Source organism: Dyella sp. 01L423 (assembly GCF_056399945.1).
In genome coordinates, this window is record NZ_JBFTSI010000005.1 from 167011 (window position 1) to 224681 (window position 57671).

The window sequence follows — 57671 nt, forward strand, 5'->3', positions numbered from 1 at the left end:
GAAGGTGGGCGACGAGGTGTCCGAGGGCGCCCTGATCGCCATCATCGAAGCCGACGGCGAGGCTGCCGCGCCTGCTCCCCAGCAGGCTGCCGCGCCGGCCAAGGCCGAAGCGCCCGCCAAGGCCGCTGCTGCGCCGGCCCCCGCACCGGCGGCTGCCGCTCCGGCCCCTGCCGCCGCTCCCGCAGGCGGCGGTGGCGTGCAGGAAGTGAAGGTGCCCGATATCGGCAGCGAAGACGTCCCGGTGATCGAGATCCTGGTGAAGGTGGGCGACACCATCACCAAGGACCAGAGCCTGATCACGCTCGAATCGGACAAGGCCACCATGGAAGTGCCGGCCCCGTTCGCGGGTGTCGTGAAAGAGATCAAGGTAAAGATCGGCGACGAGCTGTCCGAAGGCAGCGTGATTGCCCTGGTGGAAGCCGCTGGTGGTGCTGCTGCACCGGCGCCGGCTCCCGCACCGGCTGCGGCCAAGGTCGCCGCGCCGACCGTCGAAGAAAAGCCTGAGCCCGTCGGTGGCCGCAGTGTGCTGCCGGGCAATGCGCCCGAAGGCGACGTGGCCCCCACCGCGCGTCCGCCGTTCGATGCCGGCATCGTGATGCCGGGTGACGCCCCGTACGCCAGCCCCGCCATCCGTGCCTTCGCGCGCGAGCTCGGCGTCGACGTGCGCCAGGTGAAGGGCACCGGTCGCAGCGGCCGCATCCAGCGCGAGGACGTCACGGGTTACGTGAAGCACGCACTGGCCTCAGGAGCGCGTCCCAGCGGCGCACCGGTGGCCGCAGGCGGCGGTCTCAACCTGTTGCCGTGGCCGAAGGTCGACTTCAGCAAGTTCGGCGAGATCGAAGAGAAGCCGCTGTCGCGCATCCAGAAGATCTCCGGCGCCAACCTAGCGCGCAACTGGGCGATGATTCCGCACGTCACCCAGCACGAAGACGCCGACATCACCGAGCTGGAAGCCTTCCGCAAGAAGCTCGGCGAAGAGAACAAGGATCTGAAGATCACCCCGCTGGTGTTCCAGATCAAGGCCGTGGTCGCCGCGCTGAAGAAATTCCCGCAGTTCAACTCCTCGCTGGACGTGTCCGGTGAGAAGCTGACCCTGAAGAAGTACTTCCACATCGGCATTGCGGTGGATACGCCCGATGGCCTGGTGGTGCCGGTGATCCGCGACTGCGACAAGAAGGGCCTGCTGGATCTGGCCACCGAACTGGGCGAGATCTCCAAGAAGGCGCGCGACAAGAAGCTGGGCCCGAACGACATGTCCGGCGGCTGCTTCTCGATCTCCTCGCTGGGCGGCATCGGCGGCACCTCGTTCACGCCGATCGTCAACGCACCGGAAGTGGCCATCCTTGGCGTGTCCAAGGCATCCATGAAGCCGGTGTGGAACGGCAAGGAATTCGCGCCGCGCCTGATCCTGCCGCTGTCGCTCAGCTACGACCACCGCGTGATCGACGGCGCGCTCGCCGCGCGCTTCGCCACCTACCTCGCACAGCAGCTGGGCGACATCCGCCGCCTGCTGCTCTGACGCGCTCTTAGCTCCCTCTCCCCTGCGGGGAGAGGGCTGCGGTGAGGGGCGGGTGCTCGCGAAACCGCCTCATTGCGTAGCGATAAGAATTAAAGGATTCCCCATGGCAAGCACCATCGAAATCAAAGTCCCCGACATCGGCGGTCACGACAACGTGCCGGTGATCGAGGTGCTGGTGAAGGTCGGCGACACCGTCGCCAAAGAGCAGAGCCTGATCACGCTCGAATCGGACAAGGCCACGATGGAAATTCCGTCGAGCGCCGCCGGCGTGATCAAGGAGCTGAAGGTCAAGGTAGGCGACGAAGTGTCCGAAGGCGCGCTGATCGCGGTGCTGGAAGTCGCTGAAGGCGCCGCCAAAGCGGAAGCGCCCAAGGCAGCCGCACCTGCGCCAGCCCCGGCTCCGGCCGCTGCGGCACCCGCGCCTGCACTTGCTGCGGCACCGGCCCCGAAAGCCGCTGGCGCTTCGGGCCGCACGCCCGACATCGAATGCAAGCTGGTCGTGCTCGGTTCCGGCCCGGGCGGCTATACCGCCGCGTTCCGCGCGGCTGATCTCGACGTCGATACCGTGCTGGTCGAGCGCTATGCCGCGCTCGGCGGCGTCTGCCTCAACGTGGGCTGCATCCCGTCCAAGGCGCTGCTGCACGCGGCTGCCGTGATCGACGAAGCCGAAGCCATGGCCGCGCACGGCGTCACCTTTGGCGCGCCCAAGCTCGACCTCGACAAGCTCCGCGACTTCAAGACCAAGGTGGTCGGCAAGCTCACCGGCGGCCTGGCCAGCATGGCCAAGCAGCGAAAAGTGCGTACCGTGCAGGGCGTGGGCACCTTCGTGTCGCCGAACGAAATGGAAGTCCAGACGGCCGAAGGCACCAAGCTGCTTCGCTTCGAGCACGCCATCATCGCCGCCGGTTCGCAAGCGGTGCGCCTGCCGGCCTTCCCGTGGGACGATGATCGCATCATCGATTCCACCGGTGCGCTTGAGCTCAAGGACGTGCCGAAGAAGCTGCTCGTCGTCGGCGGCGGCATCATCGGCCTCGAAATGGCCACGGTGTATTCCGCGCTCGGCAGCGAAGTGACCGTAGTCGAGTTCATGGACCAGCTGATCCCCGGCGCCGATGCCGACCTGATCAAGCCGCTGGCGCAGCGGCTGGCCAAGAAGCTCAAGGGCGTGCACCTCAAGACCAAGGTGGTAGAGGCCAAAGCCGGCAAGAAGGGCATCGAGGTCAGCTACGAAGGCGAAAGCATTCCCGAAACCACCGTATTCGACCGCGTGCTGGTTGCCGTGGGTCGTTCGCCCAACGGCAACAAGATCGGCGCGGACAAGGCTGGCGTGGCAGTGACCGATCGCGGCTTCATCAACGTCGATACGCAGATGCGCACCAACGTGCCGCACATCTACGCCATCGGCGACCTGGTCGGCCAGCCGATGCTGGCGCACAAGGCCACCCACGAAGCGCGCGTGGCGGCGGAAGTCGTGGCCGGCATGAAGAGCTACTTCGATGCGCGCGTGATCCCGTCGGTCGCCTTCACCGATCCGGAAATTGCATGGGTCGGCGTCACCGAGCGCGAAGCGAAGGAAAAGGGCCTGAAGATCGGCGTGGGCAAGTTCCCATGGGCGGCCAGCGGCCGCGCGATCGGTATCGATCGCACCGAGGGCTTCACCAAGCTGATCTTCGATGAGGAAACCCATCGCATCGTCGGTGCCGGCATCGTCGGCCCGCACGCGGGCGACCTGATCAGCGAGCTGTGCCTGGCAATCGAGATGGGCGCGGAAGCGGCCGATATCGGCCTCACCATCCATCCGCATCCCACGCTGGGCGAGTCGGTGGGCATGGCGGCCGAGGTCTACGAAGGCACCATCACCGATCTGTACTTGCCGAAAAAGAAAAAGTAACCAGGCATATCAGTTGCAGAAAAAGCCCGGGACAGCCCGGGCTTTTTTTGTGCGAGGCCTGCAGGCGCTGTCAGTGCTCGCTTGGCTGATGCAACTTTGCCTCGATGTCGCTGGGCGATAGGCTGATCTGCGACGTCGCGCCCACGTCCTGAAGAATCTTCGCGGCAATCACCTCGTTGGCTGGCCCGAGCACCGAAAAATGATCGGCGCCGTCGACACTGATGAACTTGATCTTGGGGTTGCGCGAGGCCGCGCGCATGTACTCGAGATCGTCGCTGTTGCCCTCGGATCCTTCGATCGCAAATACGGGGCTCTCGATGAACTGAAGCCATAGACCGGGAGCCCGCAGCATGGCTTCCATGGAGTCCATCTTCTTGAAGTCTGTGTTGTGGAAGAAGGTGGGCGAGTCCGCTCCATAAGCGCGCGCGCCAAAAGCGAAGGTCGTACGAAAGCGACCGCTGGTCTCGGCCACCAGCAGGGCCAGCACGCCGCCCGTGCTGTGACCGCCGAGATAGATGCGCGCGGGATCGACATAGGGCTGCTTGGCGAGGAAATCGGCGGCCGCGATAACATCGTCGATCTCGCCGAAGAACCCCTCTGTGTGTCCCGGATTGGTGTTGCCGCCACGAAGCGAGGGATACATCGTGACAATGCCGGCTCGGCGGAAAGCGGCCGCACTCTGATCGTTCTCGGCCGGCTGATGGCTCCAGACGTCGCCGATGGTGTTGGTGTCGCCGCCTGTGATCCAGATGATGGCGGGGTGTTTCTTGTGATCGCCCGGATCGGGCGTCAGATACGCAGGTAGATCGCCTACTGCGGATGGGTAGGTCACCAAGCGCAATTCTCGTGTGGCGGGCATTTCAACGGGCTCGGGATTGAGATGCCCCAGGTTGATGCGCGTGCTGAACAGCTTGCGGCCTTCCGCGAACGGGATGTCGGAACGGGGCGTTTCCAACCCCGGCGAGCCATGGCCGATGGCGGTATAGGTATAGATGAGGGGTTTGGCGAAATGGGCCGCGACACCGATGCAAGCGATGACCAGGGCCGTTGTGACTAACTTGCGCGCGCGCATGGGGCTGTGCCTGAAGCAAAGAACGATGGCAGCAGTGTCGTCCCTTCAGCGCTCCAGCGACATTGGAAGGTTCTGAGTTGTGTCTGGGCTCCATCCGGGCATCAGCAGAAAAGAGAAGAGCCCGCACGATTCCCGGGCTCTTCTCATGTGCTAGCTGATCAGTTCGATTCGGTGAACTGGATCGACGGCGTGGAACCGCCGGCCGCCGTGCAGCTGCCCAGGTTGAGGTTGTTGCTCTCGCCGGTCGAACCGGAGTTGGCGACGCAGGACGGCGCGGCGGTGGAACCGTCGGTGACCGCGAGCTTCACGGTGATGGAGGAGCCGCTGTTGAACTGGGCTTCCGAACCGCCGGCATTGCCGACCACGTTGAACTCGCCGACCTTCCACACGCTGGCCAGCAACAGCACGCTGTCCTTGCCGCTTGAGCTATAGGCCGTGGTGCCATTGGTGAACACGACGGTGTCGTTGCCACCCGCGGTGACCGTGCCCGTGAGCTTCACATTGCCAAGCTGCGTGGCTGCCACATCGGGTGCCGAGGCAGCGGCGCTGTTCTTATAGCAATCGCCTTCACCGTCGCTGCCGAAGCCGCTCGGACAACGCGAGCTGCCCCAGCCGATCAGCCAGTACTGCATGAAGACGGCAGCCGAGCCCTGCACTTCATAGTCGGGCGCATAGACGAACTGCTGCCACACCGTGCAACCCGAATGGCTCTTGCAGACCGAGGTGGTGTCGTCGAAGCTCGAATTGATCTGCAGCGAGTATTCGTTCGCGCCCAGGATGCCGCCGCCGCCGTAAGCCGCCACGCCAACACCCTTCTCCGAGGTAACACCCGTCACCGACGGGAAGCTGCCCACGGCCTGCGTGATCAGGCTGCTGGTCTGGATGGTGTAGTCATTGCCGTTGCCGGCCGTTTGCGCGGCGCCGCGATTGAACAGCTTGAAGCGAGGCACCGGCGCGACGCGCGGCTGGAGTGCATGGCAAGCAGACTGGTGCCAGATCACGCTGGGATAGGTGGCTTGGAAACAGCCTTCCGATGGCGTGGCGATGTGCGCCATGCTCTCGCGCCAGCTGGCCTGTGCCTGGTCTTCCAACGAACCGATGCGGTTCGCCGTTTGGGCGGATACGACGGCAGGCAGACAGGCGGCGGCAATCAGGCCGGCAAGAAGAGCGATCTTGGTTTGTGCACGCATTGGTTACTCCCTGGTACGCAAATAGCTATTGGTTTCGACTCCGGGGAATTCCGGTAGCCGATCACAGGCAACAACTAACCCCGACGCCGGCAACGGATCGTTGCAGCGCCTTCTCTTGCGGTTGCGTTGGTCCTTCCGGACGGAAGGAGTTGGAGCGATCACGTTTCGATCACGAACACTCAGAAAACCCAGTGACGGCGAGTGCTCTGCCGGGTTTGGTAGCGCATAAAAATCATTGTTGCAAATCGAAAAAAAGTGCGTCCTTCGCTGTAAGCAATTCGACAGCGATCGCTGCATCGATCAAATCGATGCGAGCCATTGAGTGCAAACAAGTTCTTGTTGCGCGCATTAGGTGAACTTGCGCGTATCGATTTTCATGCTGTCGCAATATTGCACGGGCACGAATGGCGCCATTGCGACGCCTTGGGAAAACCTGTCTCGACTTGCTTCCCACACGTCGCAGAGTGCTTAAAACAAGCGGTTTTCGTGATGCCTGGAATATCTGTGACGTGCTGCGCATTTTGCGCACAACGGCGCGTCGAGTTGTGACCGGTGCGTGAAGCCTTTCGACGCGATGCACGCAACACGAACCACGCGGCATGCAGTGCGCAGTTTCGTCGCGTTGTATTGCAGGGTGACTGCGATCAAGTGAAGCGGTGTGGCGCCGCCGCCGTGCGACAGCGCCTTCCGTGGTCGAAGCTGATCAATTCTCGGTCTTCGCCAGCGCCGTCTTGATCGGCTTCGATGCGTCTTGCAGGTACGCGATGGTCTCTTTCGAGCTGTTGATCATCTGCTGCGACACGCTGAGGAATTCCACCGGGTCGACGTCCTTGCCCAGGCCGATACGCGTCTGCAGGTTGATCATGCGCGGCGCGTCGAGCGCCACCGTCGCATTGTGCGTGGTCCAGCTGGCGGCGTCGCGTACGGCGGCATACGCGGCGGTGTAGCGGTGCAGGCGCGCGACCTCGATCCACGTGGCCGACTGGTTGGCGACGGCGACGGCGACGTCCCAGGCCTGGGTGTTGAATGCTGGCCAGTTGATGCTGAGCCGGAATCCTCCGTTCAACTGGCGTATGTGCTTGTTGACCTCGGCATCGGGCAAGCCTTTTTGCACGTCGTCGCGGATCGCCTTGTCGATGGCGATCAGTGGCGCAAGCTTCTTCTCGTCCGTTTGGACGGCCGCCTGGATGTCGTGCAGCATGGTGTCCAGCTCCGAGTCGATCTGCGTGCTCGCATACTCGGCAGCGTGCCGGTGGTGGGCGCGCTCGATCCACTGTTCCAGTCCCAGCGCCGTCAGGATGCTGAGCACGATCATCAGGTAATGCTGCAGGAATTCGCGAAGCGAATGCATCTTCACTTTGGGGACTTCGAAATGCATATTGAATTGATCCATCGCGGGCATTGAAACGCGCGGCGCAACCGGTGCCGCCATCAGGGGGTGATGCTGTAGCCCAGCCGCTCCATCATGGGCTGCAACGTGGGTAGTACGGGTTCGAACATCTCGCGATAGGCGAGCCAGCGGTCGACCGCCTTGCGATGGATGCCTTCGGTGACCTGCGCGTAGCTGGGCGTGCTGATGTAGCCCCTCGCCTGCGCATGCTCCGCAAAGCGCGCCATCGGCGAGCTGTCGTCCAGCTGCAGGAACTGGCCGAGTTTCGCGACGTGTTCGTCGAAGCGGGATACTACCGATTCGTAGCGCCATTCAAGCACGCGAGGCGCAAATACGTCGACATGCCTGAACCAATGTTCGAAGGCGTCCACATAGCCACGCGCCAGCCGCTGCAAAGAAGAACACAGCACCATGAAGGCCGGCGAACGAAAGGCCTGCATGTAGCAACTCAGCAGCACATCGCAGGGATGGCGCAGGCACAGGATGATGCGCGCTTCCGGGAACAATCGCATGATCATCGGCAGGCACAGCATGTTCAGCGGATTCTTGTCGACCAGCTGCCGCTCGCCCAGATCGGGCACGACCCGTTTGACGACATCGGCGTAGATGCTGCGCAGCTGGTCGGCGTTGCCCTGGGTGAGCCCCGCAAGATCGGCCGGATAGGACTGTCCCGCCAGCTGCATGCGCTTGATCAGTTCATAGATGAAGGCACGCTCGTCCATCGATCGAAAGCGCGGATGGGCATCGAGCATCTGCTCAAGCAGGGTGGTGCCCGAGCGTGGGAAGCCAACCACGAAGACCGGGCTGGCGTCGCCGCGTGGAGCGCGCAGGGCCGACCAGCGATCATGCGCCAGCCGGCTGACGGCGTGCTCCACCATCTCCAGTGGCTGACTGTGTTCGTCCAGCAGTTCCGGCACAAAATCGCTGGCAAAGCGCAGCTGCGCAGCATGTGCTTGGTGCAGGGCTTGCCAGGCGTCGTCGTGTCGCCCCTGCTTGTCGCGGATGCCGGCGAGGCTGAAGGCTGCATTGGCCTGCAGATGGGCGTCGCTGCATTCACCCTGCAATTGTTGGAACAACTGCGCGGCATGCTCGCGCTCGCCTTCGCGTGACGCGATGCTGGCGTGCACCTGGATGCCGGTGTGGCGCAGCTCCCATTCGGTAGGCGGCAGCGTGCTTAGCATGTCCAATGTCAATGGGGTCAATTCGGCGCGGGCCTCGTCGAGGCGGTTGCTGCGCTCGTACATCGAGGCGCGCAACGCCGTGATCCGACGCGTCAATGAGAGGCGCTCCGGGCCTTCGGGCAGGATGGCCTGCGCCAGGCTGCGGAAGGCGCTGTCCTGATAGCCCAGGCTCGACAGGATGGTGGCCAGGATCAAGGCCTGGTCGGCCGTCTGCGGTGGCCACGCTTCCGCGCCTTCGAGCATCACCTCGGCGCCGCGGGTATCGCCGCAAAAGTGGCAGGCGTAAGCGGCCTGCAGGCGTGCCTCGATGAAAGCGGGCGCCAACGTGACGGCTTCAAGCAGGATTTCGCGGGCCAAGAGCCAGCGCTGTTGTTGTGCGTAGAGCAGGCCGAGGTTGTAGCAGACTTCCGCTTCGTGCGGCGCGAGCTCGAGGGCCTTGCCCAGTGCCTGTTCGGCGAGGTCCAAGTCCGACGTCTGTCGGGCGACGATGCCCAGGTTGTTCCAATACGCAGAGACGTCCGGACGCCGCTGTGTCAGTTCGCGGCAAAGCACCAGTGCGTCGCTGAAGTGACCCGTCGCCTGTCGTGCAGCGCTGAGCAGAAGCAGGCTGGTTTCATCGGCCGTGGACAGCTCGCCAATGGCCTGGCCCAGGGCCAGTACGCGGGGCATGTCGCCGGCGTTATAAGCGGCGAGCATGCTGGCCGCCAAGGCAGTGGGCGATGGATGTGCAGACGGGCTCATCGCCCGATCTTAACAGCGGCGTGGCCGCAGCGAATGCTGCGGCCACGCCTTCTTGCTTGCTTAGAACTTCACCGTAGCGCGTGCCCAGTAGTAGCGGCCCATCACGTCATACGTTGCCGTATCGACGTTGTAGTTCAGGCCGTTCTGGTACACCAGCGGCGGAATGCGACCGCTGAGGTTGTCGATACCCAAGTCAATCTTCGTGTGGATCGCCGCCCACTCGTAGCCAGCCTGGATGTTGTGGTACGTGATGCCACCCATCGGCATCGACACGGCCTGGCCGGTATCGGCGTAGGAGGTGAGGTTGCTCAGGTGGTTGATGTAGCGGCTCTGCCACTGGGCGCTCCAGTTGCCCAGTGCCCAGTTGATCGTCAACGCACCGCGCCAGCGGCTGATGTTGCCGAACTGCTGGGTGTAGGTGCCCGCATAGTTGATCGTTTCGGCACCCGGTGCGCCCGGCGTGGCGTCGTTCTTGAACGTATCGATGTACGTGCCGCTGAGCGACGTCTTGAAGTTACCCGGGTTCACGCCGGCCACGTCGAAGTGCGGGATGGCGTAGTTCAACGTGAAGTCGACGCCGCTGGTGCTGAGGTTGCCCAGGTTGACGTACGGCGTGTTGACGTAGTTGATGCCACCCGGGATCGAGGTGCCGGTGCCGTAGCGGTTGATGAAGGGGCAGTACGGGCTGCCGTTGTCGGCGTAGCACTCATTCAGCACGGTCTGTGCCTGAATGATGGTCAGCATGTCCTTCAGCGTGATGCGCCACAGGTCCACCGTGCCCGACGCGCCTTCCAGCCAGCTCGGCGAATAGACGAAGCCCAGGTCATAGGACTTGCCCTTTTCCGGCTTGAGCGTGCTGCCCACCGTCGCCGCACCCGAGTAGTGACCCGCAATCTGCGTATTGAGGGTGCTGGTGTAGTTGGTGTTGGGCGGCATGAACTGACAGGCCGCCGCGTGCTGCTGCAACTGGGCTGCCGACAGGTTGTAGCACGGGTCGTTGACCGTCGGGTTGGTGATGGTCTGGCCGTCATACAGTTCGTCCAGGTTCGGCGAGCGGAACACCTGCGAAACGGTGCCGCGGACGAGCAGGTCCTGGATCGGACGATATTCCACCGCGAACTTGCCGTTGGTGGTGGTGCCCGTGGTGCTGTAGTTGGACGTGCGCAAGCCAAGGTCGACGTTCAACGAGTACGCCCAGGGCTGTTCCGAGAGCAGCGGGATCAGCGTTTCGGCGTAGATTTCCTTCACGTTGATGCTGCCGCTGGCCGGAGAGCCGCAGGCTTCCTGCAACACGACGCAGGTACCCTTCGTCACGTCGAGCAAGGCATCGCTGGTGACGGTGTAATCCATCGTGTTCTTGCGATACAGCACGCCGGTGGACAGCTGCATGGTGCCGGCCGGCAGATCCCACAGGCCGCCCGACGCGTTGGCCTGCACCTGCTTCATGGTCTGCGTCATCGCGTAGGTCGGGTTGCTCACGCCATTTCTGAGCTGCGCGGTGACCGCCGGATCGGCCTGGTCAAAGATATTCGCGCCCGCATCGATCGACGCCTGCAGGGCGGGGATGTTCACCTCGTTGAAGTTGGTCTGCACGCGATGCGTGCGGCCGTAGTCGACGCTGGCGTCCCAGATCCAGCTGTTGTTGCCGCCGAAGTCGCCGCGAAGGCCTGCGTTGACCTGCTGGTTGTCGGTGCTGAAGGTGTGCACGCGATTGCCCACGCCGGTGAGGCGGGTGCTGATCAGGTTGTTGCCCGGAGTTGCCGGATCACCGAAGGCGACGCCGAAGGGATTGTTCGGGTTGTCCGCGGCTACCGACCAGCCGTCCGTGCCGCTGGTGGGCGCGGGTGCATCCTGGCCGGACGAGTGTGTGTGGTTGTAGAACGCGTCGCCGAAGAAGGTGACGTGATCGTTGATCTTGTAATTGCCGAGCACGAACAGATTGGTGCGCTCGGACTGGGTCTGGATGTAGTTGAAGGCGTTGTAGTTGTAGACGTCGCTGGAGTTGTTGAAGCAGCGATAGTCACTGGTGCTGCTACCGTTGCCGCTGGCCAGGGTGACCAAGGCCCTAGGTGGGTTGCCTGTCGCGGTACAGCCAGGTGCATCGGCTGGCGTCACCTGGAACTTGCCGGTGGGAACGGTGCGCGAGCCGGAGACCTGCGGACCGGAGCTGTACAGCGACAGCTGATGCGCCGAGAAGCTGCGACGCGTGGCGATTACCGGATCCTGCTTGTTGTAGTCGATGCCGGCGACGATGTTGCCCTGGTCGCCGGTGGCGCCCACGGTGAACTGGCCGCCATGACGCTGGCCATCGCCGTGCGAGGAGATGCCGTCGTTGACGCTCAGTTCGGCGCCCTTGTAGTCCTTGCGCAGGATGAAGTTGACCACGCCGCCGACCGCGTCCGAGCCGTAGACCGTGGAGGCGCCATTGGCCAGCACGTCCACGCGCTCGATCATGTTCTGCGGAATCATGTTGAGGTCGGGGTTGGCCAGGCGCTGGCCGTCGATCAGCACCAAGGTGCGATCGGTACCCAGGCCGCGCAGCGATACGCGTGCTGCGCCGTCGCCGCCTTCCAGCGTCGGGCTGGCGACGCCGCCGCCGTTGCTGTTGTTCTGCGTATTGGTCGCGTTGCCCGAGACGCTGGGCAGCTGCTGGATCACATTGCCCAGCGTGGGCGAGCCATTATTGGTGATGGCCGTGCGATCGATGGTCACCACCGGGTTGGCGGTTTCCGCATCGACGCGGCGGATCAGCGAGCCGGTGACCGAAACAGCGGTCAGTGTCTTGGCCGTGGACTTGCTCGCTGCCTGGTCGGTGCTCCCCTGACTCTGTGCATTCGTTTGAGCTTGATCGCCCGTTGCGTCCTTGTTTGCGACTTCCTCGGCCTGGGCCATCACGGCCGTGGAAGCGATACCTACGGAAAGCGCTAAACGTACCGCTATCGATAGTCGATTGTAATTGGACTGCATGGTTGTCTCCCCGAATTCGTAGGCAAAAGAGTCCCCGCTATAGGCGCCTAGACGTCTACAGGTGTTGCACCGCTTGATGGGTTCCCCGAGTCCACTGTTTCAGGAAATAGAGATCGAGACAAGACCTCTTTAACAATTCTTTCGGCCTAGGTTTACTTCCTTGCGTGGTTTCAGTTGAAACCAATGGCTCCAAACAGGTCGCTTTGCGCGACAAAACTGTCGGCCTCCACGAAACCCGCCAGTCCTACGCCGACCAGGCGGTAGCGGGTTTCCGATGGTCTATCCACGCGATCGCGCAGGGCACAGGCGATGTCGGCCAGCTCCCTCGCGGAGTCCGGACGTGAAGTTGGCGTGAGACTACGTGTCAACGTATGGAAGTCCGACGTCTTGAGTTTCAGGACTACCGTGCGAGCGACGCGTGCGTGGTCGCCCGAGGCTTCGCGCTCATGCGCGGCCCACGCTTTTTCGGCCAATCGCCTTATATGCAGCTCGATTTCGTCCAGCGTCAGGTCATGCTCAAAGGTGTCTTCGGCCGATACCTGCAGAGTGGGGCGATCAGGTTGCACGGGATGATCATCGATACCGAGCGACAGCTCATGCAGGCGTCGTCCCCAGCGCCCGAGGCGCTGTTCGAGTTCGAGTGCGTTGTATGTGCGCACATCGCCTACCGTGGCGATGCCCAGCTCGGCGAGCTTGGCCTCCATCACCTTGCCCACGCCGGGCAGGCGGCCGACCGGCAGCGGCGCAAGAAAGGCAGCCACCTGGTGTGGGCGCACCACGAAAAGGCCGTCAGGCTTACGCCAATCTGACGCAATCTTGGCGAGAAACTTGTTGGGCGCGACGCCAGCCGAGGCGGTGAGCTGGGTTTCTTCGCGAATCGCTTCGCGGATGGCTTCCGCCGTGGCCGTCGCCGAGGGCAGCTTGGTCAAGGTGGTGGTGACGTCGAGGTAGGCCTCGTCCAGCGACAGCGGTTCGATCAGCGGGGTGTGGCGCGCGAAGATCTCGCGCACCTGTCGCGACACCGCCTTATAGCGACTGAAGTCGGGCGGCACGAACACCGCCTGGGGACACAGCCGCTCCGCGCGGATGGCAGGCATGGCGGAGCGCACACCGAACTTGCGCGCCTCATAGCTCGCCGCACACACCACCGAGCGCGCACCGCGCCATGCGACCACCACGGGCCTGCCGCGCAACGAGGGATCGTCGCGTTGCTCCACCGACGCGTAGAACGCGTCCATGTCCACATGGATGATCTTTCGGGGTCGGGCGGACACAGTGCAGCGGGTGGCGGGAGAAGGGCATAGTCAAACACGAAACGGCCTCTCCGGTGCGTGGCGTGTCGGGCACAGGGTGCCCTCCCAGAAAGGCGCGGTCACATCGGACCGCACCCCTCCACAAATAGCGCGGTCACATTGGAGGACAGCCCTCCACAATGAGCGCGGTCACTGTGGGAGCGCACCCTGTGCGCGACTCGCGTTCCCTCATTGCCACAAGGTATGCAGGCTCTCGTCAATCCTCTCATCCTCAAACTCCACGAAACGGTTGAGATCAAACGTATCGAGACGAAAACGCTGCGCCGCCGTGAAGAAAGCCATCAGCGACAGGATGCGCTGCGGATTGCGCGCCCACGGCGGCACGTAGACCGCGCGCGCGATCAGGCCATCGTGCAGATAAGGACTGAGCGTGATGACGTCGGAGGTCGTCACGCGGCCGGCAAACAGCATGGGCAGCATTTCCGCATGGCCTGCCTGCAGCACTTTGCGGATGAACACATAGATGATCATCACGCCCTCGAGATAGGCGCCATCCTTGGTGAAGCAGATATGACCCTTCGGATCGCCGCCGCGGAAGATGCGCGCAGCGCTCTGGTAGCTCTCGTTCGGCGTCTGCCCAGCCTCGAGAAAGCCGCGGAACACCTCGATGAAGTCGGCGCCGTCGAGCGCATTCTTCACTGCGACCACGCGCAACGCGATGCGCCGCAGCCGGTTGAGGTCGATCGCGCCGGTAATGATCTCGGAGAACGTGGCCAATCCCTCCTGCGTGCGCGTGGTGCGCGGCGCACCCAGTCCCAGCGATTTGAAATAAGGCTGGTGCTTGCCGTTGAGCAGGGTCGCGGTGTGCACGAACGCTTCGTGCTCGGTGAGCTGCTCCAGATCCAGCGTCGAGAACAGCGCGGTCGAACGCAGGTTGATGCTCTTGCTGCCGGCGGTCGCTTTCGATGGCAGTTCGGGGTCGAGCACCACGTCAACCTTGTCCTTGTCGAAGAACGGCCCCAACCGCTCGCGCAGTCGCTCGGCGAATTCCTCGGCCGGGATGTCCGCCGTGATCCGCGGGATCTCCTCGCGATGGATCAGGTCGTCGCTGATGTCGAGCAGATCTTTCGCCGCATCGACGGCATTGGCGGTCTGGCTGCGGTACGTCGCGTCGGGGCGGCCATAGAGCGCGGTGGAGCACTGAGTGAAACGCTCGGTGCCGATGTTCATCAGCATCTGCGCCGCCGTGCGATAACTCCACGCCGTCTTGAACAGCCAATTGCCGATGGGATGCTCGCGGTCGATCTTGTCCATGATGGCCTTCAACGCGGCCGCTTCGCTGCTGAGGTCCGGACGGCGCAACGGTGGCTGCGGCAGCAGCGGATTGCCTTTCTCCCAGGAGGCCAGGAAGGTGGCCTCCATCGATTGGGGCCAGTCGATGGCTTTCAGCACGCGGATCTTCTTGCCCACCGCGACCAGTGCGCGGTCGCACTCAAGCAGCGGGCCGAGGGTCTTGTCGTCTTCGGGACGAACGGCGCTTGCGACGGTGCTCATGAGGCCTCCTCCAGGGCTGGCCGGGCGAGGCCAGCGCGAAGCGATGGGAACTCTGACTGTGCCCCCATGGCCGTGATGCGTTGGCGAAGGTCTGCGCCTGTGCCCGAAAATTTCGCGTTGATCCAGCATGTTGCAGTGAGATGTCGAAGAGTCGACGCCAGTCGGCTATCGTCCGGGACTCGTTCTGTCGCGTAGGAAGCCGTGCCGCCCCATGACCGCTGAGACTTCTTCCGCGTATCTGCGCCGCCTGGGTACCTGGGATGCTGCTGCCATCGTTATCGGCGGCGTGATTGGCGCCGGCATCTTCCGCAGTGCCTCCACCGTGGCCGAACGCACCTCGTCCGGCGCGCAATTGCTCACCCTATGGGCGATCGGCGGCCTGCTGACCTTGGCTGGCGTGCTCTGTTACGCGGAGCTGGGCGCGCGCCGGCCCCAGGCGGGCGGTGTCTACATCTATCTGCGCGAGGCCTATGGCCAGCTGCCGGCCTTCCTGTTCGGCTGGACCATGGCGCTGATCAATTACCCCGGCAGCGTCGCGGCCGTGGCCACCACCTTCGCCGACTATACGTGTGCCGCGGTCGGGCTTTCGCCGCAGCTGTGGGTGAAGCCGGTGGCGGCGGGTGCCATCGCATTCATCGTGGGCGTCAACTTCTTCGGCATCCGCGCGGGCTCGCGCATGTTGAACGTGTTCACCCTGTTGAAGCTATCGGCCATCGCCTTGGTCGTGGTCACTGGCGTGATCCTGGCGCATGGCCAGTTTGGCAACGTGCTGGCGACCGACACCACCAAATCGCTGCCGCCAGGCGCTCTGCTCGGTGCCTTGCTGCCGGTGCTGTTCACCTATGGCGGCTTCCACTACCTCAACGATCTGGCCGGCGAAGTACGCGAGCCGCAACGCACGCTCCCGCGCGCGCTGGGCCTGGGCCTGGGCGGCGTGGTGGTTTGCTATGTGCTGGTCAACTTTGCCTATCTCGCCGGGCTGGGCCACGCGGGCCTCGCCGCAAGCCAGGCGCCGGCAGCGGATTTGATGCGCCACCTGTTTGGCGAAAGCGGCGCCACGCTGATCGCAGTGGGCATTGCGTGCTCCACCTTCGGTTATTGCAGCATCGCCATCGCGGGCGGTGCACGCGTGCTGCAGACCATGGGAGCGGACGGCATGCTGTTCGGTCCGGTGGGTCGCATCCATGAACGCTCCCACGCGCCGCGCGTGGCGCTGGCGGTGCTGGGCGGCTGGGCCATCGTGCTGGTGATCTCCGGCAGCTTCGGCCAGCTGGTCGACTACACCACGGTGGGCGAGTGGTTGTCGCATGCGTTCGGCATCTCCACGCTGTTCTGGTACCGCCGCCGGTTCCGCAACGAGCCGTCGCCGTATCGGGTGCCGTTGTATCCCGTGTTGCCGCTGCTGTTTGTTTGCACGGTGCTGGGCGTGATTGTGGCGACGGCCATTCATTCTCCCGGCGATGCGGGCATGAGCCTGGTGCTGATCCTGGTGGGCGTGCCTGTCTACTACGCATGGCGCGCATGGCAGCGGAGAGCGGCATGAACGCGTCAATGCAAAAAATTGCGCCGACCCAGCAAGGCGGCCTTCAGACGCTGCAGGCATACTGCCGCCATTTCCCCGCACCGAGCCGCCGATGAACCGGATCGTCTTCCTTGCCATCGCCTGCCTGCCGGCTCTTGCGGGTTGCCATAAGGCAAGCGACACCGACCGGGCCGATCTCAGTCATGCCGCTGCCAGTCCGGCTCCTGCGGCTAGCGCTCCCGCCGCGCCGGTGCCTGCACCCGCGCCGCCGTCGCCGCAGACCACGCTCGATCACGTCGTGCTCGACGGCAAGCCGGTCACGGTGCAGGGCATGTCGCTGCAACGCTATGTGTTCCAGCCTGCGCCGCAGCCACAAGTTACCGTGATGCTGGACAAGGGCGACTGGTCGAAGGAAGGCTCGCTGCGCGTGGACATGCAGAATGCGATGCAGTGGGCGGTGACGCTTACGGTCGACATCGATGGCGCCAAGCCGGGCGAGCACCTGCACACCACCGTCGGCATTCCCGCCGGTCCGCCGCAGACGCTGGTAATACCGCTGCACGCCACCTCGCCGCGTGCGATGGGCATGCAGGCGGGTCCGCCGATGCCTTATATGGCCGGCGGCAAGCGCGTCTTCGTGGCGACCACGGTGGAAGGCACGCTGGATCTGGCGCACGTCAAGGCCGTACGCCTGGGCACGCCGGCGCCGACGGCGGCGCAGACCTTGATGTTCGGCAAACTCGATACGTCGCGCGGCGATCATGACCTTCGCGATGCCTATACCGGCATCGTCGACGCGTGGGGCCAGTACACGCGCGGCCAGTGGCCGGGCAAGGTCGATACCGATGAGGTGTTGCGCGGTGGCCGTCCCAAGAGCAAGCCGGGCGCGACGGTCGAAGCGCCGGCGCCGCACAAGGGCTTCGATCGCTATGGCGGCCGCACCGATGTGCCTGCCTTCAAAGCCACTGGCTGGTTCCGCACCGAGCAGCATGATGGCCGCTGGCAGCTGGTGACGCCGGAGGGGCACGCGTTCTTCTCGCTGGGCGTGAACGTGGTCGACGACGACGGCGGCCGCACGATCATCGAAGGCCGCGAATTCATGTTCAGGGATCTGCCGCGCGACAGCGGTCGCTGGGCGCCGTTCTACGGCAGCACCGGCAAGACGGGCGGCGAGCAGGCGGCATCGACGGGCATCGCCTATCACCAGGGCAAGTGGTTCGATTACTACTCGGCCAACCTGTTCCTGGCCGATGGCCGGCATTGGCGCCAGGCGTGGCGCACGCGCACCATCGAGCGCCTCGACGACTGGGGTTTCAATACGCTGGGCAACTGGAGCGACGACGCGCTGAGCCAGATGCACCGCATGGCGTATACGCGCTCGGTGAATATCGCCGGCGTGTTCGGCAATGTCTCCAGCGGCTACGACTACTGGGGCCGCATGCCCGATCCGTTCGATCCGCGCTTTGCGCAGGCGGCCGATGCCGCCGCAGCACAGGCGGCGAAGGAAGTGCACGACGATCCGTGGATGCTCGGTTATTTTGCCGATAACGAACTGGCCTGGGCCGGCCAGGGTCCGCAGGGACGTTGGGGCCTGGCGCAGGGCGCGCTGCGCGGCGAAGCACGCAGCCCAGCCAAGCAGGCCTTCATCGCCGAACTGAAAAAGAAATACAGCGCGCCAGCGAAATTGGCGGCGGCCTGGGGCATCTCGCTGGATTCGTGGGATGCGCTCAACGCCACCAACTTCGCGGCGCCCAATCCGGACGAGGCGCATTCCGCCATCGCCGACGACTACAGCGCATGGCTGCGTACGTACGCGGACCAGTATTTCCGCACGGTCGCGCAAGCCATCCACAAGCACGATCCGCATCACCTGTTCCTGGGCGGACGCTTCGCCGTGCACACGCCCGAAGCGGTGGCCTCATGCGCGCAGTTCTGCGATGTAGTGAGTTTCAACGCCTATGCCGATATACCCGAGCATGCGTTTGACGCCGCTGCGTTCGCCAAGCTCGACAAGCCGGCCTTGATCACCGAATTCCATTTCGGCTCCGACGACCGTGGTCCGTTCGGCAAGGGCGTGGTGCCGGTGTGGAACGAGCAGCAGCGCGGCGAAGCGTATGCGCACTACGTCGCCGACGCGGTGGCCAATCCGTCCATCGTGGGCGTGCACTGGTTCCAGTATGTCGACCAGCCAGTCACCGGCCGCGTGCTCGATGGCGAGAATGCGCATATCGGCCTGGTGGCGATCACCGACCGGCCGTTCACGCATTTTATCGAGGCGGTGCGCGAGGCGAATCGCAAGACGGGTTACTGACACACCGCCACAACCCTGTGGGAGCGCACCCTGTGCGCGACTGCTCGGGCCAGGTGGTTCTTCGCGATCTGGTGTCGCGCACAGGGTGCGCTCCCACAGAAACAAAGAGGGTCAGGCGAGGCTGGTCGCCGCCCCAAACGCCACCGCCATCACCACCGCCACCGCCATGCAAGCACTGGCGGGCCGAATGCGATGCGCGTCGACGCGCGGAATAAGCCGCCACAGCACGAACACACCGATGAGCATGTCCACTACCAGCGCGCCACGCAGCAGCGGCGAGGCGAGCAGCGGCGCGTAGGGTGGTTTGGTATGGCCTTCATGGATGGCCACGCCGGCCACGATCAGCAGGCCGATCAGATTCCACACCAGGCACGCCAGATACGTGCGGTTGAACACCACCGGGCAACGCTCCACCCAACGCAGCACCGACCAGGCGAGTAGCGCGAAGAACAGCGCGCCGATGCTGCTGTAGAGCACCCACCAGAGCAGGGTGCTGATTAGGGTGAGGAGGGTGGTCATGCAGCTTTCCTGGTTCTTTTGTTCGTCATTCCGAGCGCGCCGAGGTTTTAGTGGCCGGCCGTTTCTTTTGCACGTCATTCCGGCGCAGGCCGGAATCCAGTAGCGATAGTCGTCGGTTGTCGCGTCAACGCCAAAGCGTCGCTCTTATCGCGAAAGCCCCCCATCGACGCTACTGGATTCCGGCCTGCGCCGGAATGACGGGTAGGGGAAGTGTTCTACACACCCAAACGCCGCAACAACTTATCCATCAGCCATGCGGGCCCCACCAGCAAATACGCCAGATCCGTGAAAAAGCTTGGCCGCCGGCCTTCAATCGCATGCCCGATGAACTGCCCGATCCACGCCACCACGAACACGCCGATGCCGGTGAGCAGCAGGTTGTGCGCACCCAGCGAGCGATAGGCGAACTCGGTGAACAGGCACAGCAGCACCAGCACCACGAACAAGGCGGCCGCGAGGCGGCGGGACTTCTTCCAGTACCAGGTGAACGCCAGCACCAGGGTAAGCACGGCCCAGAAGCCAGGGCGGCCGATCATCGGCGGCACCGGGATGGTCCACATCATGGCGATCGCACACCACAGGATCAGCGGCACGCAGATCCAGTGCAGCACGCGATTGGTCGGGTTCTGATGATCGCTGCTGTAACTGTCGAGCCAGCCTTGCATGCCTTGCGTCGAATCGGTTGCTGCCATCGTTGAGCCCCCCGCTCATGGAAAAAGATGGGATATCGGCCACGCTGCGAAGGCGTGGGCGATGTCCAGCTGTCGACGGAACGCTAGCACGCCATCGCGCGCAATCCATCCGGTGCGATCAATCGCCGCCGATCAATCGACGGTGATATTGGCCAGGCGCTGCAGTGCTTCGGCGTACTTGGCCGAGGTGGCGGCGATGACGTCGGCGGGCACATTCGGGCCGGGCGCGGTCTTGTTCCAGTCCAGCGTTTCCAGATAGTCGCGCACGAACTGCTTGTCGTAGCTGGGCGGGCTGATGCCCACCTGATAGGACTCGGCCGGCCAGAAGCGCGAGGAGTCTGGGGTGAGCATCTCGTCCATCACGTAGAGCTTGCCGGTCTCGTCGGTGCCGAACTCGAACTTGGTGTCGGCGATGATGATGCCGCGCTCGGCCGCATACGCCGCGGCCCACTTGTAGATGGAGAGCGTCGCCTCGCGCACCTGTTCGGCCAGCTCGGGGCCGACGGCCGCCACCACGGCATCGAAGCTCACGTTTTCATCGTGGTCGCCCACGGCGGCCTTGGTCGACGGGGTGAAGATCGGCTCCGGCAGCTGCTGGGCCTGCTTGAGGCCGGCCGGCAGCTTGATGCCGCACAGCGAGCCCGTAGCCTGATAGTCCTTCCAGCCCGAACCGATGATGTAGCCGCGCGCAATAGCCTCTACCGGCACCGGCTTCAGGCGTCGCGTGACCACGGCGCGCTTCTCGTACAGCTTCAGGTCGGTGCCGGCGGGCAGCACCTCGGCCAGCGGCACGTCGAGCAGGTGGTTGGGCACCAGGTGAGCGGTCTTGGCGAACCAGAAGTTGGAGATCTGCGTGAGCATTTCGCCCTTGCCCGGGATCGGATCGGGCAGCACCACGTCGAACGCCGACAGGCGGTCGCTCGCCACGATCAGCAACCGGTTCCCGGGCAGCGCGTAAACGTCGCGCACTTTGCCGCGATGGATCAGCTCAAGGCCCGGAAGATTCGATTGCAGCAAGGTGGTGGGCACGTCGTTCGCTCCTGAGAAGGCCGGCCTGGCGGGACAGGCCGGAAAAATCGGCGGTACGACCCCGAACGGGTCGCGATCAAGCCCGCCATTCTACCGGGTGACGCCAGGGCGCGAGGTATGGCGACCTCTGGCCCTGCCGGCAGGCCTAGGAGCGGCTGCTAGACTGGGCGCTTTTTGAGCCCGGGTCTTTGTCATGGTCCAGCCGACCAGCCAACGCTTCTGCCTGTTCTGGCGCCTATCGCTCGCCTTGTTGGCGTGGGTTGCCGTGGCCTCGGCGCCAGCCGCCGCGCCGGCCAAGCCTGCGCGCCTGGGGCTTTGCGCTGCTTGCCATGGCGAAACCGGCATGGCGCAGATTCCGGGCGCGCCCAACCTCGCCGGGCAGAAGCTCGACTACCTGCGCGAGGCGCTCAAGCAATACCGCGACGGTCGCCGCAACGTGCCGTTGATGCGGGCAGCGATCGGCCCCATGAGCGATGCCGACCTCGATGAACTGGCGCGCTGGTATAGCGCGCAAACGCCGTCCGTGCCGCCCACCCAAGGCAACCCATGAATTTCACCTGGACCATCTGGCTCGCCCTTTTCGGACTGATCTTCGGCCACGGGCTGCCCGGCGCCGTGGTGGGCGGCATCACCGGTTTCATCATCGACAGCCTGCGCCAGGGCCAGCGCCGTCGCGCCACGCCCCAGGCCGGCGGTTACATCAGCCCGCTGTTTGCCCTGTTGGGCGCCGTCGCCAAGTCCGATGGCCGCGTGTCGGAGGCGGAAATCGCCGTCGCCGAGCGCCTGATGCAGCGCATGGGTTTGGAACAGGACGCGCGCAAGCAGGCCGTCACCGCGTTCAACGCGGGCAAGCAGCCCGAGTTCAACGTGACGCCGGCCATCGAGGAACTGCGCCGCTGGGTCGGCCTGCGCCGCGACCACGCCTTCCCGGTGCTGGACGTGGTGATCGAGACGGTGATCGCCGAAGGCAACCCGCCGCCGGAGAAAATGGCCATCCTGCGCCAGCTCGCTTTTGCCCTGCGCGTGAGCGACATGGAACTGATGGCGCTGATGGCGATGAAGGGCTACGCCTGGAACGCCAGCGGCGGCTCGCGCGGCTATGGCCAGCGCGGCAATGGCGGCTACGTGCCGCCCCAGCGCAATACGAACGGCCCCGATCCGTACACCGTGCTCGGCATCGCGCGCGACGTTGACGATCGCTCGGTGAAGCGCGCCTATCGCAAGCTGATTTCCGAACACCACCCCGATCGCCTGGGCGACCTGCCCGAGGCGATGCGCAAACAGGCCGAATCGCGCGCCAGCGAGATCAATGCCGCCTACGAGCGGATCAAGGCCGAGCGCGGGTTCAAATAAACTCTGCCGTGACCTGCAGGAGCGCACCCTGTGCGCGACCGCAGACCATCACGTCACCTCAGGTCGCGCACAAGGTGCGCCCCTACAGGAAACAGAATCATGAGCAAGCAAGCCAACGTCATCGCCCCGTCCATCCTCTCCGCCGACTTTGCCCGGCTGGGCGAGGACACCGCCAAGGCGCTCGCCGCCGGCGCGGACTGGGTGCACTTCGACGTGATGGACAACCACTACGTGCCCAACCTCACCATGGGCCCGATGGTGCTCAAGGCGCTGCGCGACTACGGCATCACTGCGCCGATCGACGTGCACCTGATGGTCAAGCCGGTCGATCGCATCGTGCCGGACTTCGCCAAGGCCGGCGCCAGCGTGATCAGCTTCCACCCGGAAGCGAGCGAGCATGTCGACCGCACCCTTGGCCTGATCAAGGATTCCGGCTGCCAGGCGGGACTGGTGTTCAATCCGGCCACCTCGCTGGACTGGCTCGACTACGTGATGGACAAGCTCGACCTGATCCTGCTGATGTCGGTGAACCCGGGCTTTGGCGGGCAGAAGTTCATCCCCTCCGCGCTGGACAAGCTGCGCGAGGTGCGCCGTCGCATCGATGAAAGCGGCCGCCCGATCCGCCTGGAAATCGACGGCGGCGTGACCGCGGCGAATATTGGGGAAATTTCGGCGGCGGGCGCGGATACCTTCGTGGCCGGCTCGGCCATCTTCAACGCGCCGGACTACCAGGCCGTGATCGCGGCCATGCATCAGCAGCTGGCCGCCGTGCGCGGCTGACCACCGGGTTTCGGACAGAAAAATCCCGGCGCTGTTAACGCCGGGAGAAGTTTCGTCGGAACGACGTGTGAGGAGACCACACAACGGCCGCTGATCCACGGCAAGAATCCGCGACCGTCAGAACTTCTGACCGGGATTTTGCGATTTGGTTCCCGTCGAGGCGTCATCATCTTTCGATAGCGCTTTGTTAACGCACAAAAAAATCCCCGCCGGTGGGCGGGGAAGGAACGTGCCTAGGATGGGAACACGGGTCTTACATGGGCTGCCAGTCGGGGTCGGGTTCGTCCGCCCCGGCGGCCGGCGCGCTTCCATGCGCACCAGCCGCTTCCATGGCTTCCACGGGTAAGCAAAAGAAAGGGTCGTTCAGGTCGAAGTCGCTGCTCATAGCGGGTCTCCTCAGTGCAGGCTCATGACCAGGCCCAGTAATAGCCCACCAAGCGCCAAGACCACGCGAAGCGGCTCAAAGCCCCGCAGTTCGGCGTTGGGATCGACATTGGCTTGATCGGTGGGACGCATGACGGGGCTCCTGCAAGGACGACCCCATTGAGCGACCGGCAAGGGCATAGGGCGGGACCCGGATATGGCAAAACGCGGGCAAGATCGGCCCGCCCTCGGGCGGCCGATCCAGAGCGTGAAGTCCGTCGCGTCGTCTATGGCGGCCAGCCGGCCCAACATGGCGAAACGAGGGCATTGCATGGCGATGGCTTGCGCGGCTTCGGTCCAGGCTTCACGCTGCGCGGCGTTGCCAGGGAATCCTCAGGAGTGAAGCATGGGTCGCAGTATCGCCATCGTCGAAGACGAGCCGCTGATCCGCGCGAATTACGTCGAAGCGCTCAACCGCTTCGGCTATGAGACACGCGGCTACGGCTCGCGGCAGGAAGCCTCCAGCGCGTTCGCGATGCGCCTGCCCGAGCTGGTCATCATCGACATCGGCCTGGGCGACGAGCCCGAGGGCGGCTTCGACCTGTGCCGCGAACTGCGCGCCAAGTCGGCCACGTTGCCGATCATCTTCCTCACCGCGCGCGATTCGGATTTCGACGTGATCTCCGGCCTGCGCCTGGGTGCGGACGACTATCTGAGCAAGGACACCAGCTTGCACCAGCTGGCGGCACGCATCGCGGCGCTGTTCCGGCGCATCGAATCGCTCAAGGTGCCGGCCAGCAGCGAGACGGTGATCGAGCACGGCCCGCTCAAGCTCGAATCCGAGCGCATGCGCATCACCTGGAACCACGAAGAAATCCCGCTCACCGTCACCGAGTTCTGGATGGTGCACACGCTGGTGCGCTTCCCCGGCCACGTGAAGAACCGCGACCAGCTGATGCGCGAAGCCGAGCTGGTGGTGGACGACGCCACCATCACCTCGCACATCAAGCGCATCCGCAAGAAGTTCATCGCCGTGGCGCCGGAGTTCGACGCCATCGAGACGGTGCACGGCGTGGGTTATCGATGGAAGCCGTGATGAAGCGCTGGTTGGTGCTGTTTGTGCTCGCGTTCGTATCGATGGTCGGCCATGCGGGTGGCGTCGACAAAGATCAGGGAGTGTTGGCCTACGGCAAAGCGGACCGGGACGTTCCTGGATGGTCCATCCTCACCGATCTTCCCGATGGCTGGACCCGGGATTGCTGCATGTACGCCAAGGCTATTGGCGTAAACCTTGTCATGTACCAGGGTGAGTGGACGGGCGATCCGGAGCGCGTGATGGTGCTCAATGTTTGGCCATCCAAACTTTCGTCGCTTGAGGCTGAGCTGCAGGAAGACAGGCACCAATATCTTGCACGCGATCCGTCTGCAAAAATCGATACGGTGGCCATCGACAACAAAGCCATGACATGCCGCGGCGTGCATTTCGAAGGGACGGATCACAAGGACGACCTGGTGGTCTTCTGCGATCCGGGGCTGGCTACCGGCATCCGCCTTAGTTGGTCGATGACGTTGGCGCATGACGATCCGAAGAAAACAGAGCTGATCGCGACGTTCCAGCGGGTGGTCGAGCAATCGAAGTACCTCAGGTACACGGACGAGACGGGCGGCAAGAGTGACAAATCCAAGGCTGGCCGCTAGGTCGGTGCCACCACTTTTGCATTCCCGCCGTATATCGTTCGGCCCATGAACCTCCGCCACAAACTGCTGCTGGTCGCCCTGTGCACACTGGCCCTGCCCGTGGCCGGCTGGCTGTACGTGCGCCAGATGGAAACCCTGTTGCGCGAGGGGCAGGCGCAGGCGCTCACAGCCTCGGCGCGCGCCATGGCGCGCAGCCTGGTCGTCACCGATGCGCCGCTGCCGCCGTCAGGCCCGGTGTGGTACGTGCAGGAAGCGAGCAATCCCATCACCATCGACGGCTACGGCGACGACTGGGCGCCGCTGACCCCGTGGAGCCAGCCGCTGGACAAGCGCGGCAAGCTGCTGCTGGCCGAAGATGCCGACTGGCTTTACCTGTATGCCGATGTGCGTGGCGCACAGCGCACGCGTGCCGATGCGGACGATCCCACCGCCTTGCGCGCCGACCACCTGGTGCTCAGCCTGGGCAAGGGCGAGCAATCGCGACGCTTCCTGCTGGCAAGCGCGGCGCCGGGGCAGCTCACCGCACGCCCATTGGATCCGCCAGTGGATGGCCTGCCCACGCGCATCACCGCGCAATGGCAGGAAGACGGCGGCGGCTATCGGGTGGAATTGCGCGTGCCGCGCAGTCCCGGGTTGGATGCATTGGGCCTGGCCGTGTTCGATCCGGCCACGGGCGGCGATCCCACGGCGGTACAAAGCCGACCGCTGGTGACCTACTCCAGCGCGCTATCGAAGGAACTGGGCCTGCTCGCGCTCGATGGCGTGCAAGCACGCGTGCTCGCGCCACAAGGCTGGCTGCTCGCGCAAACCGGCCATCTCGCCACGCCCGCATCGGCGCCGGGCGATCAGCCGGGCTGGTTCGCCTCGCTGGTGTATCGCTCCCTGCTCGCCAATCAGGTGGACGATGCGGAGCTGTGGACGCAGGACGTGCCACGCCTCGACGTGAGCGAGGTGCGTGAGGCCAGTGAAGGCAAGCCCGCCACGCTGTGGCGGCAAGGCGAAGCCCGCGGCAGCGTGGTGCTCGCGGCCGCCGTACCGATCGAGCGCGACGGCCAGGTGCGCGGCGTGCTGCTGCTGGAACAGGCCAGCCGCGCGGTGCCCTTGCTCGCCAACCGCGCCCTGCTTGGCCTGTTGCTGACCAGTTTCGGCGTGTTGCTGGTGGCGGGCGCGATCCTGCTGATCTTCGCCACGCGGCTGAGTATCCGTCTGGGTCGTCTACGCGATGCCGCCGAGCGTGCGCAGTTGAACGATGGACGTCTGGACGGCCCATTCCCGATGACCTCGTCGGAAGACGAGATCGGCGACCTGGCGCGCAGCTTCGAGCGCCTGTTCGAAGTGGTGGGTGGCTACACCGACTACCTGCGCACACTCGCTTCCAAACTTTCCCACGAATTGAATACGCCGCTGGCGATCGTGAAGTCCTCGCTGGACAACCTCGAGCACGCGTTGCAAGCCGAACACGCCATGCCCCCGGATGCAGCGCCGTATCTTCAGCGCGCCCGCGACGGCGTGGCACGCCTGGGCATGCTGGTGCGCGCGATGAGCGAAGCCAGCCGGATGGAGCGCTCCATCGCCGCGGCCGAACCGGAAGACGTGGACTTGGTCGAAGTCGTGCGCGGTTGCAGCGAGGCTTATCGCCCTCTGGCAGGCACGCGAAGGATGCAGGCGGTATTGCCGCACGATGCCCTGTTCATGCATTGCGCCCCCGAATTGATCGCGCAGGCCTTGGACAAATTGTTCGACAACGCGCTGTCGTTCACGCCGGAGGATGGTTGGTTGCGCCTCAGCTTGCGCGCCACTCACGATGGCGCGGAGATTGAGCTGGCCAATCAAGGGCCGCCGCTGCCGGCGGCCATGCAGGGGCGCCTGTTCGACTCACTGGTGAGCCTGCGCGACAAGGCCACGCCCGGCGATGCGCCGCATCTGGGCTTGGGCCTTTACGTGGTGCGCCTGGTTGCCGAGCGCCATGGCGGCATGGCATCGGCGCGCAATCTTGAGGACGGCAGCGGCGTGGCGTTTACGCTGCAGTTGCATGGGATGCCGCGGCAAAGGCTCTGAAGCGAAGCGAACTACCCCCTGTGGGAGCGCACCCTGTGCGCGACGCTCTGTCGGTGGCCGTCGCGCACAGGGTGCGCTCCCACAAAGGGTGAGGGATCCACAAAGGGCAAACAATCTCGCGCTACTTCATCTCCCCCAACGTCCACCCACCACCACCCGGCATCACCGCGATCTGGCGCACCGTGGTCGCCGCGCAGCTGGCCGGCTTGTCGGTGCACTCGGCGAGGGTGACGCGCAGGTGCTGGTCATCCACCAGGTCGAAATCGGTCAGCTTGGTATTGGCCAGGCGAGTGGCCGTGTCCAGCGCCGTGCCGATGAAGACGCCGTTGTGGAAGACATAGAGCTGCAAGGCGTTGGGTTGGCATTGCTCGTCCACCGATACGGCGGCTTCCGCCACATAGGTATCGCCTTTGCGCTGCGCACGGCCGGTGAGCAGGCGTTGGCCGGTGAGCAGGAAGCGGTCTTCGTCGTTCTTTGGCGCGGCAGTCTTGGCCATGCATTGGTTGCTCGCCACGGTGGCCGGTGCGCTTTTCGACAAGGGCTCCAGCGGCCGCGGCACATAAGGCTGCGCCGCCAGGCTGGCCGCCGGTTTGTGCATCCACAGCGCGAGCGCCCCAACGCTGATCAGCACGGCAACGACCGCTACCGCGCGTCCGCGCAGCAGCGGACGCGGCATCAGATAGACCAGCGTGCACAGCGCCAGCAACAGCGCGACCGGTGAAAGCGGGTACCACAGCAAAGCCAGCAGAGCGAATAACGCGGCAAACACGGCGGCGGTGGAAAAGGGCTTGCGGACGGGTGCCGGCGTGTCGGAGGTTGGCAGCGGTGGAGGTTCCGGCGCGACGAAGCTGTGCTCGGCATCCAGCAGCAGCGGCTCGCTCAATGGCTGGGCCGTCGGCGGCACATGAGCGTCAATCGCAGCTTCCTGCGCAGGCAGCGGAGGCGGCTCCGCGCTGGTCGATGCGGGCGTCCAGGGGAACCAGCTCTGCCCGCCGTCATGGCACCACTGGTCGCCGGCTTGCGCGTAGCGAGTGAGCGCCGCCTCAGGCAGCGGGCCGCGGACCTGCTGGTCGCGGCGCAGCCAGATCAGCGGTTCGCCGTCGGGCCAGACATCTGCTTCCACGCCCATGCTACGCAGCTGCACCGCCTGCGCCTCGGCGGCATCAGGTTCGAGGCCGCGGCGGATGATCAACGGCGCCCGTGAGAAAACGCGTTCGCGGAAACCCGCCATCTCCATGCCGAAGGCAGCGGCCATGCGTTCGTGCACGGCGGTCGGGTCCTGCCCATCGAGCAGGCGGCCGGAAAGTACCAGGCAACGGTGGTCCATACCCATCGATTTCCCCTGCGGATGCAGCCCTGTGCACCGATAACCCAAGGTTAGGCGTGCTGGCGCGGCTGAACAAGCGGCACGTGGCCCGTGCGCGCAGGGAGATCGTGAAGAGAGGCTTCGGTTCCCCACCTCGCTACCCCTACAATGCCCGTTCAAGCTTGGCCATCCGGATCCCCACGTGATTTCCCGAGACGATTTCGACGCGCTGGCAGCGCTGGGTCATACCCGTATCCCGCTGGTGCGCGAGGTGTTTTCCGACCTCGACACGCCCCTGTCGGTCTACCTGAAGCTGGCCGACGGCCCGTACACCTTCCTGTTCGAATCGGTCGAGGGCGGCGCCACCTGGGGCCGTTATTCCATCATCGGCCTGCCTGCCAGGCGCGTGTACCGCTTTCGCGGCCATGAACTGGAAGTGGAGGACGCCGGCGAAGTGACCGAGCGCCGCCACGTGGCCGATCCGCTGGGCGAGATTGAAACGCTGCGCAAGCAATACGACGTGCCGCGCCTGCCGCAGCTGCCCGCCTTCAGCGGCGGCCTGGTCGGCTACTTTGGTTTTGAGACGATTGGCTACATCGAGCCGCGCCTCGCCCAATGGGATCGCCCGGACGAGCTCGGCACGCCCGACGTGCTGCTGATGCTGGCCGAAGAAGTCGCCGTATTCGACAACCTCAAGGGCCGCCTGTACCTGATCGTGCATGCCGACCCATCGCAGCCGCATGCGTATGCGGCCGCACAGCGTCGGCTCGATGCGCTGGTCTATCGCCTGCGCCAGAGCGGCGTGTCCTATCCGCAGCTCAACCAGAGCACCGCGCTGGACGAAGGCGATTTCAAATCCTCCTTCACCAAGGAGGAGTTCGAGGCGATGGTGGAGCGTGCGAAGGAATACATCCGCGCAGGCGACATTTTCCAGGTGGTTCCATCGCAGCGCCTTAGCGTGGGTTTCAACGCGCGGCCGGTGGATGTGTACCGCGCATTGCGTGCGCTCAATCCCTCGCCTTACATGTATTTCGTCGACCTGGGCAACACCCAGATCGTCGGTTCCTCGCCGGAAATCCTGGCTCGTCTCAAGGACGGCAAAGTCGTGGTGCGCCCACTCGCGGGCACCCGCAAGCGCGGCGCCACCGAGGAAGAAGACCAGGCACTCGAGGCCGAACTGCTGGCCGATCCCAAGGAGCGCGCCGAGCACGTGATGCTGATCGACCTGGGCCGCAACGACATCGGCCGGATCAGTGAAACCGGCAGCGTTGAAGTGAGCGAATCGTTCGTGGTCGAACGCTATTCGCACGTCATGCATATCGTTTCGCAGGTGCAGGGCAGCGTGCGTCCCGATGTTGGCTACATGGACGTGCTCAAGGCGACCTTTCCGGCCGGCACGCTCAGCGGCGCACCCAAGATCCGTGCGCTGGAAATCATCCAGGAGCTGGAGCCGTACAAGCGCAACATCTATGCCGGCGCGATCGGCTGGATCGGCTGGTGGGGCGATGCCGATACCGCGATCGCCATCCGCACGGCGGTCATCCAGGATGGACGTCTGCACGTCCAGGCCGGCGCGGGCATCGTGTACGACTCCGATCCCGCGTCCGAGTGGGAAGAAACCATGAGCAAGGGCCGCGCGTTGTTCCGCGCCGTGGCCCAGGCGGCCAAGGGTCTATGAGCATGCGCGGCGTGCGACGCGGCGCGGCGTGGTCCTGTGCACTAGGCCTGGGCAGCAGCCTGCTGGTGGCGCCCTTGCATGCGCGCGAACCGCAGGCATCACCGGTCTGGCGCGACGATGGCACCTCGCGGCTCGAGGCGCTGGCGCTGCTGCAGTCGTTCAATGCCGAGCTGCTCAGTCACCCCAGCGCCACGCTTACGCTGGAGCGCTGGTGTGCCGCGCATCAGCTCGCGCCCGTGGCAAAGATCGTCGCCGAACGCGTGCAGGGCGAAGACAAGCCGCTGCCGCCGGAGGCACGCAGCCAGCTGCAGATCGGCGCGGACGAACCCGTTCGCTATCGCCGCGTGCAACTGGCCTGCGGCGAGCATGTGCTGTCCGAAGCGGACAACTGGTATGTGCCCTCGCGCCTCACCGACGCGATGAATCGCGAACTCGACAGCACCGATACGCCCTTCGGCAAAGTGGTTCAGGCTTTGCATTTCCGCCGACAGACTTTGTCCGCGCAATTGCTGTGGTCGCCGCTGCCGGGGGGCTGGGAAAGCAAGCCCACGCTACCGCCTGCCAGCGATGCCTCGCTGGCGATGCCGCAGCATGTGCTCGAGCATCGTGCGTTGTTATTCGACCAGGCCAATCGCCCCTTCAGCCTGGTCGTCGAAACCTATACATCGCAAGTGATCGCCTTCGCTCCGCCGGCGCCGTCTCGGCCCTAAGTCGGCTTCGGCCGCTCGCCAATGTGACCGCGCCATCCACGTGGTGGTGCCCGGTGGAAGCTGAGGAGATGTTCCGGCATCGAGCAACCTGCGGATCGACGGCGCAGGCGATGCCTGCGTGCCTCTGCAGCACGCCGGGTTTGCCGCCCATGAATCGGCGACTGTCGTAGGAGCTGGCCGCTCGACCGGCTTCCTGGCATTTTCGGATTCATCTGATGTCTTGCCCGGTGAGCGATGGCTAACGTGTAGAAACCCCGATCCACAGTGCAGGCACAAGCCTGGCGCGGAGTTTCTTCATGGATGCCCCCATCATCAAATATGTCGTCTCGCGCCAACAGGGCGAGGGCTGGCGCGTGTTGCGCGACGGCTCGCCGGTGGGCCGGCGTTGCGTGCTGGTCAACGCGCTGGAATTGGCCACGCTGCTGGCCGAACGCGAAGCCATTCGTGGCGGCGCCACCCGCGTGTTGATGGCACGCCAAGACACCCACCGCTTGCCGGGCTATCACCCGTGGCGCAGCGTCACCTGATTCAAGGCCTCAGGTATAGCTGGCCGATGGCGAGCGCGGTGCGATAGGGCTCCGGATCGTTGCGGTTGCTGAGCAGGATCACCGTCAGGTGCTGCTTTGGCCAGCGAATGATCACGTTGCGAAAGCCGATGCTTTCGCCTGAATGCCACAACACGTCGCCGTGGATGCGCCAGCCGTAGCCGTAGCTGTCGACGTCGGGTTCGTCGTTCACCTTGTTTTGTGGACTGAACGCGAGGCGGCGCGACGCGTCGGACAGCAGGCGATGATCGTAAAGCGCAGCATCCCAGCGCGCGAGGTCGTCAATCGAGGAGTAGATGCCGCCATCGCCGCGCGTCGCGCTGGTGGGGCTCTGATCGGTCCGCACCCAATGCCCCTTCTCTTCGCTGTAACCGTAGGCGCGATGCGTCACCTCGGGGCCGCCGCGCACATAAAGCAAGGTGTGCGTCATGCCCAGCGGCTGGAAGATGTTCCGCGCGAGGAAATCGGGCAAGGATTCTCCCGATGCTCGTTCCACGATCAAGCCCAGCAGCACATAGCCGCCATTGCTGTAGCGATAGGCCGTGCCCGGTGAAAAATAGCTGCGCGGCTCGGCCGCCAACATGCGCAATACGTCGGCATCGCTGATCTGTGCGGTGGCGTCGGCGGGCATCAGGTCTTCGTAATCGATCAGCCCGCCGGCGTGACTGAGCAGTTGCCGGATGGTGATCTGCTCATGCGTGGCCGGGAGTTCTGGTAGCCAGTGGCGGGCATGATCGTCCAGGCTGAGCTTGCCGCGCTCAGCCAACAGCAGGATTGCCGCCGCCGTGAACTGCTTGCTGACCGAGGCGAGCCGATAATTGGTGGCTGGCGTGGCGGATTCGTGCGTCTCGACATTGGCCAGGCCGTAGCCCCGGCTGACCAAGGGCTTGCCATCCTTGATCACCAGCAGGGACGCGCCTGGCACGTTGCCCTGATAACGGGACATCAGTTCGTCCACCGCACTGGCGTGCACGAGGCCGGAGCAAAGCAAAAGCACGGCAGGCAGAACAAACCACTTGCGCATCAGGGCTAGCCTCGTCATTGGCCGGGAGCTATTGCACCGGCACGTCGTAGATGGTGTCGGGGGGCGGCTCGGGGCTCAGCGTGTAGTGCCACCACTCCATCGCGTAGTTGCGGAAACCCTCCCGCTCCATCGCACGCTTCAATAACTCGCGGTTGGCGTGCTGCGCCGCGCTGGCTTCCGGCGAATCGGTATTGGCCAGCGTGCCGAAATAGTCGAAGTCCGTACCCATATCGAGCGGCGCGCAGTGCGCGCCGGAGGCATCGCATTGCATCAGCGTGAGATCCACCGTGGCGCCGCGGCTATGGCCGGACACCGGTGCGATGTAGTCGCCAAGCAGCGCACTCTTGTCCAGCTTCGGATAGTGCACCGCCTTGGTGCGCTGGTCGGTGGGGTCGCCGGCCCAGCGCACGAAATGCTGCACGGCGCGCGCGGGGCGATAGCAGTCGAACAGCTTGAGCCGTTGGTGCTGTGCACGCAGGTCGCGCTCCACGCGCGCCAGGGCTTCGGCTGCGGGCTTGAGCAGCAGGCATTTGGGCGCGCGGTAACCGTCGACGGGCGTGCCGACGAAATTGTCGCTGCCGGCGTATTTGATGTCCTCGGCGATGCCAGGTGCGAGCTGGCGGATATCGACCAGACCCGCCTGGGCAGCCGAATTCGCTGGCGACAATTTGGGCGTGCCATCGGCATGAGCGAGTGTGATGAGTGCCATCAGCGCCAACCCAGGCATGAGGCGCAGGCACTTAGTCACAGCCGTGCTCCCGATGAAAGGCGAGATCTTCGAAGTCGTAGCTGAAATCGGCGGCAGGATCGACCTTGCTCAAATGCAGCGCGCCTTTGGTGTCTGAGGGAAAATTCAGCCACGCATCGGCGTCGCCATGATCCCAGTGCACCAGATAGCGCTGGCCGGCGCGCATCACGGTGCCGGTCAGGCGCGGCGACTTGGCGGCGACGAAGCGCAGTGTCTTGCCTTGCGGGCACAAGGTGATGGCGCCGAACCATGGATCGCGCCATTGGCCCCAGTGGCCGCGCAGTTCATCCGCTTTGGCGGGCCGCGAAGCGGGTGGCGTGGCTGCCTTGCGGTCGGTGGCCGCGGCGCGATCGAGCTGGTCCGCATACCAGTTGACGTCGTGTGCACCGGTGGGCGAGGTGAATTGCTTGGTCAGCGCCTCGACCAGCACCCTGCGCGCGTCTTCAGCCTCGCTGTTGATCAGCACGACGAAACCGGCCCCGCGATCGGGCAGCAAGGTCATCGCCGAATACATGCCGGACAGCGTGCCGGTATGCGACACCGTGTGCACGCCATCGACATCGGCGATGCGCCAGCCGTAACCATAGGCATAAAGACGCGTGCCATCCCAGGCGCGTCGCCGCGCCGAGATTGGCATTGGCGTGTAAGGCGTCCACAGAATCTGGCGTTGTTCCGGCGTCAGCCACTGCAGTTGCTGCGGCGTCGGTGCGAGCCAGTTGCGCGCCCAAACCAGCATGTCGGTAAGACTGCAGCGCACGCCGCCCGCAGCGGCAGAGGTGATATCGGGAATCTCGGCATCGTCCGCGTTGATCACGATATTGCGATCATGCTCGCGCACGTGGGGCTGGGCGACGTTGCCCACGCCATCGCGATGCCATGCTCCAATCTGGCAACGCGTGAGGCCGAGCGGCTGGAACACTTCACGACGCAGCAAGGCATCGTAATGATCATGCCCCGCTGCCGCGGCCACTTCGCCGGCGACGACATACAGCAGATTGTCATAGGCGTAGCCCGCGCGAAAACTGTATGCAGGCTTGAGATAAGCCAGCGCATGCACGATGTCCTCGCGCGTGAAGTCGTTCGACTCGGGCCATAGCATCAGGTCACCCGCGCCCTCGCGCAGTCCGCTGCGGTGGGTGAGCAGGTCGCCAACCTGCATATGCTCGGTGACCCAAGGGTCGGCCATGCGGAACTCGGGCAAGTAGCTGCGCACCGGCGCATCCCAGCGCAACTTACCTTCCTGCACCAGCCGGGCGAGCAGGGTGGATGTCATGGCCTTGCTGTTGGACGCGATCTTGAACAGCGTATCGGGCGTGATCGGCTGGCCGGAGCCGGCCACGCGTTCGCCCGATGTGCGCGTATAAATCACTTCGCCATGGTCGATCACCCCGACGGCAAGGCCGGCCAGGTGATAGCGCATCATCACCGCATCGACGATGGGATCAAGCTGCGCCGCGGTCGGAGTGTCCGCTGCCGTTGCGACGCTGGCGGCGACGGCAAATCCGATCGCCGCCACGCATCGCCGCAGCATTCGCTTAGCCTGCATGACGCGCCGTGGCGCGCTTGGTCACTTCGTCCCACACGCGCAGCAGGTTGCCGCCCCAGATCTTGGCGATGTCCGCATCGCTGAAGCCGGCACGGCGCAGTGCCGCCGTGAGGTTGCGCGTCTGCGTCGCATCCGACCAGCCGGCGAGACTGCCGCCGCCATCAAAGTCGGACGCGATGCCGACGTGATCGATGCCGGCCACCTCAACCATATGCTTGATATGCGCGACGTACTCATCGACCGTCGCGGGCGGGAAGGCCGCATCGATGCGCTTCATGCCCTCGATATAAGCGGGCAGGTATTCGTGCTTCTCGCTGTCGAAGGCCTTGTCGCCGGCCTGCTTGGCTACCTGCGCCTGCAGCGCTTTCACGGCCATTTCCCGACCCGGATCGAGCTTGATGAACTCGCCCACCGCTACCGCCTGGATCACGCCGCCCTTGGCAGCGATGGCGCGCAGCAGTTCATCCGAGAGGTTGCGCGGATGGTTGACCAGGGCGCGCGAGGACGAATGCGAGGCGATCACTGGCGCGGTGGACAAGGCCAGCACGTCGCGCACGCAGGCGTCGGAGGAGTGCGACACGTCGACCATGATGCCCAGCTCGTTTTCGCGCTTGACCACGCTGCGGCCGAAATCGGTGATGCCGTATTCCGGCAACGGGGTGTCGCCGAGGTCTGCTTCCGGCGTCGAACTGCTGCACAGGTCGTTGTTGCCCATGTGGGCAAGGCCGACGTAGCGCGCGCCGCGCTTATAGGCCAGGTCGAGATTCTTGATGTCGTGGCCGAGCGAGTAGCCGTTCTCCACACCGATCATCGCCGACAGCTTGCCCGCGGCCTTGTTGGCGCGTACCTGCGCCGGCGTGGTGGCGAGGCGGATCTGATCCGGATAGGTTTTCAGCATCAGGTCGATAGCGTCGTACTTGCGCTTGGCCTGGGCCACGGCGTGCGCGTAGCCTGCCGGCGTCAGCGGGCCCTGGTCCACGTAGACGATGAAGAACACGGCGTCCAGGCCGCCCCGGCGCATCTTGTCCAGGTCCACCTGCATTGGCGTCGTCTTGCCGAAGTCGAAGCGCGCTTCGTGCATATACCCGAAGGGGATGTCCACGTGCGTATCGAGCGTGATCGGCGGATCCTGCTGAGCCTGGGCGGGAGCGCTGCTGAGCGCGAGTGCAAGCGCGATGGCGCCGCCGAGTATGCCGAGTGTCTTCATGCGGTTTCCCAGTGTTTGGCCGGCTGCTCGCCGGCGACCATGTCTTCAAGGCTTTGGCGTCGGCGCACGACGGCGTAGCGACCCGCATCCACCATCACTTCGGCGGCGAGCGGGCGTGAGTTATAGGTGGAGGCCATGGAGGCGCCGTACGCACCGGCGGTGCGTATCATCAACAAATCGCCGGGGACGCAGGCGGGCAGGGCGCGCGCCCTGGCAAAGGTGTCGCCGGTTTCGCATACCGGTCCCACGATGTCGTAAGAAGTCATCGAGCGTGCGTCCCCGGCTACCGGCGCGATGTCGTGCCATGCATCGTACAGGCTGGGCCGGGCCAAGTCGTTCATCGCCGCGTCCAGCACCAGGAACGTTCGCTCGTCGCCCTGCTTGAGGCGAATCACCCGGGTGAGCAGCACGCCGGCTTCGCCCACCAGATAGCGGCCGGGTTCGAACAGCAGGCGCCCTTCGAAGCCGGCCAGCGCCTCGCGTACCAGCCCGGCATAAGCGGCTGCATCGATCGGGCGGTCATGGCCTTCGCGATAGCAAACCCCCAGGCCCCCGCCCACGTCGATGCTGTTGATCGGATGTTCCTGTGCCACCAGTTCGCGCCAGAACGCCCCCACGCGCTGCAAGGCTTGCCTAAACGGATCGAGCTTCAGGATCTGCGATCCGATATGCACGTGCAGGCCGTCAAGCTGCACATGGCTGAATTCGACGCGTTTGGCAAACCAACGCCGCGCCTCATCGATGCTCACGCCGAACTTGTTCTCGGCGCGGCCGGTGGAGATTTTGGCGTGGGTCAGGGCATCCACGTTGGGGTTGATGCGTACGGCGGCATAAGCCTTTGCATCCAGCGCCTGAGCGACGCGTTGCAGCGCGAGGAGCTCGTCGTGCGACTCCACGTTGAAGCGCAAGACGCCCACCTTCAACGCTTCAGCGAGCTCCGCCTCGGTCTTGCCGACCCCGGAGAACACGATGCGCTCCGTCCGTATGCCGGCTTGCCGCGCACGCCACAACTCACCTGACGAGACGATATCCGCGCCGATACCGTGCTCATGCATCAGGCCAAGCACGCCGCGGTTGGGATTCGCCTTCACCGCAAAACAGATCAGGTGATCCGTGCCGCGCAGGGCGGACTGCAGGGAGGCGATGCGTTGGCGGATCGCGCTGGCCGAATAGACATACAGCGGCGTGCCTAAACGATCAGCCAGCGCGTTGAGGTCGACGCCGTCCAGCGTGGCGTGGGGTGGGGCGGTGGTGTCCATCATGGGCGAGCCTGTCGCAAAAAGACGGCAGCCTGCATCACGCAGGCTGCCGGTGGGGACGGACTCATCAGAAGTCCACGGACACCGTCAACTGCGCAAAGCGAGGCGACTGGAAACGCAAGGGTTGTTCGAAGGTGGAGCTGGTGTTGTTGGAAATGGTGGTCTGCAGATCCTGGTCCACCTGGATGGTGCGCTGTTCGTTGAGCAGGTTGTAGACCGCGAACTTCACGCGCAACTGGCCGATGTCGGCGAGCTGGCGCAAGTAGGTGATGCTGGCGCCAAGGGTGTAGGTCCACGGCATGCGGCCGTATTTGCCGCGCGGCGAGGATTCGTACACGCGATCTTCCGAACGCGCGGCGTCGCAGTTGGCCACGCAGATGTAGTAGCTGTGGTACACCGTGGCGTCATACGGGTTGCCTACGCCGAAACCGGTGATGGGACCGCCCGAAGCGATATTCGCATCGCCCGCCACTTGCCAGTTCGGCGTGATGGCGTAGGTCCCACGCAGCTTGAGCTGATGACGACGGTCGTTGGGCAGGTAGCCGTCGCCGCCGAAATTCACCCACGGATCATCGAAATTCTCGGTGCGGCCGGTGTCGTCGAAGTTGGTATCGGAGTTCACCGGACCTTCCGCGTTGCCGCGATTCCACGACAGCACATAGGACGCATTGAACGACCACTTGTTGTCCCAGGCGCGATCCAGCTGGAATTCCAGCGCGGTGTACGTGCGCTTCGGGTTCACCCAGCCGCGCTGGCCGAGGTAGTTGCCATCCTCGTCGTACATGGCCCAGCCTTCCTTGGACGTATCCACCGTGACCCAGCCATCGGCCGTGCCGTCGCAATTGGTGTCGCCCCACACGGTGTTCTTCTTGCCGGGATTGCCCATTACCCAGCCGATGTAGCCGTCCGGACCGCACTTGCCGGTCGCGCTGATCTCCATGTCGTCGATGGCGTTGTGCAGCTTGCGGTAGGTCGCGTTGACGCCCCACGACCATTTGTCGTTGAGCATTTGCTGGAAGCCCAGGATCAGCTCGTCCTGGTAGACCTGCTGCATATCCTTGTTCACTTCCGAACGCAGGTCATGCACGGTGCCGTCGCCCTGCGAGGTATCCACGCCGCCCAGCTGCGGGCCAAGGATGGGAATGGCGTACTGGTTGCCGTTGGCATCGGTGAGAGTCTGCCAGCCGCCGAACGCGTAGAAGGTGCGCTGGTCGAGCAGGCCGCCAGCCTGCTTGATGTTGATCACGTTGGCCACGGGCAGGTAGTAGCGGCCGAGGTTGCCGTAAAGCTTGGTGGTGCCGTCGCCCTTCACGTCCCACGAGAAGCCGAAGCGCGGCGCCCACATATTGTCCATCTTGATATAGCTTCGGCCGGCAGCGTCCATATTGTCGAAGCCATCGCGACGGATGCCCGCATTGAGCAGCAGGTTGGGCGTCACCTGCCAGTTGTCTTCCACATAGAAGGCGTTGTTGGTGGTGTCGAAATTACCAGCAATCTCGTAACGGCGGGCGCGCACATAGCCGTTGTAACCCGGCGGAATCACGCCGCCACCGTTCGGATTGGGTATGGTCGAGCCGGGCGTGGCCGCGTACACGTTGTAATAGATCGCGCCGGGGCCCGGGTAATGGCGGCTGTAGACGGAGTCGTCATCTTCGTGGTCGTAGCCGAAGCGCAGCAGGTGGTCTTCCAGCTTCCATTCGAAGTCGGCGCGGCCTTCCTTGCGCTTGTCGTTGCGCTTCTCCACCGCCGTATTGGTCGTGCAGCCCAGCGGAACGCCGGGTTTGGGGACGGCGGTTTCAGCGGCGACGTGATTGCAATCGAGGTCGGTGAGCGCACGGTTGAACGACTCGCGCTTGTTCTCACCGTACAACACCTTCATCGACAGATTGTCGGTGAGGTAGTTGGTATAGGTGAGCGACCAGTTCTTGCCGCCGGTATCGGTGTAGATGGTGTTGGTCTTGGCACCGATGGTGTGCGAGTCGTAGTCGTAGTTGTAGACCGTGCCGACGTTCTTGCTCTTGTCCGAGAAGGCCATCAGCGAGAGCAGGTTGCTGTCGTTGATGTGCCAGTCGATCGTGGTGCCCCAGAAGTCCGGGCTCGAACTATTGCTGGTGAACGTGGTGCCTTCGTCGTTGGTGTTGCGCGGGTTGTCGCCGCGCTGTTCCACCATCGCGAAGATGAACAGCTTGTCCTTCACGATCGGGCCGGACGCGTAGATATTGGTCTTCATCAACGAGTCGCGGTCCTCGCTGGCCGTGAGGTAGCGGTTGCCCTTGGCGTCGTAGCGATCCTCGGCCTGCGCATGCCACGCACCCGGTTCCATGGTCAGTTCCACGCCGGCGTGGAAATCATTGGAGCCTGAGCGTGCCACCGCGTTGATGACGCCACCCGTGGTGCGGCCGAACTCCACCGAATAGCCACCAGTCTTGATCTGGAATTCCTGGTAGAAGTTGAACGGTGCTTCGGAATAGCCGTTCCGGTTGTAGAAGTCGGTGACGTTGAGGCCGTTGACGTAGATGGCGTTCTCCGCCACCGACGAGCCGCCGAAGGACAGGCCGCCGAACGCCGACGCGCCTTTCACCACGCCCGGCGCGAGCGTCGCCACGGCAGCGATGTTCTGATCCACCGGCAGGCGACGCAGCTCCTCACGCGAGATATTGGTGGACGACTCGGTCGAGGTGACATCCACCGCGGTGATGATCGACGTACCCGTGACGTTCACCGCCGACAGGTTGGTGGCGTTATTGCCGCCCAGGTTCACGGTGGTGGCATTGCCCAGCGTCACCGTGACCGGCGTGGACTGCGTGATGGTCTTGCCATCCTTCGCCACGGACAGCGAGTAATCGCCGATGGCAAGGAACGAGATGCGGTAATTGCCCTTGTCATCGGCCGTCACCGAGCGGGTGAAACCCGTCTGCGGATTGCTGATGGTGACCACCGCGCCGGGTTCGGTGTGGCCGACCACGGTGCCGTCGTTATTGCCTGCCAGTGCCGGCGGCGTGGCCATCGAAGCCAGACCCATGCCCAACGCCATGCACAGCATGGTCCTGCGAAAAGTACGACTGACCATTTCCCCGTCTCCCCCGGTTCTGTCGTCGTTGATGTAAAGACGGCTTATCTGCTGGCGCGCTCAGTCGCCGGCAGCAGCTGCCACGTGAAGTCGTAGTCCCATTGATCGAAGTACAAGTTGCCGCCGCGCCACTCCAGTTCGCCGCGTTGCGAGTCCACCGTCTCCGACCGGAAGAACTGCTTGGCTGGCGCCAGTGGCTGGCTGAAATCGCTGTTGAAGGCGATGCGGTAGGCGTCGAGCCCGCCGAGATAGAACCACTGCAGGGCCGGGTCGTCGCCCGGCGCCGGATGTAGCTGTCCGAAGGTCACGTCCATCGGCACCCAGCCGTAGGGCGCGAGATAAAGCTGGCCCCAGTCGTGGATGTTGTTGTACTTGCCGTCGGAGAAAATGAAACCCGATTGCCAGCGCGCAGGGATGCCGTTGAGGCGCAGCAACGCGATCAGCAGCATGGTCTGCTCGCCGCAATCGCCATGGCCGGCATGCAGCGTGTAATCGCTCAGATTGCTGATGGTGGAGTATTCGCGCGCACCGGCCCAGGGAATCTGGTCCACGGCAGCGAACAACTTCTGCGCGACGCGATACGGATTGGTTTCGTTGCCCACCGCCTTGCGCGAGAACGCGCGGAGGTCGTCGGTGAACACGATGTGCGGTGCGCGCTCGGCGACGAAGGGCGCGAGCTCGGGTGTGATCTTTGCCGGCACCACCTTCGACGCGTCGATGTCGTGGTATTGCGCGTCGATGGTCAGTTCGTAAGTGACGGCAAACGTGGTGGGCTTGCCCGCGACGGCAGCCTTCTCCAGGTATGCCGTGCGTTGCATGGTGCTGGCCGGTGCGACTTGTGCGCCGGCTGGCTGGCTGTCGACGAGTCGCACGCCTTCCTGCTGTCCCGGCAGTTCGCGCGGAAACGGCAGCCACGCGCGGATCGTTTCGCCGGCGGGGACCGCATCGGCGTTGACGGTGACCGTTTCGGTGACGCGCACATGGTTGGGCGTGACGCTGCTGCGATGCGTGGCGAGCGCCTCGCGTCGTGCATCGCGATGGTGGTCATTGAGCGTCTCCATCGGATCGTCGTTGGACGGTGCGGGATGCGCGCGGCGTGCCGCGGCTTCCTTGCTGAGCAGGAACAGATTGCCCGGCGCGCGCTTGAAGTAGAACGTGCGGCCATCGATCACCTGATGCTCAAGCAGGCCTTGCTGATCCCAGCGCGCGAACTCCGCGTCAGTGAGGTCGGGAACCTGCTTGCGCATTTTGTTCTTCGCGGCATCGGCATCGAGCGTGAAGTCGAGCCGGATGCGACGCATGCGTTCGCGCTGGAACAGCAGCGCATCGCGCGCCTCCGGCGACAGGCCGGGCTGCGCCAGTGCGCTGGTGATATCGGCTTCAGCCGCGCTGAATTGCCCCGCATCGATCTGCGCAATGGCATGCTGCAGAGGGGATTGAGCGGCGGCCGATGCGGCACCGGCGAGCAGCAGGCAGGCAAGCGCCGTCGCCAGCGAAAGGCGCCGGCGTCGCAAGGATGAGATGGGTCGCACCGTCTGCACCTGCCACTTCCCCGTAAGAAAAAGCGAAGTCGCTGTGTAGCACGCTTGCAATCGTCGGTCAATAATTTATGCTTCGATCAAACGTCGTCCGAATCAGATATTCCAAAGACGGCGGCGATCGGAGATTCAAAGGGGACGCATGATCCACACGGCCTGGCCTTATCTCGCTGTCATGTTGCTGGCAGCGGGCCTGTTTCCCGCCCTGGAGCGGCGCTACAAGTGGCGTTTCTTCGAGGTTTTGCCGCCGATCGTGCTGACCTACCTGCTGGTGACCGCGCTGGCCGTCACCGGCCTGTGGCAGGTCAATGCGGAGATCCGCGCCACCCAGAGCATGCTCATCGAGCACCTGGTGCCGGCCCTGTTATTCCTGTTGATGATCAATTGCGACCTGCGGGCGATCTACCGGCTGGGCCCGCGCGTCCTTGCGGTGTTCTTCGTCACCATGGTGTGCCTGTTCATCGCCTTCGTCGGCACTTTCCTGATGTTCCGCGTCTGGCTCAAGGGCGATGCCTGGCAGCCGCTGGCCGCGCTGTCGGGTAGCTGGATCGGCGGCACGGCGAATATGGTGGCGGTGAAGCAAGCCATCGGCATGCCCGATCGCCTGCTGGCGTTTTCGCTGCTCACCGATGCGCTGTGCTACTCGATGTGGGTGGTGGTGCTGTTTGGCCTGGGCCGCGTGGCCACGCAGTTCAATCGCTGGACGCGCGCCACCTCCAGCGCGGACATGGTGGTGGAGCCGTCGCGCAGTCATGGCCCGACCACCTCGGAGAACGTGCTTCTGTGGCTGGGCATGGCCTTGCTGGTGGCGGCGTTGTCGGCATGGCTCGCCGGATACCTGCCCGTGACCGAGATGGTCTCGCCGACCACCTGGACCATCATGCTCTCCACGGCTTTCGGCCTAGTGGCGGCGCATACGCCGCTGGCGCGCTTTGCCGGCGCGAGCACCATTTCCAGCGCCATGCTGATCAGCGTGGTGGCCATCCTGGCCTCGCAAAGCAACTTCGACGGCATCGGCTCGGCGCCGCTGTACCTGATGTGCGGCGTCTGCATCATCGCCATCCATGCCGTGCTGCTGGCGCTGGCCGCGCGCGTCTTCCATTTCGACTTGTACCTTTGCGGCATCTCCTCGCTGGCCTGTATCGGCGGCGTGGCCGCCACGCCAATACTCGCTGCCAGCTACTCGCGTTCGTTGGTGCCGGTGGGCATCCTGCTGGCCTTGCTCGGTTATATCCTCGGTACAGGGTTTGGTTTGCTGGTGGCGTCCGTCATGTCGTCATTGGCCATTGCATAGGAACCACCATGCGACTCATGCCTCGCCTGACGTTGTGTCTGCTCGCCGCGCTCACCGCGGCGCCGGTACTGGCGGACCAGCGGTCCGACGCCGTTCTCGTGCCGCCCTCCGGCGTGCTCGGCATCAGCAACAACGCGATGCTGGCGCCGGAGTTCTGGATCAAGCAGCTGGCGCAACCCGATCGCGTGCTGGCCGGCATCGATGCCATCGGCGCGCAGAACGCGAAGCTGCTCAGGGTCGATGCCTCCATGCACGATCTGCATGCCATCCCGGCCAATGTCGATCGTGCGACGGTGACTGGCTGGATCAATGACCTCTCGCAGTATCCAAAGCGCCCGCTTTTCGACGACAAGGGCCAGCCGGTATCCGACAGCTTGCGCGCGCAGCTCACCGATGCGCTGGCGCTCGATGCCGTCCCGGCACAGCAAACCAGCCGCTACGGCATGATCGTGCAGCGCGCCGCCCTGCGTACCTATCCCACCGACACGCGCGTGTTTACCTCGAAAGACGATACGGATATCGATCGCTTCCAGGAGACGGCGGAATTTCCGGGCACGCCCGTGTTGATTGTCCACACCAGCCGCGACGGCCGCTGGCTGTTCGTGGTGAGCGAGCGCTATGCCGCCTGGACGCATCGCGACAATGTCGCCGAGGGTTCGGCGATGGATGTGCTTCGCTACGACACGCGCTTGCCACACCGCGTGGTGACGGGCGGCACCATCCGCACCGTGTTCACACCGGAGCAGCCGGCGGTGTCGCAGCTGCAGCTGGACATGGGCGTGGCCGTGCCTGTGCTGTCCGATCACCCGGCCGATCAGCCGGTGAACGGACAGTCGCCGTATGCGTCGTACGTGGTCGACCTGCCGATCCGCCAGCCGGACGGCAAGCTCGCGTTCTCGCCCGCCTTGATCCAACGCATCGCCGATACGCAGGACAACTACCTCCCGCTGACCGAAGCGAACATCATCCGCCAGGCCTTCAAGTTCCTCGGTGAGCGCTACGGCTGGGGCCATGACTACGACGGCCGCGATTGCAGCGGCTTCGTGTCCGACGTCTACCGCAGCATGGGCGTGCAGATGCCGCGCAACACCAGCAAGCAGGCGATCAGCCCCGGCCTCACCCACCAGGCCTTCGGCGACAAGGACAGCCATGACGCGCGCCTGAAGGCCGCGATGGCTTTGCAGGTGGGCGACCTGGTCTATATCCCCGGCCACGTGATGATGGTGATCGGCAAGCTCGACGGCGAGCCCTACGTGATCCACGACACTGGCGGCATGTCCTATCGCGACGGCAAGGGCGGCATGCGCCGCGTCAAGCTTAACGAGGTGTCGGTGACGCCGCTGCTGCCGCTGATGTATGACGACAAGCACACCTATGTCGATCGCATGACCAGCATCGTGCGCGTGCATCCGTGATCGTCCTGCACCCCATATTCCCTTTGAAGACAGGAAACCTCTGCGTCCCATGAAGATCACCGACATCCAGTTCGGCATGCTGCGGGTTCCCTTGAAGACGCCGTTCAAGACGGCGCTGCGCACCGTCAACCAGGTCGAAGACATCGTGGTGATGGTGCATACCGATAGCGGCCATATCGGCTACGGCGAAGCACCGGCCACGGCGGTGATCACCGGCGACACGCACGGCTCGATCGTCGATGCGATCCGCCATTACATCGCGCCGCGGCTGGTCGGGCAGGAGATCGCCGACCTCAATCGCCTGACCCAGCTGATCCAGGGTTCGATGGAGAAGAACACCAGCGCCAAGGCGGCGGTGGAAATCGCCATCTACGACCTGTGGGGCCAGCTGTACAACGCGCCGCTGTACAAGCTGCTCGGCGGCGGCGACCCGGTGATCACCACCGACATCACCATCAGCGTCGACTACATCGACAAGATGGTGGCCGATTCGGTAAGTGCGGTGGAGCGCGGCTTCGAGTCGCTCAAGATCAAGGTGGGCAAGGACATCGGCGTCGACATCGAGCGCGTCAAGGCGATCTATGCGGCGGTGGAAAATCGCGCCTTGCTGCGTCTCGATGCCAACCAGGGCTGGACCGCCAAGCAGGCGGTCTACGCCCTGCAGACGCTGGAAGACGCCGGCGTGCGGCTGGAACTGGTCGAGCAGCCGGTAAAGGCGCGCGATCTCGAAGGCATGCGTTATGTCACCGAGCGGGTGCACACACCCATCATGGCCGACGAAAGCGTGTTCGGTCCGATGGAAGTGATCGACCTGATCCAGATGCGCGCCGCCGACATCATCAACATCAAGCTCATGAAGACCGGCGGCATCTCCAACGCCATCCGCATCGCCGACATCGCCGGCATGTACGGCGTGGAATGCATGATCGGCTGCATGCTGGAAACCAGCATCAGCGTGGCGGCAGCGGTGCACGTGGCGGTGGCCAAATCCGCGGTGATCACCAAGGTGGATCTGGACGGCCCCTCGCTGTGCCAGTACAACCCGGTGGACGGGGGCGTGGTCTTCAACGAGTCGGAGATCTCGGTCAGCGAGGCGCCTGGATTGGGTATCCGGGAAATCCGTGGCTTGGAAAAGCTGGAAGCTTGATATGTCGCCCTTGGTGAAAATTCGCTCCGAACGCGACCAGATGTCAGCGGTCGAGCGGCGCATCGCCGATTTCATCCTGGAGAACGCCCAGTTGCTGCGCGACTACTCCTCGCAGCAGCTGGCCAACGCGCTGGGCATCAGCCAGTCCAGCGTGGTCAAGTTCACCCAGAAGTTGGGCTTCAAAGGCTATCCCGACCTCAAGTATTCCGTGGGCGAGGCGATTGCCCGCGCCGACAACGGCGACGCCGCCCATGTCGACACGCAGGCCAAGGCGGCCTTCGATGAATCGGCCTCGGGCAATCTGTGGCGGCGCAAGGCAGAGTCGGAAGAAGAGACGCGCCTGATCAATGCGCCCGAGACCCTGCAAGCCGTGGCCGAAGCCATTGCCACGGCCGGCACCAAGGGTAAGGTCTTCATGATCGGCCTCGGCGACGACGATATCTACGCGCGCAGCTTCGCATTGCGCCTGTCGCTGCTGGGCGTGCCATCGATACACAACTTTGATGCACCTCGCATGGCGGCCAGCGTTTCCGCCGCTGGGGCAGGCGATGTCTTGCTGGTGTTTTCCGAGCACGGCAATCATCCGGCGCTATGCAAGATCGGGCGCTTCTTCCGCGAGCGCCGCGGTCGCCTGATCACGGTGACGAGGCATACCTCCAATCCGCTGCGCGCGATCGCAGACATCGCCTTGCTGGTGTCGGCCCATGATGATCGCCCGTACATCCAGCCCGTGCTCTACCAGTCGGCGCTGCAGCATCTGCTCGACGGCGTCTACGTGCAGTTGTGCGAAGGCGACGAGCAACGCCATGTCCAACTGCTTGCCAATCTCGAACGCGTCCAGCAGATGCTGGAACCTTAGTCTCCCATTCCGCGGAATCGCATGACTTCTCCATCCTGTCGCTTCGTGATTCATCGTCTTCTTGCCGCCGCGTTGAGCTTGACCGCGATGGCGCCGGTCGCCGCCGTGTTCGCAACAGAACAGCCGCTGGCCTGGCAGGCCTCGCGCCAGATGGTGCTGGTGATCACGCCGGACTGGAACGCGGACCACGGCGTGTTGCGTGCCTACGAGCGCTCAGGCAACACCTGGAAGCCGATCGCGGATGCGCAAGCGGTGACCGTGGGGCGCTCGGGGTCCGCCTGGGGTATCGGCTTGAATGCCGCGCAGGCCGACGGCCCGCAGAAGCACGAAGGCGACGGCCGCGCCGCCGCCGGTGTGTACCGCATTGGCGAAGTCTTCGGTTACGCCGCCAAGGCCGAGACGCGCATGCCTTACGAGGCGATGCAGGACACCGACTGGTGCGTCGACGTGGATGGTTCGCCGTACTACAACCAGATCGTGGATACCAAGAAAGTCGGCGAGAAAGCGGTAGAGGGCGCCAGCGAACCGATGCGCCGCGACCTGCATCTGGATGGCGACCAACGCTACAAGATCGGTTTCGTCATCGAGCACAACGCCAAGGGCAAGCCCGGCGGCGGCAGCTGCATCTTTGCGCATCTGTGGAAATCGTCGACCGACGCCACTGCCGGCTGCACCGCCATGCCCGAGCCGGTCATGCGCCGTCTGTTGAGCTGGATGAAACCCGAGGAGCAGCCGGTGTTCGTCCTGCTGCCACAAAGCGAATATGTGCGCTTGCAGGCATCCTGGCAGCTGCCGTCGCTGGGCAAGCAGCCTTGAGTCCGACATCGCGGGTACTCATTGGTCTGGTGTTGGGTGCGGCGGGTGGTCTGAGCCTGGACGCATGGTGGCCTGCCGCGGCACTACCGGTAGCCGACGCCGTGCAGCCGTTTGGACGTCTATGGCTCAATGCATTGCAGATGACCGTGGTGCCCCTGGTGTTTGCGCTGGTGGTGGTGGGCGTGAACACGGCCAGCGATGCGGCGGCTTCCGGACGCATCGCGCGGCGCGCCATCGTGGCCTTCCTGCTGATACTCACCGGCGGTGCGCTGTTTGCGGCCGCCGTAGCGCCGCGTCTGTTTGCGCTGTTTCCGCACAATCCATCGCTGACGACGGCGCTCGACAGCGCGGTGGCCTCGCATGCGCCGCCGGTGACCGCCGCCGTGGGCTGGGCGGAATGGTTCAATGGCATCGTGCCGGCCAACGCGATCATGGCCGCGGCGCAGAGCGCCATGTTGCCGCTGGTGGTATTCGCATTGTTCTTCGGCTTCGGCTTGACTCGTATCGATGCCGCGCGCCGCACGCTGGTCGTGTCGTTTTTCCAGGCCATCGCCGACACCATGATCGTGGTGGTGCGCTGGGTGCTATGGGTGGCGCCGCTGGGCGTTTTCGCCTTGATCCTCGCCGTATGCGCCCGTGCCGGCCTGCATATGCTGAGCGCGCTGGGCATCTATGTGCTGGTGGAATGCCTGCTGTATCTCGCGGTCACCTTGCTGATGCTGCCGGTTGCGATCGTATGGGGCGGCGAGACGCTGCGGCGCTTCGTACCGGCGCTGCTTCCGGCCCAGATCGTGGCAGCAAGCACGCAGTCGTCGCTGGCCTCGCTGCCAGCCATGCTCGAGAGCGCGGAGCGCCGCTTGGGCTATCCGCCGCAGGTCAACGCGCTGGTGCTGCCGATGGCGGTCAGCCTGTGTCGCCTCACCAGTCCCATCCAGTACGTGACGTCCGCTTGTTTCATCGCCTGGGCCTACGGCATCGATGTGGGTGTGGCGCCGCTGTTTGCCGCCGCCTTGCTGGCGGTGGTGATCAGCCTCGGTTCGGTGGGGCTGCCCGGTGCGGTCAGTTTCATGGCGACCAATCTTCCGGTAGCCCAGGCCATGGGCGTGCCAGTGGGCCCGCTGGGCCTGATGCTCGCCGTGGATGCCTTGCCTGATGCGCTCGCGACCTTGGGCAATGTCACCGCCGATCTCACCGCCACCAGCGTGGTGGCCCGTCAAACCGCCCGGGATAGCGCCAAGGCATGAGTACGCTGCACGACGTCGATGTGATCGTGATCGGTGCCGGCATGGCCGGCGCTTCCGTCGCTTATTTTCTCGCGCCGCATGCACGCGTGCTGGTGCTGGAGCGCGAAGAGCATGCCGGCATGCATTCCACCGGGCGTTCGGCGGCGCTGTTTTCCGAGACCTACGGATCCGAGCAAGTGCGCGCTTTGACGCGTGCGTCGCGTCGCTTCTTCGATCATCCGCCCGAGGGCTTCGCGGGACACCCGGTTCTTTCGCCGCGCGGCTCGCTGAGCATCGGCACCGTCGATCACATCGAGAAGGTGCACGCGCTGCATGCAGAGATGGCGTCGCGTACGCATGGCCTGTGCGTGGTCGATGCGGCGTGGTTGCGCGAGACGGTACCGGTGTTGCGCCCCGACGCCGCACATATCGGACTCTACGAACCCGGTGCCTGCGATATCGACGTGAACGAGCTGCACCAGGGCTTCCTGCGCGGCACGCGGGCACGGGGTGGCCAGCTGCGCTGCAACGTCGATATCCGCTCGATCGAGCATGGGCCCGGCCACTGGTTTGTCGACGCTGGCCACGAGCACTACCGAGCTCCCTTGCTGATCAACGCAGCAGGCGCATGGGTGGATCAGATTGCCGCGCTGGCGGGCATCGCGCCGATCGGCATTCAGCCGCGCCGGCGTTCGGCCTTTCTGTTCGAAGCGCCAGCCGGGATGGACACCTCACGCTGGCCCTTCGTCATGGACGTCGATGAGGGTTTCTACTTCAAGCCCGATGCCGGCCTCCTGCTCGGCTGCCCCGCGAACGCGGACCCGGTGATGCCGCACGACGTGCAGCCGGAAGAGCTCGATATCGCCATCGGCATCCACCGCATCGAAGAGGCGACCACAATGACCATCCGCCGGCCCACGCGCACCTGGGCTGGCCTGCGCTCGTTCGTCGCCGATGGCGATCTGGTGGGTGGCTTTGCGCCGGGCTCGAGCGATTTCTTCTGGGTCGCCGCGCAAGGCGGCTATGGCATCCAGACCTCCGCCGCGATGGGCGAGGCCTGCGCGAATCTCGCCCTGGGGCGTCCGCTGCCCGGCCATCTGCAAGATGCGGGCGTCACCGCCGATATGCTCGATCCCCGGCGCCTGAAAAGCTGAGTGCGGCGCGCTCTGCGGAGCGCCGCGTCCTTCAAACAACCCGCGGGCAGATTTCCAGCACTCATGGTGTCGTCTGCCTGGCCGCCGTCCCCATATCCAGCGCATCCCCACAACCTCATGCTGCATCGCCGCGACGGCCGCCGCTACAATCGGGCAGGTCGGTGGCCGCGCCGACACCCGCTGACGGTAGGGATGCCTGGCGCTGTCCCGCGCCAGTGGTGCGTTGCTTGGTATAACCAAATCAAAGAGTTGGGTCCCGTATGCTGCTGATGATCGACAACTACGACAGCTTCACCTTCAACCTCGTGCAGTACCTGGGCGAGCTGGGTCAGGCGGTGAAGGTAGTGCGTAACGACGCGCTGGACGTGGCTGGCATCCGGGCGCTCAAGCCCTCCCACATCATGATTTCGCCGGGCCCTGGCACGCCGGACGATTCGGGCGTGTCGCTGCAGGTGCTGAGCGAGCTGGCGGGCGAGATTCCAGTATTCGGCGTCTGCCTGGGTCATCAGGCCATCGGCCAGGTGTTCGGCGGCAAGGTGATTCGCGCCAAGCAGATCATGCACGGCAAGACGTCGCCGGTGCGCCATCGCGGCCAGGGCGTGTTTGCCGGGCTGCCTGATCCGTTCGAGGCCACGCGCTATCACTCGCTGGTGGTGGAACAGGAATCCTTGCCCGACTGCCTCGAAGTGACCGCCTGGACGGAAAACCCGGACGGCAGCATCGACGAGATCATGGGCCTGCGCCACAAGACGCTGAACGTCGAAGGGGTGCAGTTCCATCCCGAATCGATCCTCACCCAGTACGGCCACGACTTGTTGCGCAACTTCCTCGGCCTGCCGCTGAAGCTCGCGGCATGAACGCTGCAGGCAACGTGGGCCGCCGCGTCACCATCACGCCGCAGGAAGCGTTACAGCGCACCATCGAGCACCGCGAAATCTTCCACGACGAAATGATCGAGCTGATGCGGCAGATCATGCGTGGCGAAGTGAGCCCCCTGATGACCGCCGCCATCATCACCGGCCTGCGCGTGAAGAAGGAAACCGTGGGCGAAATCACCGGCGCGGCGCGCGTGATGCGCGAGTTGTCGGCCAAGGTGGAGCTGCCCGCGCACGAGCATTCTCTCGACATCGTCGGCACCGGCGGTGATGGCGCATCGAGCTTCAATATTTCCACCACGTCGATGTTTGTTGCCGCTGCCGCCGGTGCGCGCGTGGCCAAGCATGGCGGTCGCAGCGTGTCGTCCAAGTCGGGCAGCGCGGATGTGCTCGAGGCGTTGGGTGCGGTGATCGACCTGCCGCCCGCGAAAGTGGCGCAATGCATGCAGGACGTCGGCATCGGCTTCATGTTTGCGCCCAACCATCATCCTGCGATGAAGGTGGTGGCGCCGGTGCGCAAAGAGATGGGCGTGCGCACGCTGTTCAACATCCTCGGCCCGCTGACCAATCCGGCCGGTGCGCCCAACATCTTGATGGGCGTGTTCCATCCAGATCTGGTCGGTATCCAGGTGCGCGTGCTGCAGGCGCTGGGCGCAAAACATGCGCTAGTGGTGTGGGGACGCGACGGCATGGACGAGATCTCGCTGGGCGCAGCCACCCTGGTGGGCGAGCTGCGCGACGGCGAAGTGCGCGAATACGAAGTGGAGCCGGAGGATTTCGGTCTTGCCATGGCCTCCAGCCGCAATCTGCGCGTGGAGAATGCGGAAGAATCGCGCGCCATGCTGCTTGAGGCCCTGGAAGGGCGTCGCGGCGTGCCGCACGACATTGTGTGTCTCAATGCCGGTGCTGCGCTGTACGCTGCCAATGTGGTGGACTCTATCGCCGCGGGCATCGAGCTCGCACGCTCAACCATCGCCAGCGGCGCCGCTCGTGCAAAAATGGACGCCTTCGTCGCCGCGACACGGCGTCTGGCGGAAGCGTCCTGACGCTCACGCTATTTTCATCCCCTTTCCCCCCAAGCTTTTGCCATGACCGACATCCTCCAGCGCATCCTCACCCGCAAGACTGAAGAAGTGGCCGAACGCAGCGCCAGGCTGCCGTTGGCAGAACTGTCCTCGCGTGTGGCCGATCTGCCGGAAACCCGCGGTTTTGCCGCCGCCATCGAGGCCAAGGTCGATGCCGGCCTGTCGGCTGTCATCGCTGAAGTGAAGCGCGCGAGTCCGAGCAAGGGCCTGATCCGTCCGGATTTCGATCCGGCTGCGATTGCGCGCAGCTACGAGCTGGGCGGCGCGGCGTGCCTGTCGGTGCTGACCGATAAGGATTTCTTCCAGGGCAGCGAAGACTTCCTGCAACAGGCGCGCGAGGCCTGCTCGCTGCCGGTGCTGCGCAAGGATTTCGTGATCGACCCGTACCAGGTGTACGAGGCGCGCGTAATCGGCGCTGACTGCATCCTGCTGATCGTGGCGGCGCTGAGCGATTCCGCGCTGCTGGATCTGTCGATGCTGGCGGCCGAGCTCGATCTTGACGTGCTGTGCGAAGTGCACGATGCCGAGGAACTGGAACGCGCACTCGCGCTGCCGGTGCCGCTGATCGGCGTGAACAACCGCAATCTGCGCACTTTCCACACCTCGCTGGATACCTCGCTCGAGTTGCAGCAGCTGATGGAATACGACCGTATCCTGGTCAGCGAATCGGGCATCCACACGCCCGACGACGTGGCCACGCTGCGCGAGGCGGGCATCAACGCATTCCTCGTGGGCGAAGCCTTCATGCGCGCCAATGATCCGGGCGCGGAACTGAAGCGCCTGTTCGCCTCGGCCTGAGTCTCGGGCAGGTCGACGCATGAGCACAGGGGAATCCCATCTGGAGCCGGTGGCGGCGGAAGCAGCCGTGGCCGCGCCGCGTACCGTGCTGTTCGATTTCGATGGCGTGCTGATTCATGGCGACGCCTTCTATCTGTTCATGCGCGAGCGCTTCGAGCGTTCGTTGCTGCGCAAGCTGGGCGCCTTGCTCGCCTTGCCATGGATGCTGCTGGTGGTGCCGTTTTCCCGCCGTCTGGCCGAGCGTGCGCTGGTGCATGTGGGCCTGCTGGGTCTCAACGAGCGCCGCTACCGCCTGGCAGCCGAGGCTTTCGGCGCGAGCCTGGCGCGTCGCCCCAAGCAATTTTGCCGCGACGGCTTGAACGCCTTGCGCCGCCACCAGGCGGCGGGCGACCGCGTCATCGTGGTCACCGGCTGCGAGCATGTGCTGGTCAGCCATATCCTGGCTCAGCTGGGCTTGGGTGAAGTGGACGTGCTGGCCTCGCAGCTGCGTCCGGGTCTGCTGGGCATGCGCGTGAAGCTGCACAATGTCGGTCGCCGCAAACCCGCGCAGTTGGCGGCTTTTGGGGTTGGCGAGTGGCATGTGGCCTATAGCGACTCGCTGGTCGATGCCCCCATGCTCAAGCCTGCCGCGGAAGCCGTGCTGGTCAACGGCACGCCCAAGCTCTGCAAGAAGCTGGAGCGGGCGCTGGGTCGCACCATCACCCGCGTCGACTGGTTCTGACTCGCAGCCCGTTGTGGGAGCGCACCCTGTGCGCGACACGGGGTCGCGATACGCTGCCGACAAGGGCCGTCGCGCACAGGGTGCGCCCCCACAAGGGCGGCTTCGCGACAGGCGTTGATGTCTACTCTTTGGTTCGAGGGTTGTCGGATGTATCTCCCTACGCTCGCCCAGCTGGCGCTCGGCAGTCGGCTCAAGTCGCTCAGCGACCACTTTTACACCGCCGTCGACGAGGTCTACCGCACCTGCGGGGCAGGCGTGGAATCGCGCTGGTTTCCGGTGCTGCGCTTTCTATGGGAGAACGGCGAAACCACGGTCAGCGACGTGGCCCAGGCCATCGGCCAAACCCATTCGGCGGTCAGCCAGCTGGCCGACAAGCTGGTCGATGCCGGCCTGGTCTGCCGCAACAAGGATGCCCAGGATGGTCGCCGCAGCCTGCTCTGCCTGACCGACAAGGGGCGCACCGACCTTTCCGCGCTGGGTCCGATCTGGGTCGCTGTGCGACGCGGCATCGTCAAATCCCTGGGTGAGCAGGAGCTGGAAGCCTTGCTCAACGCATTGGCGGCCACCGAGGCGGCCGTGCAGGAGCGTTCCGTGGTCGACGCCATGCTGGCCGAGTACGCCGCGCTGACCACCGCGGTGCTGGAAGTGGTGCCCTACGAGCCGGCCCTGAAGGAGCACTTCTATCGGCTCAATGCGCAGTGGCTGGAGCGCCATTTCCGCATCGAGGAGATCGACCGCGCGATGCTGGGAGATCCGGAGCGCCACGTGCTGGCGCCGGGCGGGGCGATCTTCTTTGCGCGGCTGGCGGGCGAGGTGATCGGCACCTGCGCGCTGCTGTGCGAGTCGCCGGGCGTCTATGAGCTCTCCAAGATGGGCGTGGACGAGACCTTCCGCGGCATGGGCGCCGGGCGCGTCCTGCTGGCCGCCGCCATCGCCGAATTTCAACGCCGCGGTGGCCAGGAGCTGTTCCTGGAATCCAATAGCCGCCTGAAGACAGCGCTGCGCATGTACCAGCAGGCCGGCTTCGTGCTGCAGCCGTCGGTACGCGCCGGCTCGCACTACGAGCGGGCGGACGTTTACATGATCTACCAGCCGGAACATCGCCAGGTCGCCAAGGCGGGCGCCGCCCGGGGCTGAGCCAGGCTCTGGCACGCTGGAAAAAAGAAACCCGGCCGAGGCCGGGTTTCTTCGTCTGGGCAAGGCCTTGATGCGGCTTAGCGGGTGCCGCGCACCACGATGGTCTTGCCGGCCACGTCGATCATGCGCTGCTCCTCGAGCTGCTTGAGCACGCGACCCACCATCTCGCGGGAGCAGCCCACGATACGGCTCACTTCCTGGCGGGAAATGCGGATCTGAGTGCCTTCCGGATGGGTCATCGCATCCGGCTCCTGGCACAGATCCAGCAGCGTCTTGGAGATGCGGTTGGTCACGTCCATGAAGGCCATGCGGCTGACCTGGCGCGAGGTGCGCAGCAGACGGTGGGTCAGCTGGGAACCGATGGCGAACAGGATCTTCGGACATTCCTCGCGCAGCGGGCCTTCCATCAGCTGGAACAGGCGCTCGTAGCTGATCTCGGCCATCTCGCAGGCCGTACGGGTGCGCACCAAGGACTCGCGCTGCGCCTGCTCCACGAACAGGCCCATTTCGCCAATGAACTGGCCACGGCTGATATAGGCCAGGATCAATTCGCGGCCTTGTTCGTCCTCCGAACACACGGCCAGCGAGCCCTCCACGATGTAATACAGCGTATTGGCGGGATCGCCCGGGCGGATGATCGCGGTCTTGCCCGGGTAGCGCCGGCGATGGCAAAGCGCAAGAAATCGCTCCATCGACGCCGGGTCCGGTGCGAAATTCGCTGGCGCCTGTGACCGTTCAAAAGCCTGCTGTAGCTGATATTTGAGTTGCGCCACGTGAGATCCCGTTGATTCAAAACGGGGGCCGCAAGCGTCCCCCGGTAGTCCAAACCTTACCCCTGCGGGCATTATGGCAAACTAACCTGACGTTCCGGAGGTTCAGTTTTCCTTTTTTTTGCCGCATACTTCACGGTCTTTCGGACGCGATCCCTTTGTCGCGCTCCCGTCACAAGGGTCGTGGAAGCTTCGGGCTTTCACGTCGAATTATCCAGCGGGGACCCTTGTAGCTAACCCGCCTCTACTGCTGGCCCCATCCCCGGCCATGGAGAGTCGTTGTGGTTAAACCGCTTCCGCGCCTGCGTTTGCAAGGCTTCAACAATCTGACGAAGGCCCTGAGCTTCAATATCTACGACATCTGCTATGCGGTGTCGGAAGAGCAGCGCCAGCGTTATATCGAATACATCGACGAGCAGTACGACGCCGATCGCCTGACCCAGATCCTGACGGATGTGGCCGAAATCATCGGTGCCAACATCCTGAACATTGCACGCCAGGACTACGATCCGCAAGGCGCGTCCGTCACCATCCTCATTTCCGAGGAGCCGGTGGTGGAGAAGCTCGGCCGCGACACGATCTCCGACGCGGTGGTCGCGCACCTGGACAAGAGCCACATCACCGTCCACACCTACCCGGAAACGCACCCGCACAACGGCATTGCGACCTTCCGCGCGGACATCGATGTCGCCACCTGCGGCGTGATCTCGCCGCTGAAGGCCCTGAACTACCTGATCGACAGCTTTGAATCGGACATCGTGATCGCCGACTACCGCGTGCGCGGCTTCACGCGCGACGTGAAGGGCAAGAAGCACTTCATCGACCACAAGATCAATTCGGTGCAGGACTATCTGGCCAAGCACATCCGCCAGAAGTACGAGATGTTCGACGTGAACGTGTACCAGGAAAACATGTTCCACACGAAGATGCACATCAAGGACTTCGACCTTGATACGTATCTGTTCGAGGCGCACGCGGATGACCTCTCCTTCAAGGAGCGCCAGCGCATCGAGTCGCTGCTGAGGCGCGAGATCGAGGAGTTGTTCCACGGTCGCAACCTGATGTGACGAAAAAACCCGCCGAAAGGCGGGTTTTTTTTGGGCTCGTATGGCGGCCTGGCGTTGCCCCCTCGCTCGTCTGTGGGAGCGCACCCTGTGCGCGACAAGCCTACGGAGCGGTACCCCCAGCGTGGCTGTCGCGCTCAGGGTGCGCTCCCACAAAGGAGGGTCGCCACTCAGACGCGGTACGCCACCGCCTTCATCACCATCGACGTCAAATGCATCACGCCCGGTATCGGAAACGGCAAATCGATGCCGCCGCGCTCGCGCGCGTTATGCGCGTGGCGGATCTCATCGGCCTGCATCTGCGACAGCACGGCGCGCGAGCGTTCGTCCTGGGCGGGCAGCTTGTCGAGATGTTCTTCGAGATGCGCCTCCACTTGGCGCTCCGTTTCCACCACAAAACCCAGGCTCACCGGATCGCCCGCCAGGGCCGCGATGGCGCCGATGGCATAGCTGCCGGCATACCACAGCGGATTGAACAGGCTGGGGCGGCTGTCGAGTTCTTTCAGGCGATCGGCGCACCAGGCCAGGTGGTCGGTCTCTTCGGCGGCGGCGTGCTGCAGGTGTTCGCGGATGTCGTCGTTGCGGGCCAGCGCGGCCTGTCCGTCATACAGCGCCTGCGCGCACACTTCGCCGGTGTGGTTGATACGCATCAGACCCGCGGCGTGGCGGCGTTCGGCATCGTCCATGTCGGCTTCATCGAAAGCATCCGCAGGCGAGGGGCGGGCGGCTTCCGGAGCGCCGGATACAGTTTCCAGCGCACGTTCGATGCCGGACAGCAGGCGATCGAGCGGGGAGAGGGTGCGTGCGTTCATGGCGAAATCTCCAGTTGCTGCGCGAGCAGGGTCAGCGGATGCATGGTTGGCCAGTGCTCGCCTTGCTTATCCATGCCCGCGGCCAGGTGCAGGCGACAACCGATATTGGACGACAACAGCTGCTGGGGTGCCAAGCTGGCAATTTGTCCAAGCACACCCTCGCGCAGACGCGCCGCGCGCTCGGGAAACTCCAGCATGTGCGAACCGGCCGCGCCGCAGCAGTGGGGCGGACGCGGAACCACCGCGAGATCGAGCGACGGGACCTGCCGCAACAGGTCCTGCAGCGCCGATTCGCTGCGGGCGACATTGATCTGCGTGCAGGGAAAATGCACGGCGACGCGGCGTTCCAGCGGTCGGAAGACGAGGCGCTCCCGTCGTTCTGCCAGCAGCGTCACTGGGTCGCTCACGGCGACGTCGGGCAGGGCGCGGCGCAACGTACCCAGGCAGCCGGGCGTCACGCTGACCAGTTGGGTTGCGCCCGAGCGCCGCCAGCTGTCGCGCACGCGGTCGGCCAGGCGATCGGCGGTGTCCATGTCGCCGCCATGCAGATCCATCGCGCCACAGCAGAAGGTGGGCAAGCGTTCCACGCGGTAGCCCGCCGCCTGGAGCAGGGTGATGGCGGAGCGTTCGGCTGCTGCATCTTCAACGCTGGCCACGCAGCCGGGAAAGAGAGCGACGGTGGGCTGGTCGGCGTCCTGGTTTTTGAGTGCTGCCTGGGCGGGCGCTTGCTCCTCGTCCGACCAGGTTTCCAGCGCGGCGCGCCATGCCGACGTGGCTGGCAGGCGGT

General features: G+C 64.5%; 48 protein-coding genes (2 of these 48 only partly in view). 26 read left to right on the plus strand and 22 right to left on the minus strand.

What is annotated here, in order from left to right; translation table 11 throughout:
- Both aceF and lpdA read left to right on the plus strand, forming a co-directional pair.
- On the plus strand, positions 1 to 1519 hold the 3' portion of the coding sequence (gene aceF / locus AC1DMY_RS14935) for a dihydrolipoyllysine-residue acetyltransferase (protein WP_477165726.1). The gene continues 182 nt to the left of window position 1, outside the view; 1519 of the gene's 1701 nt are visible here — the last part of the coding sequence; its start codon lies beyond the left edge, outside the window; its stop codon occupies positions 1517 to 1519.
- Between the two features lie 103 nt (positions 1520 to 1622).
- Positions 1623 to 3410: a dihydrolipoyl dehydrogenase gene (gene lpdA, locus AC1DMY_RS14940; RefSeq protein WP_477165727.1), complete on the plus strand. Its 1788-nt coding sequence runs from the start codon at positions 1623 to 1625 to the stop codon at positions 3408 to 3410.
- 70 nt (positions 3411 to 3480) lie between these two features.
- Here lpdA and AC1DMY_RS14945 read toward each other — a convergent pair whose 3' ends face one another.
- From AC1DMY_RS14945 to AC1DMY_RS14975, 7 genes are all read right to left on the minus strand, one after another.
- Positions 3481 to 4482 (minus strand): alpha/beta hydrolase family protein, encoded by a 1002-nt coding sequence (locus AC1DMY_RS14945; protein ID WP_477165728.1) that lies wholly within the window; start codon positions 4480 to 4482, stop codon positions 3481 to 3483.
- 158 nt (positions 4483 to 4640) lie between these two features.
- Positions 4641 to 5672: a hypothetical protein gene (locus tag AC1DMY_RS14950; RefSeq protein ID WP_477165729.1), complete on the minus strand. Its 1032-nt coding sequence runs from the start codon at positions 5670 to 5672 to the stop codon at positions 4641 to 4643.
- 703 nt (positions 5673 to 6375) lie between these two features.
- Positions 6376 to 7050 carry a hypothetical protein gene (locus tag AC1DMY_RS14955; RefSeq protein WP_477165730.1) on the minus strand — a complete coding sequence of 225 codons (675 nt, stop codon included), beginning with the start codon at positions 7048 to 7050 and terminating at the stop codon, positions 6376 to 6378.
- A gap of 53 nt (positions 7051 to 7103) precedes the next feature.
- The gene (locus AC1DMY_RS14960) at positions 7104 to 8984 is read right to left on the minus strand and encodes a tetratricopeptide repeat-containing sulfotransferase family protein (RefSeq protein ID WP_477165731.1); all 1881 of its coding nucleotides are present in this window, start codon (positions 8982 to 8984) and stop codon (positions 7104 to 7106) included.
- A gap of 60 nt (positions 8985 to 9044) precedes the next feature.
- Positions 9045 to 11951, minus strand: a complete 2907-nt coding sequence (locus tag AC1DMY_RS14965) for a TonB-dependent receptor plug domain-containing protein (RefSeq protein WP_477165732.1) — start codon at positions 11949 to 11951, stop codon at positions 9045 to 9047.
- A 170-nt stretch (positions 11952 to 12121) separates the two neighbouring features.
- Positions 12122 to 13225: a DNA polymerase IV gene (dinB, locus tag AC1DMY_RS14970; protein WP_477165733.1), complete on the minus strand. Its 1104-nt coding sequence runs from the start codon at positions 13223 to 13225 to the stop codon at positions 12122 to 12124.
- 207 nt (positions 13226 to 13432) lie between these two features.
- A complete protein-coding gene (locus AC1DMY_RS14975; protein WP_477165734.1) occupies positions 13433 to 14758 on the minus strand; it encodes a flavohemoglobin expression-modulating QEGLA motif protein in 1326 nt (441 codons plus the stop codon).
- Positions 14759 to 14969: 211 nt separating this feature from the next.
- Here AC1DMY_RS14975 and AC1DMY_RS14980 point away from each other — a divergent pair, with 211 nt between their 5' ends.
- Both AC1DMY_RS14980 and AC1DMY_RS14985 read left to right on the plus strand, forming a co-directional pair.
- Positions 14970 to 16301, plus strand: a complete 1332-nt coding sequence (locus AC1DMY_RS14980; protein ID WP_477165735.1) for an APC family permease — start codon at positions 14970 to 14972, stop codon at positions 16299 to 16301.
- A 91-nt stretch (positions 16302 to 16392) separates the two neighbouring features.
- Positions 16393 to 18591, plus strand: coding sequence for a beta-agarase (locus AC1DMY_RS14985; RefSeq protein ID WP_477165736.1), 2199 nt, complete (start codon positions 16393 to 16395; stop codon positions 18589 to 18591).
- A 111-nt stretch (positions 18592 to 18702) separates the two neighbouring features.
- Here AC1DMY_RS14985 and AC1DMY_RS14990 read toward each other — a convergent pair whose 3' ends face one another.
- The 3 genes from AC1DMY_RS14990 to AC1DMY_RS15000 all read right to left on the minus strand — a co-directional run bounded on the left by AC1DMY_RS14990 (position 18703) and on the right by AC1DMY_RS15000 (position 20831).
- Positions 18703 to 19110: a hypothetical protein gene (locus AC1DMY_RS14990; protein WP_477165737.1), complete on the minus strand. Its 408-nt coding sequence runs from the start codon at positions 19108 to 19110 to the stop codon at positions 18703 to 18705.
- Between the two features lie 215 nt (positions 19111 to 19325).
- On the minus strand, positions 19326 to 19802 hold the full coding sequence (locus tag AC1DMY_RS14995) for an Mpo1 family 2-hydroxy fatty acid dioxygenase (RefSeq protein ID WP_477165738.1): 477 nt from the start codon (positions 19800 to 19802) through the stop codon (positions 19326 to 19328).
- A 132-nt stretch (positions 19803 to 19934) separates the two neighbouring features.
- The gene (locus tag AC1DMY_RS15000; RefSeq protein WP_477165739.1) at positions 19935 to 20831 is read right to left on the minus strand and encodes a phosphoribosylaminoimidazolesuccinocarboxamide synthase; all 897 of its coding nucleotides are present in this window, start codon (positions 20829 to 20831) and stop codon (positions 19935 to 19937) included.
- Between the two features lie 193 nt (positions 20832 to 21024).
- On the opposite strand from AC1DMY_RS15000, the gene AC1DMY_RS15005 reads away from it, so the two are divergent.
- The 3 genes from AC1DMY_RS15005 to rpe all read left to right on the plus strand — a co-directional run bounded on the left by AC1DMY_RS15005 (position 21025) and on the right by rpe (position 22964).
- The gene (locus tag AC1DMY_RS15005; RefSeq protein WP_477165740.1) at positions 21025 to 21381 is read left to right on the plus strand and encodes a c-type cytochrome; all 357 of its coding nucleotides are present in this window, start codon (positions 21025 to 21027) and stop codon (positions 21379 to 21381) included.
- Positions 21378 to 22184 (plus strand): co-chaperone DjlA, encoded by an 807-nt coding sequence (gene djlA, locus AC1DMY_RS15010; protein ID WP_477165741.1) that lies wholly within the window; start codon positions 21378 to 21380, stop codon positions 22182 to 22184. Before AC1DMY_RS15005 ends, djlA begins: the two co-directional genes overlap by 4 nt.
- 99 nt (positions 22185 to 22283) lie before the next feature.
- The gene (gene rpe, locus AC1DMY_RS15015; RefSeq protein WP_477165742.1) at positions 22284 to 22964 is read left to right on the plus strand and encodes a ribulose-phosphate 3-epimerase; all 681 of its coding nucleotides are present in this window, start codon (positions 22284 to 22286) and stop codon (positions 22962 to 22964) included.
- Between the two features lie 253 nt (positions 22965 to 23217).
- Here the strand turns inward: rpe and AC1DMY_RS15020 are convergent, their stop codons facing one another.
- Positions 23218 to 23349 carry a hypothetical protein gene (locus tag AC1DMY_RS15020; RefSeq protein WP_477165743.1) on the minus strand — a complete coding sequence of 44 codons (132 nt, stop codon included), beginning with the start codon at positions 23347 to 23349 and terminating at the stop codon, positions 23218 to 23220.
- Positions 23350 to 23733: 384 nt separating this feature from the next.
- Between AC1DMY_RS15020 and pdsR the strand changes: the two genes are divergently transcribed.
- From pdsR to AC1DMY_RS15035, 3 genes are read left to right on the plus strand one after another with little or no spacing between them, the layout of a single operon-like run.
- Positions 23734 to 24423 carry a proteobacterial dedicated sortase system response regulator gene (pdsR, locus tag AC1DMY_RS15025; protein ID WP_046972653.1) on the plus strand — a complete coding sequence of 230 codons (690 nt, stop codon included), beginning with the start codon at positions 23734 to 23736 and terminating at the stop codon, positions 24421 to 24423.
- Positions 24423 to 25025, plus strand: coding sequence for a hypothetical protein (locus tag AC1DMY_RS15030; protein ID WP_477165744.1), 603 nt, complete (start codon positions 24423 to 24425; stop codon positions 25023 to 25025). Before pdsR ends, AC1DMY_RS15030 begins: the two co-directional genes overlap by 1 nt.
- 45 nt (positions 25026 to 25070) lie before the next feature.
- A complete protein-coding gene (locus AC1DMY_RS15035; protein ID WP_477165745.1) occupies positions 25071 to 27083 on the plus strand; it encodes an ATP-binding protein in 2013 nt (670 codons plus the stop codon).
- 121 nt (positions 27084 to 27204) lie between these two features.
- Here AC1DMY_RS15035 and AC1DMY_RS15040 read toward each other — a convergent pair whose 3' ends face one another.
- Positions 27205 to 28410, minus strand: a complete 1206-nt coding sequence (locus tag AC1DMY_RS15040) for a hypothetical protein (protein WP_477165746.1) — start codon at positions 28408 to 28410, stop codon at positions 27205 to 27207.
- 181 nt (positions 28411 to 28591) lie between these two features.
- On the opposite strand from AC1DMY_RS15040, the gene trpE reads away from it, so the two are divergent.
- The 3 genes from trpE (at position 28592) to AC1DMY_RS15055 (ending at position 31304) form a co-directional block, all read left to right on the plus strand.
- Positions 28592 to 30067, plus strand: a complete 1476-nt coding sequence (trpE, locus tag AC1DMY_RS15045) for an anthranilate synthase component I (protein ID WP_477165747.1) — start codon at positions 28592 to 28594, stop codon at positions 30065 to 30067.
- Complete coding sequence (locus tag AC1DMY_RS15050) at positions 30064 to 30777, plus strand: hypothetical protein (RefSeq protein WP_477165748.1); 714 nt, start codon at positions 30064 to 30066, stop codon at positions 30775 to 30777. The genes trpE and AC1DMY_RS15050 overlap by 4 nt, the downstream gene beginning before the upstream one ends.
- 296 nt (positions 30778 to 31073) lie before the next feature.
- Positions 31074 to 31304: a hypothetical protein gene (locus AC1DMY_RS15055; protein WP_477165749.1), complete on the plus strand. Its 231-nt coding sequence runs from the start codon at positions 31074 to 31076 to the stop codon at positions 31302 to 31304.
- 1 nt (position 31305) lies between these two features.
- Here AC1DMY_RS15055 and AC1DMY_RS15060 read toward each other — a convergent pair whose 3' ends face one another.
- The 7 genes from AC1DMY_RS15060 to AC1DMY_RS15090 form a co-directional block, all read right to left on the minus strand.
- Positions 31306 to 32346: a serine hydrolase domain-containing protein gene (locus AC1DMY_RS15060; RefSeq protein WP_477165750.1), complete on the minus strand. Its 1041-nt coding sequence runs from the start codon at positions 32344 to 32346 to the stop codon at positions 31306 to 31308.
- A gap of 28 nt (positions 32347 to 32374) precedes the next feature.
- A complete protein-coding gene (locus AC1DMY_RS15065; protein ID WP_477165751.1) occupies positions 32375 to 33055 on the minus strand; it encodes a M15 family metallopeptidase in 681 nt (226 codons plus the stop codon).
- A 31-nt stretch (positions 33056 to 33086) separates the two neighbouring features.
- Complete coding sequence (locus tag AC1DMY_RS15070; RefSeq protein WP_477165752.1) at positions 33087 to 34625, minus strand: serine hydrolase; 1539 nt, start codon at positions 34623 to 34625, stop codon at positions 33087 to 33089.
- A gap of 4 nt (positions 34626 to 34629) precedes the next feature.
- Positions 34630 to 35847, minus strand: coding sequence for a dipeptidase (locus AC1DMY_RS15075; protein ID WP_477165753.1), 1218 nt, complete (start codon positions 35845 to 35847; stop codon positions 34630 to 34632).
- Positions 35844 to 37109 carry a diaminopimelate decarboxylase gene (gene lysA, locus AC1DMY_RS15080; RefSeq protein ID WP_477165754.1) on the minus strand — a complete coding sequence of 422 codons (1266 nt, stop codon included), beginning with the start codon at positions 37107 to 37109 and terminating at the stop codon, positions 35844 to 35846. The genes AC1DMY_RS15075 and lysA overlap by 4 nt, the downstream gene beginning before the upstream one ends.
- A 64-nt stretch (positions 37110 to 37173) precedes the next feature.
- Positions 37174 to 40176 carry a TonB-dependent receptor gene (locus AC1DMY_RS15085; RefSeq protein ID WP_477165755.1) on the minus strand — a complete coding sequence of 1001 codons (3003 nt, stop codon included), beginning with the start codon at positions 40174 to 40176 and terminating at the stop codon, positions 37174 to 37176.
- A gap of 44 nt (positions 40177 to 40220) precedes the next feature.
- Positions 40221 to 41717, minus strand: a complete 1497-nt coding sequence (locus AC1DMY_RS15090; protein WP_477165756.1) for a transglutaminase-like domain-containing protein — start codon at positions 41715 to 41717, stop codon at positions 40221 to 40223.
- Between the two features lie 139 nt (positions 41718 to 41856).
- On the opposite strand from AC1DMY_RS15090, the gene AC1DMY_RS15095 reads away from it, so the two are divergent.
- The 12 genes from AC1DMY_RS15095 (at position 41857) to AC1DMY_RS15150 (ending at position 54238) form a co-directional block, all read left to right on the plus strand.
- Positions 41857 to 43008, plus strand: coding sequence for a DUF819 family protein (locus AC1DMY_RS15095; protein WP_477165757.1), 1152 nt, complete (start codon positions 41857 to 41859; stop codon positions 43006 to 43008).
- A gap of 8 nt (positions 43009 to 43016) precedes the next feature.
- Positions 43017 to 44423: a C40 family peptidase gene (locus AC1DMY_RS15100; RefSeq protein ID WP_477165758.1), complete on the plus strand. Its 1407-nt coding sequence runs from the start codon at positions 43017 to 43019 to the stop codon at positions 44421 to 44423.
- Positions 44424 to 44472: 49 nt separating this feature from the next.
- Complete coding sequence (locus AC1DMY_RS15105) at positions 44473 to 45570, plus strand: dipeptide epimerase (protein WP_477165759.1); 1098 nt, start codon at positions 44473 to 44475, stop codon at positions 45568 to 45570.
- Position 45571: 1 nt separating this feature from the next.
- The gene (locus tag AC1DMY_RS15110; protein WP_477165760.1) at positions 45572 to 46429 is read left to right on the plus strand and encodes a MurR/RpiR family transcriptional regulator; all 858 of its coding nucleotides are present in this window, start codon (positions 45572 to 45574) and stop codon (positions 46427 to 46429) included.
- A gap of 21 nt (positions 46430 to 46450) precedes the next feature.
- Positions 46451 to 47245, plus strand: a complete 795-nt coding sequence (locus tag AC1DMY_RS15115) for a L,D-transpeptidase family protein (RefSeq protein ID WP_477165761.1) — start codon at positions 46451 to 46453, stop codon at positions 47243 to 47245.
- Positions 47242 to 48489, plus strand: coding sequence for a dicarboxylate/amino acid:cation symporter (locus AC1DMY_RS15120; RefSeq protein ID WP_477165762.1), 1248 nt, complete (start codon positions 47242 to 47244; stop codon positions 48487 to 48489). The genes AC1DMY_RS15115 and AC1DMY_RS15120 overlap by 4 nt, the downstream gene beginning before the upstream one ends.
- The gene (locus AC1DMY_RS15125) at positions 48486 to 49622 is read left to right on the plus strand and encodes an NAD(P)/FAD-dependent oxidoreductase (RefSeq protein ID WP_477165763.1); all 1137 of its coding nucleotides are present in this window, start codon (positions 48486 to 48488) and stop codon (positions 49620 to 49622) included. Before AC1DMY_RS15120 ends, AC1DMY_RS15125 begins: the two co-directional genes overlap by 4 nt.
- Positions 49623 to 49882: 260 nt before the next feature.
- Entirely contained in the window at positions 49883 to 50479 is a 597-nt protein-coding gene (locus tag AC1DMY_RS15130; protein ID WP_477165764.1) for an anthranilate synthase component II, read from the plus strand.
- Positions 50476 to 51543: an anthranilate phosphoribosyltransferase gene (gene trpD, locus AC1DMY_RS15135; protein ID WP_477165765.1), complete on the plus strand. Its 1068-nt coding sequence runs from the start codon at positions 50476 to 50478 to the stop codon at positions 51541 to 51543. Before AC1DMY_RS15130 ends, trpD begins: the two co-directional genes overlap by 4 nt.
- Before the next feature lie 42 nt (positions 51544 to 51585).
- A complete protein-coding gene (trpC, locus tag AC1DMY_RS15140) occupies positions 51586 to 52380 on the plus strand; it encodes an indole-3-glycerol phosphate synthase TrpC (RefSeq protein WP_477165766.1) in 795 nt (264 codons plus the stop codon).
- Between the two features lie 19 nt (positions 52381 to 52399).
- The gene (locus AC1DMY_RS15145; protein WP_477165767.1) at positions 52400 to 53101 is read left to right on the plus strand and encodes a haloacid dehalogenase-like hydrolase; all 702 of its coding nucleotides are present in this window, start codon (positions 52400 to 52402) and stop codon (positions 53099 to 53101) included.
- Positions 53102 to 53248: 147 nt separating this feature from the next.
- Entirely contained in the window at positions 53249 to 54238 is a 990-nt protein-coding gene (locus tag AC1DMY_RS15150) for a bifunctional helix-turn-helix transcriptional regulator/GNAT family N-acetyltransferase (protein ID WP_477165768.1), read from the plus strand.
- A 77-nt stretch (positions 54239 to 54315) separates the two neighbouring features.
- On the opposite strand, the gene crp is transcribed toward AC1DMY_RS15150, so the two are convergent.
- Positions 54316 to 55011 carry a cAMP-activated global transcriptional regulator CRP gene (gene crp, locus AC1DMY_RS15155; RefSeq protein ID WP_046972631.1) on the minus strand — a complete coding sequence of 232 codons (696 nt, stop codon included), beginning with the start codon at positions 55009 to 55011 and terminating at the stop codon, positions 54316 to 54318.
- Positions 55012 to 55289: 278 nt separating this feature from the next.
- On the opposite strand from crp, the gene speD reads away from it, so the two are divergent.
- On the plus strand, positions 55290 to 56075 hold the full coding sequence (speD, locus tag AC1DMY_RS15160) for an adenosylmethionine decarboxylase (protein ID WP_019465856.1): 786 nt from the start codon (positions 55290 to 55292) through the stop codon (positions 56073 to 56075).
- A 167-nt stretch (positions 56076 to 56242) separates the two neighbouring features.
- Here speD and coq7 read toward each other — a convergent pair whose 3' ends face one another.
- Entirely contained in the window at positions 56243 to 56884 is a 642-nt protein-coding gene (gene coq7 / locus AC1DMY_RS15165) for a 2-polyprenyl-3-methyl-6-methoxy-1,4-benzoquinone monooxygenase (RefSeq protein ID WP_477165769.1), read from the minus strand.
- Positions 56881 to 57671: the 3' portion of a (Fe-S)-binding protein gene (locus tag AC1DMY_RS15170; RefSeq protein ID WP_477165770.1), read on the minus strand. It continues 418 nt past the right edge of the window; the window shows 791 of its 1209 coding nt (coding positions 419-1209); its start codon lies beyond the right edge, outside the window; the stop codon is at positions 56881 to 56883. The genes coq7 and AC1DMY_RS15170 overlap by 4 nt, the downstream gene beginning before the upstream one ends.

Coding starts and splice junctions, on each gene's coding strand:
- lpdA (WP_477165727.1), top strand. CDS start 1,623: ATGGCAAGCACCATCGAAATCAAAGTCCCCGACATCGGCGGTCACGAC.
- AC1DMY_RS14945 (WP_477165728.1), bottom strand. CDS start 4,482: ATGCGCGCGCGCAAGTTAGTCACAACGGCCCTGGTCATCGCTTGCATC.
- AC1DMY_RS14950 (WP_477165729.1), bottom strand. CDS start 5,672: ATGCGTGCACAAACCAAGATCGCTCTTCTTGCCGGCCTGATTGCCGCC.
- AC1DMY_RS14955 (WP_477165730.1), bottom strand. CDS start 7,050: ATGCATTTCGAAGTCCCCAAAGTGAAGATGCATTCGCTTCGCGAATTC.
- AC1DMY_RS14960 (WP_477165731.1), bottom strand. CDS start 8,984: ATGAGCCCGTCTGCACATCCATCGCCCACTGCCTTGGCGGCCAGCATG.
- AC1DMY_RS14965 (WP_477165732.1), bottom strand. CDS start 11,951: ATGCAGTCCAATTACAATCGACTATCGATAGCGGTACGTTTAGCGCTT.
- AC1DMY_RS14975 (WP_477165734.1), bottom strand. CDS start 14,758: ATGAGCACCGTCGCAAGCGCCGTTCGTCCCGAAGACGACAAGACCCTC.
- AC1DMY_RS14980 (WP_477165735.1), top strand. CDS start 14,970: ATGACCGCTGAGACTTCTTCCGCGTATCTGCGCCGCCTGGGTACCTGG.
- AC1DMY_RS14985 (WP_477165736.1), top strand. CDS start 16,393: ATGAACCGGATCGTCTTCCTTGCCATCGCCTGCCTGCCGGCTCTTGCG.
- AC1DMY_RS14990 (WP_477165737.1), bottom strand. CDS start 19,110: ATGACCACCCTCCTCACCCTAATCAGCACCCTGCTCTGGTGGGTGCTC.
- AC1DMY_RS14995 (WP_477165738.1), bottom strand. CDS start 19,802: ATGGCAGCAACCGATTCGACGCAAGGCATGCAAGGCTGGCTCGACAGT.
- AC1DMY_RS15005 (WP_477165740.1), top strand. CDS start 21,025: ATGGTCCAGCCGACCAGCCAACGCTTCTGCCTGTTCTGGCGCCTATCG.
- djlA (WP_477165741.1), top strand. CDS start 21,378: ATGAATTTCACCTGGACCATCTGGCTCGCCCTTTTCGGACTGATCTTC.
- rpe (WP_477165742.1), top strand. CDS start 22,284: ATGAGCAAGCAAGCCAACGTCATCGCCCCGTCCATCCTCTCCGCCGAC.
- AC1DMY_RS15020 (WP_477165743.1), bottom strand. CDS start 23,349: ATGAGCAGCGACTTCGACCTGAACGACCCTTTCTTTTGCTTACCCGTG.
- pdsR (WP_046972653.1), top strand. CDS start 23,734: ATGGGTCGCAGTATCGCCATCGTCGAAGACGAGCCGCTGATCCGCGCG.
- AC1DMY_RS15030 (WP_477165744.1), top strand. CDS start 24,423: ATGAAGCGCTGGTTGGTGCTGTTTGTGCTCGCGTTCGTATCGATGGTC.
- AC1DMY_RS15035 (WP_477165745.1), top strand. CDS start 25,071: ATGAACCTCCGCCACAAACTGCTGCTGGTCGCCCTGTGCACACTGGCC.
- AC1DMY_RS15040 (WP_477165746.1), bottom strand. CDS start 28,410: ATGGACCACCGTTGCCTGGTACTTTCCGGCCGCCTGCTCGATGGGCAG.
- AC1DMY_RS15050 (WP_477165748.1), top strand. CDS start 30,064: ATGAGCATGCGCGGCGTGCGACGCGGCGCGGCGTGGTCCTGTGCACTA.
- AC1DMY_RS15055 (WP_477165749.1), top strand. CDS start 31,074: ATGGATGCCCCCATCATCAAATATGTCGTCTCGCGCCAACAGGGCGAG.
- AC1DMY_RS15060 (WP_477165750.1), bottom strand. CDS start 32,346: ATGCGCAAGTGGTTTGTTCTGCCTGCCGTGCTTTTGCTTTGCTCCGGC.
- AC1DMY_RS15065 (WP_477165751.1), bottom strand. CDS start 33,055: ATGGCACTCATCACACTCGCTCATGCCGATGGCACGCCCAAATTGTCG.
- AC1DMY_RS15070 (WP_477165752.1), bottom strand. CDS start 34,625: ATGCTGCGGCGATGCGTGGCGGCGATCGGATTTGCCGTCGCCGCCAGC.
- AC1DMY_RS15075 (WP_477165753.1), bottom strand. CDS start 35,847: ATGAAGACACTCGGCATACTCGGCGGCGCCATCGCGCTTGCACTCGCG.
- lysA (WP_477165754.1), bottom strand. CDS start 37,109: ATGATGGACACCACCGCCCCACCCCACGCCACGCTGGACGGCGTCGAC.
- AC1DMY_RS15085 (WP_477165755.1), bottom strand. CDS start 40,176: ATGGTCAGTCGTACTTTTCGCAGGACCATGCTGTGCATGGCGTTGGGC.
- AC1DMY_RS15095 (WP_477165757.1), top strand. CDS start 41,857: ATGATCCACACGGCCTGGCCTTATCTCGCTGTCATGTTGCTGGCAGCG.
- AC1DMY_RS15100 (WP_477165758.1), top strand. CDS start 43,017: ATGCGACTCATGCCTCGCCTGACGTTGTGTCTGCTCGCCGCGCTCACC.
- AC1DMY_RS15105 (WP_477165759.1), top strand. CDS start 44,473: ATGAAGATCACCGACATCCAGTTCGGCATGCTGCGGGTTCCCTTGAAG.
- AC1DMY_RS15110 (WP_477165760.1), top strand. CDS start 45,572: ATGTCGCCCTTGGTGAAAATTCGCTCCGAACGCGACCAGATGTCAGCG.
- AC1DMY_RS15115 (WP_477165761.1), top strand. CDS start 46,451: ATGACTTCTCCATCCTGTCGCTTCGTGATTCATCGTCTTCTTGCCGCC.
- AC1DMY_RS15125 (WP_477165763.1), top strand. CDS start 48,486: ATGAGTACGCTGCACGACGTCGATGTGATCGTGATCGGTGCCGGCATG.
- AC1DMY_RS15130 (WP_477165764.1), top strand. CDS start 49,883: ATGCTGCTGATGATCGACAACTACGACAGCTTCACCTTCAACCTCGTG.
- trpD (WP_477165765.1), top strand. CDS start 50,476: ATGAACGCTGCAGGCAACGTGGGCCGCCGCGTCACCATCACGCCGCAG.
- trpC (WP_477165766.1), top strand. CDS start 51,586: ATGACCGACATCCTCCAGCGCATCCTCACCCGCAAGACTGAAGAAGTG.
- AC1DMY_RS15145 (WP_477165767.1), top strand. CDS start 52,400: ATGAGCACAGGGGAATCCCATCTGGAGCCGGTGGCGGCGGAAGCAGCC.
- AC1DMY_RS15150 (WP_477165768.1), top strand. CDS start 53,249: ATGTATCTCCCTACGCTCGCCCAGCTGGCGCTCGGCAGTCGGCTCAAG.
- coq7 (WP_477165769.1), bottom strand. CDS start 56,884: ATGAACGCACGCACCCTCTCCCCGCTCGATCGCCTGCTGTCCGGCATC.